The organism is Streptomyces sp. NPDC059743 (assembly GCF_042732975.1).
Lineage (GTDB): Bacteria > Actinomycetota > Actinomycetes > Streptomycetales > Streptomycetaceae > Streptomyces.
On record NZ_JBHWGS010000012.1, the window covers coordinates 112,020 to 158,118 of the forward strand.

Genomic DNA, 46,099 nt, shown 5'->3' on the forward strand with positions numbered 1-46,099 from the left:
CGGAGTTCGGCGAGAATCCGGACGAGGCGGCGGTCCGTCCGCCGAGCGAGGTCGAGGGATACCAGGGCTGACAGGCCGCACCCGTGACCGCCTCCGCCCCTCGTACCCCCGACCGTCACTGCCCTGCGACCGCTTCCGCCCCGCACCCCGCCCCCGTACCCCCGACCGTCTCTCCTCCGCCGCGCCCGCGCGTGGTTCCGGCTCACCGATCCTCACCGATCGGGCACTTTGAGCGTCAGCCAGACCCGCTTCCCGGGCCCTTGCCTGGGCGCCACTCCCCAGTCGTCCGCCAGCGCGGCGACCAGCGCGAGCCCACGCCCGCACTCGTCGTCCAGGCCCGGATCGCGTGGCCTGGGCAGCAGATCCCCGGCGTCCTCGACCTCCACCCTCAGCAGTCCGTCCCCGCGACGCAGGGTGACGGCGATCTCCCGGCCGGGCGGGCTGCCATGGCGCAGCGCATTGGTGACGAGTTCCGACAAAAGGAGGGCGGCGGTCTCGCCCGGCTCCTCCGGCAGGTCGAAGTGCGCGTGCAGAGCCTCGCGTGCGCGGCCCACACTGCGCGGGTGGCTGGGAAGGCGGAACGTCAGGTGCTGGTCGCGCCGGTTGCGATGGTCGTACTGGTCGAGCTGCTCACCGTCGAGGTTCATGGGAAGGACTTTCCCTGAAGTACGGATTTTACTTTCCGTGCAACGGTGATGACTCAAAGGAGTCGGACCGGAAAGTTGGACGAACCCCACAACGGCCTTGGGAGCAACGGGCGTTACGGGAACGGGCCCCCAGAAATTCATCTGCGGTCCACGAACCTCCCGCAGCCCGGCGCGCGCCGACCGGAGCCAAGCCCGCCCGGCCCCAACCCCGGTGCCACTCAGTGCCCGTGCAGCCGGTCCATATCCCTGCGCTCGCGCTTCGTCGGCCGGCCCGTGCCACGGTCACGCAGGGCCACGGGCACCGCCAACTCGCGCGGCGGAGGCGGCGGGCTGTTGTCCACGTAGCACTCCACCGCCACCGGTGCGCCCACCCGCTTCCGTACGGTCCGTGACACCACCACGATCCGCTCGCGTCCCGCGTGCCGCAGCCGGATCTCGTCGCCCGCCTTGACGGAGTACGCGGGCTTGACCCGCTCGCCGTTGACCCGTACATGGCCCGCCCGGCAGGCGGCAGCCGCCTGGGAGCGCGTCTTGGTAAGCCGTACGGACCAGATCCAGCTGTCGACCCGTACGGTCCCGCCGGTCCCGCCGCTCGTCCCCTCACCCGGTACCTCAGAAGCCACAGAAGCCATACCCATACATCGAGAGTAGGCGCCCTACCGCCGTATGGACGGCTCTTGCGGCCCACGAATGCGGCCCACGAAACGGCAAGCGGGGTGACGCCGGTCCGAGACGGCGCCACCCCGCGACTTGCCGGATGGGTTCAGAGGCCGTACGGCTCAAGGGCCGTAGGGCTGGGGCCCGTACGGTTCAAGGGCCCGTAGAGCTGGGGCCGTGCGGCTCAGCGGCCGTACGGTACGTACAGGCGGGCGTCGGTCGGGCGCCGAGGTCCGGTCAGACGCCGATGTCGCCGCCGTCCTTGCGCCAGACGACCACGACCGACGGGCGGACGATCTTGCCCGGTCCGTCCGGCCACGCGCTCGCGGGCTTCTCGACGGTCGCGCCGTCGATCTCGCCCGGGTGCTGCACGGCCACCAGGACACGGCGGTCCTGGACGATCGGGCCACAGGTCTCGGCACCGTTCGGCATGGTCAGGAACTGCTTCAGCTCACCGCGCCGCTCGCCCTGCGTCGCGACACCGAAGAGACCGTCGTGCGTGCCGAGCGCGTTGCCGTCCGTCGAGATCCACAGGTTGCCGTGCGCGTCGAAGGCGACGTTGTCCGGGCAGGAGATGGGGCTGACCTTCTCCTTGGGGAAGCCCGCGAAGTAGGTGGCCGGGTCCTTCGGGTCGCCCGCGACCAGGAAGAGCCGCCAGGCGAAGCCGTCGCCCGCCGGGTCGTCCCAGTTCTCCGCCAGCTCCAGGATGTGGCCGTGCTTGTTGGCGTTACGCGGGTTGGCCTCGTCCGGGCCCGCCTTGCCGGCCTTGCCGCGGTCGGTGTTGTTCGTCAGCGCGACATAGACACGGCCGGTGCGCGGCGACGGCTCGACGTCCTCGGGACGGTCCATCTTGGTGGCGCCGACCTTGTCGCCCGCGAGGCGCGTGAAGATGTACACCTCGTCGGCGGTCATGCCCGGGACGTGCGAGACATCGCCGGTGGCCAGCGGGATCCACACGCCGGAACCGTCGAACTCGCCGTCGTTCGGGAGCTTGCCCGTGCCGTCGATCTCGCCCGCCGGGCTGTCGCCGGTCAGCTTGGCAACGTACAGCGTGCCCTCGTCCAGCAGCGTCAGATTGTGCTGGTGGGCGGCGCGGCTGCTGCCCTTCTTCATCTGCTTCGACGAGACGAACTTGTAGAGGTAGTCGAAGCGCTCGTCGTCGCCCATGTAGACGACCGGACGGCCGTCGGCGGTCAGGCGCGGCTGCGCGGCCTCGTGCTTGAAGCGGCCGAGGGCGGTGCGCTTCTTGGGCGTGGAGTCCGGGTCGTACGGGTCGAGCTCGACCACCCAGCCGTGGCGGTGGGCCTCGTTGGGCTCCTGCTTGAGGTCGAAGCGCTTGTCGAACAGCTCCCACTTGCGCTCGGTGGCGCCGGTGGCGATGCCGTACCGCAGATCGGTGGGGCTGGAGCCGTTGGCGAAGTACTGGTTGAAGTTCTCCTCGCCGTGGAGCGTGGTGCCCCAGGGAGTGGTGCCGCCGGCGCAGTTGTTGAGCGTGCCGAGGACCTTGCTGCCCGTACGGTCGGCGGAGGTGCGCAGGAGCTCGCTGCCCGCGGCCGGGCCGGTGAGCTGGAACTCGCTGGTGACGGTGAGACGGCGGTTCAGCTCGTGGCGGGTGACGGCGGTGAGCTTGCCGCTCTTGCGGTCCTCCTCGACCACGACGACGGAGATGCCGTGGGCGGCCCACGCGATCTCGACCTGCTCGCGGGTCGGCGCGGCGGCGCTGTAGCCCTTGAACATCAGGATCTCGTCGGTGTACTCGTGGTTGGCCACGAGGACCTGACGGCCGCGCTCGCCCTTCAGCGGCAGCAGGCTGAGGAAGTCGTTGTTGTAACCGAACTGGCCGGCCTGGGCCTTGGCGGTCTGCCTGTCCGGGTTGAAGGCCGGCGCACCGCGCAGGATCGGGTCGCCCCAGCGGATGAGCACGCTCTGGCTGTGTCCTGCGGGAATCGTCACCTGGTCGGCGACATTGGGCGCGACGGGAGTGAAGCGGAGGCCGCGGGCGCCGTCCGGGGTGGGCGTGTGGCCGTGGCCCTTGCCGCCGCCGCTCAGCGGCGTCGCGGAGGCGACGGAATCACCGGGACCACCGACGACGACCGCGGTGCCCGCGGCGGCGGCGACGGTCACGACGGCGGCGGCGCGCACCATCGAACGTCTTGACAGGGCACCGGCGATGATGTCGCCGGCGTACTCGTTGTCACTCTTGTTGGGGACCTCGTGGAAACACGCGTCGCCGCAGCGGTAACGGCAGGTCAGGGCGGAACGCCCGCCCGGGTGTGAGTTCAGCAACGGCAGCAGTTTGCGCACTTTCGCCTCCGGTGGATGTGGTGATTCGGCGCGCCCCGCGCCGACATGGCCGACAGGCTGTCGGGATGTCTCGGCCGTGACGGTAGGTGGAACGGCCAGCATGGCGGCGGCGGCACGGTGAACGAAACATGAACGCGGAACGGCCGGGTGGTCGGGAGAGAGTAATGGCGCGCCGGGTGCGGGTGGGGTGCCGGTGGGATACGGGATGCCGGTGCCGTCCTCCCGCACGTTCTCCCCCATACGTGGGGCCCGTGCGGCCCGCGGAGGCCGCCCCGGCCGTGGATCTTCGAGGTGGCCGCTAACCTTACGTATCCGCCCTGGCCAGGGATGCGCCTTTGTCCCCGGTGGCGGACACCGCACCCAACTGATCTGAAAGGCCTCGCCCATGGGCATTCGGAGCTTGCTGCGCAAGGTGTTCGGACGCGACCGTGCGGAGGAGCGTAACGAGCCGGCGGCCTCGGTGCCGTCGCAGACCGCCGGTACGGAGCCGACGGAAGCGGCCGAGGTGACGGCGGCAGCGGGAGCGGCGGCCGACAAGGGCGCGACCGTGCCGGCGCCGGAGCCGGCACCGTCGGCGGAGGCAGCGGCGGCGGACCTGGTGGCCGCGGCCTTCGACAACCCGCGCGCGCCGGAACCGGACCTGAGCGTGCCGCCCCAGATCTCCCGCGCCCACACGCCCGACCCCGAGGAGCCCGCCCTCGCGGCAACGGTCCCGGCCCAAACCTCCACAGAACCGGACCCGATCCCAGAGGCACGGACCCCGGAGCCCGCGCTCGCAGCCGAGGCACCGGCTCTCGTGCCCGAGCCCGTGGCAACGCCCGTGCCGGAGGCGGAGGTTCAGGCCGAGGCGGAGGTAACGGCCGTACCAGAGCCAGAAACCGAGCCCGAGCCCGTGGTTACGCCCGCGCCGGAGGCGGAAGTCACGGCCGTGGCAGAGCCGGAGCCCGCGCTCGCGGCTGAGACCGAGGCATCGGCTCCCGAGCCCGAGGCAACGCCCGCCCCGGAGGCCGAAGTTCCGGCCGTAGCCGAGACCGAGCCCGCGCTCGCGCCCACCGGGGCGCCGCTACCGGACGCCGACGTACCGGCCGTACCCGAGCCGGAGGCCGTACTCACGGCCGAGGCCGAGCCGGAGACGGCGCCCGCCGAGGCCGTGGCAACGCCCGTGCCGGAGGCGGAAGTTCCGGCCGTAGCCGAGCCGCAGCCCGCGCTCGCGGCTGAGCCCGAGGCACCGGCGCCCGTCTCCGTGCCCGTGGCAACGACTGTGCCGGAAGCCGAGGTTCCGGCCGTACCGGAGCCAGAGGCCGTACTCACAGCCGAGGCGGAGCCGGCGGCCGACGCCGAGCCCATCGCAACGCCCGTGCCGGAGGCCGACGTTCCGGCCACGGCCGACACCGAGCCCGTACTCGCGGCCGACGCCGACGACACGTCAGAGCCCGTCCTCGCTGCCGCCGCCGACGGCGACAAGTCGGCCGCTCTCTCCCTCGCTCGCGTCAAGTCCCTTGCTCCTGGACTTGTCCAGCGCTACAAGGCCGCCGGGGCCGCGCTCAAGAAGCTTGGGCTCGGCGGTGAGCGGGCCACCGTGTATCTGGTTCTGGACCGGTCCGGGTCCATGCGGCCGTACTACAAGGACGGCAGCGCCCAGCACCTCGGTGAGCAGGCGCTCGCGCTCTCCGCGCATCTGGACGGCAGCGCGACCGTGCCCGTCGTGTTCTTCTCCACCGAGATCGACGGGACCGGCGAGATCGCCCTCGGCTCGTACGAGGGCAAGGTCGACGAACTGCACGGCTCTCTCGGCCGGATGGGACGTACGCACTACCACTTCGCGGTCGAAGAGGTCGTGGCGCTCCACGAGAAGTCCGGTTCCACCGGGCCCGCGCTGGTGATCTTCCAGACGGACGGCGCGCCCAACGCCGTACGCGCCGCCGAGCAGGCCTTCGCCGACGCCGCCGGGCTGCCGCTCTTCTGGCAGATCGTGGCATTCGGCGAGGAGGACGCCAAGGGCTTCGACTTCGCGCGCAGGCTCGGCGCGGACGCGGCCACCGCGAACGTCGGCTTCCTGCACATGGGCCCCGTTCCGGCCGAGCTGCCGGACGCCACGTTCTACGGTGCGGTGCTCAGCGCCTGGCAGGCCTCCCGCGCAAACTGACCCGCCGCAAACCAGGACGAAGCGAAGCAAACCCCGCTGCCGTCGGCCCGCGTCATCCCGACGCGGCCGGCGGCAGCGTCACGGTGACCGCGAGACCGCCGCCCGCGCCGCCCGGCGCCGCCGTGACCTTCCCGCCGTGCGCCACCGCGATCGAGCGCACGATGGACAGACCGAGCCCCGCGCCACGGCCCATCCGGTCACGGCCCTCACCGCGCCGGAACGGTTCGAACAGCGCCGGGATGTCGTCCTCCGCCACCACGGGCCCGGTGTTCCGCACCACCAGCGCCGTGCCGCTGACCTCGACGTCCACCGTCCCGTCGGGCACGTTGTACGTCACCGCGTTGGCCAGCAGATTGCCCACGAGCTGACCGAGCAGCAGCCGGTTTCCGCGTACGATCTCGGCGCCGGCCACCGACACGGCTCCGTCCAGGCCGAAGCGCGCCGCCTCCTCCGTCACCGCCTCGCCCAGATCGACCAGCTCCTGGTCGTCCACCTCGCGCTCGCTGCGCGCCAGCACCAGCAGCCCTTCGATGAGCTGTTCGCTGCGCCGGTTGTTGTCCAGCAACGTCTGCTTCGTACGGGCCAGTTCGTCCGGCGTGCACATGTCGTCGAGACCGACCTGGATCGCGGTCCGCTGCGTCGCCAGCGGCGTCCGCAGCTCGTGCGAGGCGTTGGCGATGAACCGGCGCTGGCTGTCGAAGGCCTTCTCCAGCCGCGCCAGCAGCGCGTCCAGCGTGTCGCCGAGCTCCTTCAGCTCGTCGTCGGGACCGCTCGCGCCGATCCGCTCGTGGAGATTGTGCTCGGAGAGCCGGCGGGCCTTCGCCGTCATCGTGTGCACCGGCCGCAGCACCCGTCCCGCCGTCCACCAGCCGACCACCACCGCGCACGCCGCCATCACCAGCAGCGCGGCGACCGACCAGAAGAGCATCTCGTCCGAGGCCGCGTCGGTGACATTGTCGGTGAGCCGGTAGACGGTGATGGGCGCGATCCGCTGCTCGCTGATCAGTCCGCGCACCGAGGTGACCGGCAGCGCGGGCGCCACCTGGGCGGGAACCACCCGGGCGACCATCTCCTGCGCCTCGTTCTGGGTGCCCGCGCCGGCGAGCAGATTGACGACGGTGAGCAGACAGCCGCCGAGGACGACGAAGACACCGCCGTACACCAGCGCTATCCGCGTACGGATGGTGGAGCGAGGAGCCAGCTGGAGCGCGGTCGTCTTCACAGCGCGTATCCCATCACAGCGCGTATCCCACACCCTGGACCGTGCGGATGAGAGGAGGTTCGCCGAGTTTGGCCCGTAGCTTGCTCAGACAGACGCGTACCGCTCCGGTGAACGGATCCGCGTGCGCGTCCCAGGCCCGCTCCAGCAGCTCCTCGGCCGAGACCGGCGCGCCGTCCGCCTCCAGCAGGATCTGGAGCACCGAGAACTCCTTGGGCGAGAGATCCAGCGCCCGCCCGTCCCGCGAGGCCGTCCGCCGTACGGAGTCGAGCCGTACGCCGTGCCGCTCCAGCAGCGGCGGTACGGGCCTGGCGCTGCGCCGCCGCAGGGCACGCACCCGGGAGACCAGCTCCGGGAAGTCGAAGGGCTTGCCCAGATAGTCGTCGGCGCCCAGGTCGAGCCCTTCGACGCGGTCCTCCATGGACGCGGACGCGGTGAGCATCAGAATGCGCGTACGGGACGACTCGGCGACCAGCTTGCGCGCGACGTCGTCGCCGTGGACCCGGGGCAGATCGCGGTCGAGTACGACGACGTCGTAGTCGTGCAGTCCGAGATAGGCGAGGGCCGCGTCCCCGCTGTACACGGTGTCGACGGCGAATCCCGCGCGCCGCAGTCCGGTCGCCACCAGTTCGGCGAGGACCTCCTCGTCCTCGGCGACCAGTACCCGCATGCTGTCGTCCCTCGCCTCGTGCCCTGCCTCGTGCATGATGCCCTTCTCCTCCCAGGATGGGCCTGTCTACGGCACGGGGTGTTTCGCAAAGCTCTCCGCGTGCTCTCCGCGTGCTCTCCGCGTACCGGCACCCGCCTCCACGCGCTCCCTGCCGCCGGCCCCAGCCCTGGCCCCGCCCCCATAAGTCGGGCGACTCGTGTCCGAACGGTCGGATACGATATTGACATTCCGTAGACCAATCGGTCACTCCATGTAGCGACTTGGGAGCAGCCCGCAATGGCTCGACACCTCATCACCAGCGCCCTTCCGTACATCAACGGGATCAAGCACCTGGGCAACATGGTGGGGTCCATGCTCCCGGCGGACGTGTACGCCAGGTACCTCCGCCAGCGCGACCATGACGTCCTCTACATCTGCGCCACCGACGAGCACGGCACGCCCGCCGAGCTCGCCGCGAAGGAGGCGGGCGTTCCGGTCGATGTCTTCTGCGCCGAGCAGCATGACGCCCAGAAGGCGATCTATGACGGCTTCGAGCTGAGGTTCGACTACTTCGGCCGCAGCTCGTCCGCGGAGAACCGCGAGATCACCCAGCACTTCGCGCGCAGGCTGAAGGAGAACGGCTTCATCGAGGAGCGGGCCATCCGCCAAGTCTTCTCGGTCGCCGACGACCGCTTCCTCCCGGACCGCTATATCGTCGGCACCTGCCCGCACTGCGGTTACGACAGGGCGCGCGGCGACCAGTGCGAGAACTGCACGCGCGTGCTGGACCCGACCGATCTGATCGAGCCGCGCTCGGTGATCAGCGGCAGCAGCGAGCTGGAGATCCGCGAGACCAAGCATCTCTTCCTGCTCCAGTCGAAGCTGGCGGGCGAGGTCGAGGCCTGGATCGACGAGAACGGCGCGGAGTGGCCGCAGCTCGCCTCGTCCATCGCGCGCAAGTGGCTGACCGAGGGCCTGCACGACCGCGCGATCACGCGCGACCTGGACTGGGGCGTACCGGTCCCGGCCGACGCCTGGCCGGAGCTGGCCGCCGAGGGCAAGGTCTTCTACGTCTGGTTCGACGCGCCGATCGAGTACATCGGCGCGACGAAGGAGTGGGCGGACGCCGCCGCGGACGGCGAGATCCGCGACTGGAAGTCGTGGTGGTACGAGGCCGACGACACCGTCCGCTACACCGAGTTCATGGCCAAGGACAATGTCCCGTTCCACACGGTGATGTTCCCGGCCACCGAGCTCGGCACGCGTGAGCCCTGGAAGAAGGTCGACTACGTCAAGGCCTTCAACTGGCTGAACTACTACGGCGGCAAGTTCTCCACCTCGCAGAAGCGAGGCGTCTTCACCGATGCCGCGCTGGATCTGCTGCCCGCCGACTACTGGCGCTATTTCCTGATCGCGAACGCGCCCGAGTCGGACGACACGTCCTTCTCCTGGGAGCACTTCACGGCGACGGTCAACAAGGACCTCGCCGACACCCTCGGCAATTTCGTCAACCGCGTGCTGTCCTTCTCGCGCAAGCGCTTCGGCGACGCCGTGCCCGCGGGCAAGGCGGCCGGCGAGGCGGAGGCGAAGCTCGGCCAGGAGATCGCGCGGCTGCTCGCGGAGTACGAGAGCCAGCTGGAGTCGCTCCAGTTCCGCAAGGCGGCGGCGGCGCTGCGCGCCCTGTGGTCCGCGGGCAACTCGTATCTGGAGGAGAAGGCGCCCTGGCTGGAGATCAAGACGGACGAGGAGGGCGCCGCGCTCACACTCCGTACGGCGATGAACCTGATCCATCTGTACGCGGTGGTCTCCGAGCCGTTCATCCCGGCCTCCGCCAGGGCCATGCGCGAGGCGTTCGCGCTGACGGACGACACCGCGAGCTGGGTGACGGCCGAGGAGGCGCGGTCCCTGACGGCGGTCCCGGCCGGTACGGCGTTCGCGGTGCCGCCGGTGCTCTTCGCCAAGATCACCGACGAGGATCTGGCGGCGTACAAGGAGCGCTTCGGCGGCGAGGAGCCGGCCGCGTAGTCGCGCAGTCGCGCAGTACGGCACGGCATACGAAGGGTCCGGGACGCGTCGCTCCCGGGCCCTCAGCCATGGATATGGGCCATGCGTCACAGGCTCAGCTCACAGGCTCAGCGAGGCCGCGTCGCCCATCACCACCACCGGCCGCTTCGCCGGATCGAGCGTGCGCAGCAGCTCCTTCATACGCTCGCGCGGCAGGGCGACACAGCCCTGGGTGGGACCGCCGTGGTCCACATGGAGCCAGATACCGCCGCCCTTCTCCTGGCCGAGCGGCCGGGTCCAGTCGAGCGGAGTGGTACCGGGCACCCGGTTGTAGTTGATCGCGACCACATAGTCGAAGGTCCCTTCGAGCGACTCGCCCTCGAAACCGGTGCCCTCCGCCTCGAAGGCGCGCCCTCGGTCGTACGGGAGCTTCGAGCCCGGATCGGGCAGTTTGCCGCCCGCGTCGGTCAGATCGAACACTCCGATGGGCGAACGCAGATCTCCCTCGACATGGTCGTCGGTCCAGCCTTCCCGGGCGTTGTGCGCGGGCCACTCGTCGGTGACGCGCCGCCAGCCGGTGACCGGGTCCCGCTCGTAGACCGTGACGACGGACCGGTCCGAGTCCATGTCGTCACCTCGCACCACCACGGCCTGATTGGCCGTCTGAGGAATCTGGGCGCGGGTCTCGGGACCGAGGCCGGAGATCTCCTGCGGCTCGACGGTCTGCGCCTCGGGCGCGGACCGGCCCGTGCTGCCCGCGGAGCCGGTGGTGCCCGCGGAGCCGGTGGTGCCGGTGGTGCCGGCGGTGTCCTTGCTCTCCGTGGCCGTCCCGCCCGGCGCGGCCGTCCCGCCCGGCGCGGAGCCGACGTTGTCGGCGGTGTCCGCGGTGCCCGCACAGCCGGTGAGCAGCAGGCCGGTGACCAGCAGCGCGACGACCGGCAACGCGGCAATCGGCAACGCGGCCACGGACCGCGCGGCTACCGGCCGCGGTCCGCTGCGCGCGGGACGGAGAGAGCGGACGGACATAGGCGGGCCTCTTTCATTTCTCGTTCAGGGGACGCTCGGCGGTTGCCGTCGGCGGCGGAGCAGCCGGGGGAGTCGTCACGGTTCCCTTGCCGAAGTCTGCGCCGGTGACCATCGCCCTGACGTCCTCGACGGTTCCCGGCGCGTCGCCGGAGACACAGAGAGTGACGGCTACGGCCGTGACGGGAGCGGGCGTACCGCCGAGCAGACCGGCGTACTCGCTGGTGCCGCGAAGAGCGCGGCAGGCCTCGGACGGTTCGACGGACGCGTACAGCTCCGGAGGCCGCTGGATCTTGCCCGACATGTCCATCCCGCTCATGGGCGTGAGAGTGAGCAGGGCGCCGCCGCGGGCGAGCGCCTTGAGCGGCAGGCAGGCGTCCTTCGTCCTCATAGGGCAGGGCTGTCCCGCTCTGTATACGGTCAGCGGCTCGGACGAGGCGTAGCCCCGGGCCGCCAGCTTGAGCTTGCCGTCGTCGGGCATGTCCACCGCCTGCCAGTTCTCGGGCAGCTGCAAGGTCAGACCGGCCACATGCTCGAACCGGAACAGAGATCCGGGCGCGGGCGGCCTCCGGCTCGGTGCCCGGTCCGGGCTTTCGGTGGAGCCCTGGCTCGCGGTCAGATCCCGCCGTTCGGTCACCGAGGGCCCTGGTGCTGCGGGCGGCAGCGACTCGGGGCCGCCGCGCAGGGCACCAGGAAGGAACGTTCCGGCCAGCATGAGCCCGGTCACAGCCGCCGCGGCGGCTCCTCCCGTACGGCGTCGGCGCCGCGCCCGGCGGACCCGCTCCCGTACACGGCTCAGCCGCTCCTCCGGAGCGGGCAGCCTGGGCACGGCCCGTTCCAGCAGGATCCGCAGCTCCTGCTCGTCCTCGTGCTCGTGCTCGTGTACGGCCCCGGCGTCGGCGCCGGGCTCGCGCGTCGGCTCACCCAAGGCGCTCACCGCCCGCCACCGACGCGGGCAGCGCCGCCCGCAGGGAACGCAGCGCCCGCGCCGACTGGCTCTTCACGGTGCCCGGAGAACAGCCCAAGGTCTCGGCGGTGTCCTCGACGCTCAGATCCTCGAAGTACCGCAGCACGACCACCGCGCGCTGCCGCACGGGCAGCGCCCGTACAGCGGCGGCGAGCGACTGCTCCAGGTCGACATGCGCGTACGCGTCGACGGTCCCGGCCGTCTCCGGCAGCTCTCCGTACGGCAGCTCGCCGCGCCACCGCCGCCGCCACCAGGACGCGTGCAGATGTACCAGCGCCTTGCGCACATACGCCTCCGGCCGGTCCCCGGAGATACGCGACCACTTCGGCCACACCTTCGCCAGGGTGCTCTGGAGCAGATCCTCCGCCAGATACGCGTCGCCGGTCAGCAGCCACGCCACCCGCAGCAGTCGCGGTCCCCGGGCGGCGACGAACGCCTCGAAGTCGCCCTCGCCCGGATCCATCGTCGCGCCCCCGCCGTCCTGTTCGGTTTCCCACGCCTGTGAAACGCGCCGGCGCACCGATCGGGTTGCATCGGGAAGAGAAGCCGCCCGGACAAGAAGGAGAGGCCCGGAACCGAATGGTCCCGGGCCTCCCCCCTTGCTGTGCTACCTGCCGGGCTACTCGCCGGACTTGGCGACCGGCTTGCGCAGCGCGATGTTCAGCTCCCGCAGACGCGACTCCGCCAGCTCCGTCGGCGCGCCCATCATCAGGTCCTGGGCGTTGCCGTTGAGCGGGAAGGCGATCGTCTCGCGGATGTTCGGCTCGTCGGCCAGCAGCATGACGATACGGTCCACGCCCGGCGCGATCCCGCCGTGCGGCGGCGCACCGAGACGGAAGGCACGGAGCATGCCGGCGAACTCGTGCTCGACGGTCTCGCGGTCGTAACCGGCGATCTCGAAGGCCTTGATCATGACCTCGGGCTCATGGTTCCTGATCGCGCCGGAGGAGAGCTCGATGCCGTTGCAGACGATGTCGTACTGCCAGGCGAGGATGTCCAGCGGGTCCTTGGTCTCCAGATCGGCCAGCCCGCCCTGAGGCATCGAGAACGGGTTGTGCGAGAAGTCGATCTTCCCGGTCTCCTCGTCCTTCTCGTACATCGGGAAGTCGACGATCCAGCAGAACCGGAAGACGCCCTCCTCGAAGTGCCCGGACCGCTTGGCCGCCTCGACGCGGACCGCGCTCATGATCTTGGAGACCTCGTCGTACTCGCCCGCGCCGAAGAAGACGGCATGGCCGGGCACGAGAGCGAGACGCTCGGTGAGGACCTTGACGTTCTCCTCGGTGAGGAACTTGGCGATCGGGCCGCTCAGCGCGCCGTCCTCGCCGACCCGCACCCAGGCCAGGCCCTTCGCGCCGTGCTCGACGGCGAACTCGCCGAGCCCGTCGAAGAACTTCCGCGGCTGCCCGGCGGTGTCCGGGACCGGCAGCGCGCGTACGTGCTTGTCCGCGAACGCCTTGAACTCGGAGCCCTCGAAGACGTCCGAGATGTCGGCCAGCTCCAGCTGGGCCCGCAGATCCGGCTTGTCGTTGCCGTACTTCAGCATCGACTCGCGGAACGGGATCCTCGGGAACGGCGAGGTGACATGACGGCCGCCGCCGAACTCCTCGAACAGCTCGGTCATCAGCTTCTCGATCGGGCGGAAGACATCCTCCTGCTCGACAAAGCTCATCTCGACATCGAGCTGGTAGAACTCGCCGGGCGAGCGGTCGGCGCGGGCGTCCTCGTCGCGGAAGCACGGCGCGATCTGGAAGTAGCGGTCGAAGCCCGAGATCATCAGGAGCTGCTTGAACTGCTGCGGCGCCTGCGGCAGCGCGTAGAACCTGCCCGGGTTGAGCCGGGAGGGCACCACGAAGTCACGGGCGCCCTCGGGAGAGGTCGCGGTGAGGATCGGGGTGGCCATCTCGTTGAAGCCGAGCGCGGTCATCTTGTGCCGGATCGCCGAGATCACGGCCGTACGCAGCATGATGTTGCGGTGCATGCGCTCACGGCGCAGATCGAGGAAGCGGTACTCCAGGCGCCGCTCCTCGTTGACGCCGTCCTCGGCGTTGACCGTGAACGGCAGCGGGCCCGCCGCGCCAAGGATCTCGACCTCGGAGACCTCGATCTCGATCTCGCCGGTCGGCAGCTCCGGGTTGACGTTCTCCGCACCGCGCGCGGAGACCGTGCCGTCGATCCGGACGACGGTCTCCTTGGTGAGCCTGGACAGCTCCTCGTTGGCGGCGGTGCCGGGCCGGGCGACGAGCTGGACCAGTCCGTAGTGGTCACGGAGATCGATGAAGAGGATGCCGCCCAGGTCTCGGCGATTGTGCAGCCAGCCGCTCAGCCGGACGTCGGTGCCGACGTCAGAGGAGCGGAGCTCGCCGCAGGTGTGGGACCTGTACCGATGCATCGTCGTTTCATCCAGTCTTAGCGGGTCGGAGTCTTAGCGGGTCGGAGGTGGCCTCGTCATGCAGTCCTCGTTATGCGGTACTGCCACAAGAGAGGTTACCGCCCGGCCGCCCGGCCCCCCGGCCGCCCGCCCGGCCACTCCGCGCTCCTCGGTGGCGTCCACTCCTCAGATATTCATAAAGTGGGACAATGCGCACCGAGGATGTCCTGTCCGCGATCGCGACCGGTCTGTGGCGCTGGGACAACGCCTCCGGAACGGTCACCTTCGACGCGGAGGCGGCCCGGCTGCTCGGGCTGCCCGCCGAGCCCGTGGTGCTCACGCTGGCCGCGGCACGCGCCCGGTTCCATCCGGTCGACTGGATCGAGATCAACAGCATCGTCCATCTCGCGATCGCCGAGCACACGCTCGCCGAGGCCCGGCTGCGGATCATGGACGAGAACGGCAGGGTGCTCCGTACCGTACGGTCCCGGGCCAGGACGGTCGTCAGGCGCGAGCCCGAGGGCCCGCCGTACGTCGAGCTGTACGGCACGATCCAGGAGGTCGCGGAGGTACGGCCGGGAACCGCCGTCGAGGGCAGCTCGGTCACCGGCGACTGGCGCCGCTCCCGCGAGGCCTTCCTGCTCGACGCGGGCCGCGCGCTGGCCGAGGCCCGTTCGACCGCCGAGGTGCTGCGCGTCGCCGCGTCCCTGTCCATGCCGGGCTTCTCGCCGGACGGTCTCGCGGTCTTCGGTGTCTCCGGCGAGCGGCTGACGATCATCGGCCACCACGGGCACGATCCCGGGGACGCGGCTCCCTTCGAGGACATGCGGGTGAACACGGACTATCCGGCGGCCGAGGTCGTACGGAACGGGCGGGCCATCTATCTGTCGTCACCGGAGGCGTACAGGAGCCGCTATCCGGCCGCCTGGCAGTATGTGCGGCGCTTCGAGCGGCGCTCGTGGGCCTATCTGCCGCTGGTCGCGTCCGGGCGCACGCTGGGCTGCTGGATGGCCGGGTTCAAGCACCGGGTCGCGTTCTCGCCCGACGAGCGGTCCGTGCTGACGACGGTGGCGCGGATGCTGGCGCAGGCGCTGGCCCGTGCCTCTCTCGCCGAGACCGAGCGTGAGCTGTCGCTGGGCCTCCAGCGCACGATGATGCCGACGCTCGGTCCTGAGATCCCGGGGATGACGGTGGCGGCGCGGTATGTGCCGACCGGTGGCGGGCTCCAGATCGGCGGCGACTGGTACGACATGATCCCGCTGCCGGGCGGAACGGCGCAGTCCGACGGCGGCGCAGGCCGGGGTTCCGGCGTCCGTGGCGGGCGGGGCTCCGGCGGACGGTCCTCCGGCGGACGGGGCCGGGGCGGCGGCGGCCGGTTCGCGCTGGTCATCGGGGACGTCCAGGGCCATGACGTACGGGCGGCCGGGCTGATGGGCCAGCTCCGGGTGGCCCTGCGCGCGTACGCCTCCGAGAGCCACCGGCCCGACGCCGTACTCTCCCGTGCCTCCCGCTTCCTCGCCGGGCTCCAGCACTATCCGGGACCGGGCCGCAGCGCCGCAGGTGCGCCCGCGGAGCTCAGCGAGGACGAGTACTCGCTCAGCAGCCCGCGCTTCGCGACCTGTCTCTATCTGGAGGTCGATCCGGAGTCCGGCACGCTCGACATCGCCCGCGCCGGCCATCCCGATCCGGTGATCCGTACGTCCGACGGGACGGCGGTCGTACGGCAGACGGCGGGCGGGCTGCCGCTCGGGATCGAGGCGGACTCCGACTATCCGACGACCAGGCTCGATCTGGAGCCCGGCGAGACGCTGATGCTCTGCACGGACGGGCTGATCGAGACCGGCGGACACGATCTCGCGACCGGCTGGGCGCGGCTGCGGCCCGTCCTGGAGGAGGACGGCGGCGAATCGCTGGAGAAGCTCGCCGACGCGCTGGTCCAGGCCGTACACGGGCCCACCTCGCACTACACGACCGGGCCGCTCGCGGACCGCCGCGAGGACGACATCGCGCTGCTGCTGCTCTCCCGTGACCGGGCGCCGGCCCGTGGCGTGCACAGGACGACACGGCGGACCGCGCTGACCGTCGCGCAGGCCGAGCCGGAGCGGGTCGCGGGCGCGCGTCGGCAGGTGCGCGATCTGCTGCACGACTGGGCGTCCGGCGAACAGATCGACTCCGCGGAGCTGATGGTCTCCGAGATGCTCACCAATGTGCTGGTCCACACGGACAACGACGCGCTGCTGCTCGCCGAGGCGATCGGCGAGCAGGGCAACCGCCGGCTGCGGGTCGAGGTCGCGGACACCAGCGACGAACTGCCGCACCGCAGGCGGCCGGGCGAGCTGGCGTCCAGCGGGCGGGGGCTGGTGCTGATGGAGATGCTGGCGGACGCGTGGGGCGTGGATCCGCGCGGCGAGGGCAAGTCGATCTGGTTCGAGCTGTACGAGTGCGGGAACGAGAGCCCGGACGGGGCGGCAGCCGTATCGGAGGTGTCCGAAACGCCCCTATGAGGCGGGGCCGTAACGGGTCCGCAGCTCGGAGAACACGCCGAACACCGCGGCCGTCAGCGGTACGGCGAGCAGTATGCCCAGAATCCCGGCGACGCTGGCGCCCGCCGTGATGGCCAGTATCACCACGGCCGGATGCATCTGCACCGTACGGCTCTGAATCATCGGCTGGAGCACATGGCCCTCCAGCACCTGTACGGCGAGGACCACGCCGAGCGCCCAGAGCCCGGTCACCCAGCCGCGGTCCGCGAGGGCGACCAGCACGGCGACGGTGCCGGAGAGAAAGGCGCCGAGATACGGGATGTACGCGCCGACGAAGACCAGCGCGCCCAGCCCGACGGCGCCGGGCACACCGAGAAACAGCAGGCCGATGGTGATACAGACCGCGTCGATGAGGGCGATGACGGTGGTGCCGCGCATAAAGCCCTCGACGGCCTCGAACGCGCGGCGCGCCATGGCCTCGACGGCCTCGCCGGTCTCGCTCGGGGCGAACGACCGCAGGGAGTCGGCCACCTTGTGGGAGTCCCGCAGGAAGAAGAACATCAGCAGCAGCGCGAGCACGGCGGTGGCGATCAGCTCACCGACGACGCTGATACCGGTGAGCACGCCGGAGGCGGCGGTGGCGCCGAACTTCCCGAGCAGGGACTTGGCGTGGCCCGCCACATCGTCCAGCGAGGTGCCTGCCGCGCCGAAGTGCCTGCTGAGATCCTTCCCGGCCTGCTTGAGCGAGGAGACGATCTGGTCGCCGCTGTCCACCAGCGCGCTGACGACGATATATCCGGCTCCGCCGACCACGGCCACGACGGCGACACAGGTCAGCCCGGCGGCGAGCGACCGGTTGAGCCGCATCGCGAGCAGCCGCCGGTAGAACGGGCCGAGCAGCGCGGTGCCGAGGATGGCGAGCAGTACGGGCGTGACGGCGGTCTTGAAGGTGATGGTCAGCCAGATCCCCACGGCCCCGACCCCGGACACCACCAGCGCCACCGCACACCAGGCGGCGAGGCGTCGGGCGCTCTCCGGGAGGACGGACGGCGAAAACATCTCCACCCCTCCACCCGACCACGCCCCACCCCCCTTGTCCCCCGCACCTACGCCACCCGGCCCACACACCGCCCGCCCGCGCGGACCGCAGCGAGCTGCCGGGTGTCAGCCGACGCGCAGTTGGCGGTCACCGAAGTCGGCGACCAGTTGGAGCGTGCCGCCCAGGGCTTCGACGTACGCGGCGATCGTCGCCAGCTCCGAGCGTCCCAGCTCGCCTCGCTCGAAACGGGACACGTTGGACTGGGTCGTGCCCATCGCCTTGGCGACATCGGTCTGCGTCAGCGCCTGCTCCTCACGGATCTCGGCGAGACGGTAGGCACGGATCCGGCTCTCCATCTCCGCACGGATCGTGGCCTTCCGCTCATCGCTGATCCGGGTGCCGTTCGCCTCATGGACGGCGGCGGCTTCGGCCTTGGTGTCCTTCCAGTTGTGCATGATCAGTCCTCTCCAGCTGCTCACGCGTTCGCGTCTCCGGTATACAGACTGCCCGGCGGACCGCTGGGCCCGGTACCGGTCGAGCAGGCCGCCGACCTCGTCGGCAGCCTGGACCTGCTCGTCCATACCTGGGACCTGGCCCGCGCGGCGGGCGTCGACGAGACGCTCCACCCCGAACCCGTCGGCCGGCGGCCCTGCGCCGGGTGTTACGCGTTCGCCGCCGGGACCGTGCCCAGGCGGCCGGCCTGGAAGTCCTCGAAGGCCTGCTGGAGCTCCGCGTGGCTGTTCATCACGAACGGGCCGTAGTGCGCCATCGGCTCGCGGATCGGACGGCCGCCGAGCAGTACGACCTCCAGGTCGGGCGTGTTCGAGTCCTGGGACTCGTCGGCCCGTACCGTCAGTGAGCCGCCCGCGCCGAAGACCGCCGTCTGGCCCATGTGGAACGGCCGCCGGCCGGTGCCCGCAGAGCCGCGGCCCGCCAGCACATACGCGAGACCGTTGAACTCCTCCCGCCACGGCAGCGTCACCTCCGCGCCCGGCCGCAGCGTCGCGTGGATCATCGTGATCGGCGTGTGCGTGATGCCGGGCCCCTGGTGTCCGTCCAGCTCACCCGCGATCACCCGGAGCAGCGCGCCGCCGTCGGGCGAGGTCAGGAGCTGGACCTGACCGCCGCGGATGTCCTGGTACCTGGGGTCCATCATCTTGTCGGACGCCGGCAGGTTCACCCACAGCTGGAGCCCGTGGAAGAGCCCGCCGGACATCACCAGCGACTCCGGCGGAGCCTCGATGTGCAGCAGCCCCGAGCCCGCCGTCATCCACTGGGTGTCACCGTTCTGGATGGTCCCGCCGCCACCGTTGCTGTCCTGGTGAATGAAGGTTCCGTCGATGAGATACGTGACGGTCTCGAAGCCGCGGTGCGGGTGCCACGGCGTGCCCTTGGGCTCGCCCGGCGCGTAATCCACCTCACCCATCTGGTCCATCATGATGAACGGGTCGAGGTGCTGGTAGTTGATCCCCGCGAACGCGCGCCGCACCGGGAAGCCCTCGCCCTCGAATCCGCTGGGCGCGGTCGTGACGGTGAGTACGGGACGGGCCACGGCGTCGGCCGGAGCCGCCACCCGGGGCAGGGTCAGCGGGTTTTCGACGGTCACAGCGGGCATGAGGGCCTCCTCGGTTTGTCCTGCCTCAATTTAGTTGAACGGTGAACATCTAGCAAGGCCCACTTCATTCCCGCCCGGTCCCGGCCACCGCCGGACCGGCCCGCCGCGCACACGACTGAGGCCCGTACCGGATCGGTACGGGCCTCAGAGGCACCGGATAAACCAGATAAAGCAGCGATCAGCCGCCGCGCGCGATCAGCCGTACATACGGCGCATCGCGAAGTCCACCATCTGCTCGACCGCCTTCGCGTCGAACACCATCCGGTGGTCGCCCTCCATGTCGAGCACGAACCCGTACCCCGTCGGCAGCAGATCGATCACCTCCGCGCCCGTGATCACGAAGTACTTCGACTCCTTGCCCGCGTACCGCCGCAGCTCCTTGAGCGTGCTGAACATCGGGATCACCGGCTGCTGCGTGTTGTGCAGCGCCAGAAACCCGGGATTGTCGCCGCGCGGGCAGTACACCTTCGACGTCGCGAAGATCTGCTGGAAGTCCTCGGCCGACAGCGACCCGGTGGTGAACGCGCGCACCGCGTCACCGAGCGACGGAGGCGACGGTTCCGGATACAGCGGCTGTTCGCCGTATCCGCCGATGCCCGCGCCGGCACCGCCCATCTGCTGATGCTGCTGCGGTGGCGGCTGCTGCGGCGGGTGCACGTACTGCTGCTGAGCGCCCGGAGTCTGGTCGTAGCCGTACATGACCGCAAGAGTACTGAGGAATACCGTCCCGGGAAGCCCCGTCGACCTCGTCACAGAAACCGGATCGGGGTTGCATCTTATTACCGATGGGTAGCATCATCGGAGCTACTTACCGGTACCCGCGCCTACTGGTCTTTTCCTCACCTACGGAACCTACGGAGTCGTCGCCATGGGGCACTACAAGTCGAATCTCCGCGACATCGAGTTCAACCTCTTCGAGGTGCTCGGGCGCGACAAGCTGTACGGCACGGGACCGTTCGCGGACATGGACGTGGAGACCGCCAGGAGCATCCTCGAAGAGGTCGTACGCCTCGCGGAGAACGATCTCGCGGAGTCGTTCGCGCAGGGCGACCGCACGCCTCCGGTCTTCGATCCGGAGACCAACACGGCTCCGGTGCCCGCGGCCTTCCGCAAGAGCTACCAGGCCTATATGGACTCCGAGTACTGGCGCCTCGGCCTGCCCGAGGAGATCGGCGGCACCACCTCGCCGCGCTCCCTGATCTGGGCCTACGCGGAGCTGCTCCTCGGCGCCAACCCGGCCGTGTGGATGTACGCGTCGGGCCCGGCCTTCGCCGGCATCCTCTTCGAGGAGGGCAACGAGGCGCAGAAGAAGGTCGCCGCGATCGCCGTGGAGAGGCAGTGGGGCTCCACCATGGTCCTCACCGAGCCGGACGCGGGCTCGGACGTGGGCGCGGGCCGTACGAAGGCCGTCCCGCAGGAGGACGGAAGCTGGCACATCGAGGGCGTGAAGCGCTTCATCACCTCCGGTGAGCACGACATGTCGGAGAACATCCTCCATTACGTCCTCGCCCGTCCCGAGGGCGCGGGCCCGGGCACCAAGGGCCTGTCGCTCTTCCTCGTACCGAAGTACGAGTTCGACCAGGAGACCGGCGAGCTGGGCGAGCGCAACGGCGTCTACGCCACGAACGTCGAGCACAAGATGGGCCTCAAGGTCTCCAACACCTGCGAGCTGACCTTCGGCGACCGGCATCCGGCCAAGGGCTGGCTGATCGGTGACAAGCACGAGGGCATCCGCCAGATGTTCCGCATCATCGAGTTCGCCCGGATGATGGTCGGCACGAAGGCCATCGCCACGCTCTCGACCGGCTATCTGAACGCGCTGGAGTACGCGAAGGAGCGCGTCCAGGGCCCGGATCTGGCCCAGTTCATGGACAAGGCCGCGCCCAAGGTCACCATCACGCACCACCCCGATGTACGGCGCTCGCTGATGACGCAGAAGGCGTACGCCGAGGGCATGCGCGCCCTCGTCATGTACACCGCCTCCGTCCAGGACGAGATCGCCGTCAAGGAGGCCGAGGGCGAGAACGCGAAGGCGCTGCACGGGCTCAACGATCTGCTGCTGCCGATCGTGAAGGGATACGGCTCGGAGCGCTCGTACGAACAGCTCGCGCAGGCCCTCCAGATCTTCGGCGGCTCGGGATATCTCCAGGAGTACCCGGTCGAGCAGTACATCCGGGACGCCAAGATCGACACGCTGTACGAGGGCACGACGGCGATCCAGGGCCAGGACTTCTTCTTCCGGAAGATCGTCCGGGACCAGGGCCAGGCGCTGAACTCGCTGGCCGAGGAGATCAAGCAGTTCCTCGCCGTCGGCACCGGCGGTACGGAGCTGGCGCCGGCCCGCGACGCGCTCGCGAAGGCCGCGGCCGATCTGGAGGCGATCGTCGGCCGGATGCTGACGGACCTCACCGCCACCGGCGAGGACGTCAAGAACATCTACAAGGTCGGGCTCAACACGACGCGGCTGCTGATGGCTTCGGGCGATGTGGTCGTCGGCTATCTGCTGCTGCGCGGCGCGGCGGTCGCGGCGGAGAAGCTGGAGACGGCCGCGACGAAGGATGTGGCGTTCTACCAGGGCAAGATAGCGGCGGCGAAGTTCTTCGCGGCGAACGTCCTGCCGGACGTCTCGACGCAGCGCGCGCTGGCCGAGTCGGTGGACGACTCCCTGATGGACCTGGACGAGGCGGCGTTCTAGACGGGTGCGGGTGGGCCGTCGGCGGCATGCGTATGGGGCACCTCCTCCGTAAGGAGGTGCCCCATTTCCGTGCCGACCGGGCGGTACCGGCGTCCACGCCATGGGAGCCAGCGCGGGGGCGGCGCGCGTTTGTCAGGGCCGGCGCTTGGGGGCGTGTGGGGGCGCATGGCGGCGCGGGGTGGCGCGCTCTTTCGACCGCCTCTCGACCGTCCTTCGACCTCCGTCGGTCTTTCGTCCGTGCCTGTTCTCCCCATGTGCGGAGCTTGTCCCGCCCCCGCGGACGCCGTTGCAGCCGGTGACGGGTCCGGTGTCCTGGGCCGTCGTTATGGTGAACCCCATGAGCACTTCCGCCCGCTTCGACCGCGGCCACACCGACGACCTGATGTCCTTCCTCGCGGCCAGCCCGTCGCCGTACCACGCGGTGGCCAACGCCGCGGAGCGCCTGGAGAAGGCCGGCTTCCGGCAGGTGCTGGAGACGGACGCCTGGGACGGGTCGGCGGGCGGGCGGTTCGTGCTCCGGGGCGGCGCGATCGTCGCCTGGTTCGTGCCGGAAGGCACCGCGCCGCACACTCCCTTCCGGATCATCGGCGCCCATACGGACTCGCCCAATCTGCGCGTGAAGCCGCTGCCGGACACCGGTTCGTACGGCTGGCGGCAGATCGCCGTCGAGATCTACGGCGGGACGCTGCTCAACACCTGGCTGGACCGGGATCTGGGACTCGCGGGCCGGCTCACCCTGCGGGACGGCTCGCACCGGCTGGTCAGTCTCGACCGCGCGCTGCTGCGCGTACCGCAGCTCGCGCCGCACCTCGACCGCTCGGTCAACACCGACGGTCTCAAGCTGGACCGGCAGCGGCACATGCAGCCGATCTGGGGCCTCGGCGAGCCGGAGGAGGGCGAGCTGATCCGCTTCGTGGCCGACGAGTCCGGGATCGACGCCGAGGACATCACCGGCTGGGACCTGATGCTGCACGCCATAGAGCCGCCCGCCTATCTCGGGCGCGACCGCGATCTGATGGCCGGGCCCCGGATGGACAATCTGCTGTCGGTGCACGCGGGCACGGCGGCGCTGGCGGCCGTCGCCACCGGCTCGGGCGCGTCCGGCGGCTCAGCAGCGGCCGGGGACGGTGCCGGTGCCGACGGCTCCGGGACTCCGTCGCTCCCGTACATCCCCGTCCTCGCCGCCTTCGACCACGAGGAGAACGGTTCACAGTCGGACACCGGCGCCGACGGCCCGCTGCTCGGCACGGTGCTGGAGCGCTCGGTGCTCGCCCGTGGCGGTACGTACGAGGACAGGGCGCGGGCCTTCGCCGGCACGATCTGTCTGTCGTCGGACACCGGCCACGCCGTACACCCCAACTACGCCGAGCGCCACGACCCGACGCACCAGCCGCGCGCGAACGGCGGCCCGATCCTCAAGGTCAACGTCAATATGCGGTACGCGACGGACGGCAGCGGCCGAGGCGTGTTCGCCACGGCCTGCGAGAAGGCGGGCGTGCCCTGGCAGACGTTCGTCTCCAACAACTCGATGCCCTGCGGTACGACGATCGGCCCGATCACCGCGGCCCGGCATGGAATCCAGACCGTCGACATCGGCGTGGCGATCCTGTCCATGCACAGCGCGCGCGAGCTGTGCGGCGCGGACGACCCGTATCTGCTGGCGAACGCGCTGGTGGCGTTCCTGGAGGGCTGACGGAGACGGCGGAGCCGACCGACGGATACCCGCGTACCGCGTACCCGCCTACGCGTCGAGCCCGGCGAGTACGAGACCCAGACGGGACGTTCCCGACTCCGTGACACGGACGGGAACACCCCAGTCCTGCTGATGGACATGGCAGGCCGGGTACTCGTTGGCAGGATCGTCGTCGCAGGAGGCCGCCATCGCGGAGACATGCAGCACGCCCTCCGTGACCCTGACACCGTCAGCGCCGTCGGCGACATCGGCCAGTACCAGCTCACGGCTGAGCTCCGTACCCGTACCGCCGCCCTCCGCCAGCAGTTCGGGCGGCGTCGCGGAGACCAGCAGCCGCGTCGAGGGACCGTAGCGGGTGTCGAGCTTCTGACCGCTCGGCGCCGTGAAGACCACCTCCAGCCGGAGCGCGCCCGGCGCGACATCGGTGGCGGCCCGCTGGGTGCGATGGGCGACGGCCTCGACGCGCACCGCCTCGTCGGGCAGCCGCAGCCGGGTCAGCCGGTGCCGGGCGGACTCGACCACGACGATGTCCTCGCCGACGAGCACCGCGTCGCTGGGCTCGCGCAGATCCGTCGCCAGGGTGGTCACCTCGCCGGTGGACGGGTCGTAACGGCGCAGGGCGTGGTTGTACGTGTCCGAGACGGCGACGGAGCCGTCGGGCAGCGCGGTGACGCCCAGCGGGTGCTGGAGCAGGGCCTGTCCGGCGGCGCCGTCGCGGTGGCCGAAGTCGAAGAGCCCGGTGCCGACGGCCGTACGAACGACAAACCCGTCACCGGAACCGGCACCGCCGCCATCACTGTCACCGCCCGTACTGTCACCGCCGCCGCCCGTACCATCACCACCGCCGTCCCGCTCGACATAGCGCAGGGCGCTCGTCTCCGAGTCGGCGATCCACAGCCGGTCCTCGGTCGCCGCGAGCCCCGAGGGCTGGGCGAACCACGCCTCGGCGGCCGGCCCGTCCACCAGCCCTTCATTGGTGGTACCGGCCGCGACCTCGACGGTCCCGGTTGCCGGGTCGTACGTCCAGAGCTGATGGACGCCGGCCATCGCGATCCACACCCGTCCGGCCCACCAGGCGACGTCCCACGGCGAGGAGAGATCCACCTCCAGGGCGGGCCCGGCGGTCGGTGAGCCCTGCCACCACTGCCTGCCGGTCCCGGCGACGGTCTCGATCGCGCCGTCGGCCGGATCGTAGGTGCGCAGCGCGTGGTTCACGGTGTCGGCGACGATCACCTTGCCGTCGGGCAGCAGGGCGAGTCCCTGCGGTTCGCTGAACGAGTCCGGCCCGAAGCCGCGCACGCCGCTGCCGATCCGCCGTACGACCGTTTCGCCGTCCGGCGCCAGCTCGACCAGCTGATGGCGGGTGGAGTCGGAGACGAGAAGGTTCCCGCCGGGCAGCACCAGCGCCTTCCCGGGAAACCGCAGATCGGTCGCGACCGGCTCCGGCGGAACGTACGGCCCGTCGCCGCGCCGCAGCGTCCCTTTCGCGGCGTGCTCGGCCTCCAGCTCCTCGACCAGCCGCTCAATGGCATGCGCATGCCCTTCACCCGCGTGCTGGGCGACGACATACCCTTCCGGATCGATGACCACCAGCGTGGGCCAGGCCCGTACGGCGTACTGCTTCCAGGTCGCCAGCTCAGGATCGTCCAGCACCGGATGATGCACCTGATACCGCTCGACGGCGTCGACCACGGCCTGATGCTCGGCCTCGTGCACAAACTTCGGCGAGTGCACACCGATGATCACCACGGTGTCCCGGTGCTTCTCCTCCAGCTCCCGCAGCTCGTCCAGCACATGCAGACAGTTGATACAGCAGAAGGTCCAGAAATCCAGAATGACGATGCGTCCCCGCAGGTCGGCAAGGGTGTACGAGGTATCGCCCGTATTCAGCCAGCCGCCTTTCCCGACCAGCTCGGGAGCACGGACACGAACACGGCGCGACGAGGACGCAGGAGCGGGAGCGGGCGCCGAGGCGGAAGCGGGCACGGAGACGGGCGCGGGGACGGCATCGTTCATGGAACAAGGGTGCCATCCGGCCATGAACGCCGTATCACGGCCTTACGAAGCGGCCACCGCGCCCGACCGAAGGGCCATCGCGCCCGGCCCGACGGCATTTCCTACTCGTTTGATAAAATCCGGCCATGACTGAGAAGGCCTACAGCATCGGCGAGGGACCGGCGACCCGCGTCAGCCTTTCCCTGCCCGAGGGAACCGCCGAGGCGATCCGTGCGCGGGTCGGCAAACGGGAGTTCTCCGCGTTCATCACCACCGCCGTGGAGCGTGAGCTGCGCGGGCAGATCCTGGACGAGTATCTGGCCGACTACGAGCGCCGCAAGGGGCCGGTCTCCGAGGCGGCGCAGGAGCGGGCCCGTCAGGTCTTCGACGAGGTGTTCGCCGAGGAGGAGCAGTGGCCCGCCGCAAGTTGAGCCACGAGGGGACACTCGTCCTGGACAGCGAAGGTCTGTCCAAGCTGCTGAGCGACGACGAGTCGACCGTCGCGCTGGTCGCCGAAGCGCGGAAGCGGGGCATGGAGACCGTGATCTGCGCGCTCACCGTCATCGAGGCGGTGCACGCCCGCACGGACAAGGCCCGGCTGGGCCGGGTCCTGTCCGGTCTTCGAGTCGTCGCCGTGGGAGAGGACGAGGCGAAAGCCGCCACGGAGCTGCTGATGGAGGGCGGGCTGCACGGCCACAAGTACGCCATCGACGCGGCCGTGGCCGTGACCGCGCTGAGGCAGCATCGTCCCGTGGTCATACTGACGTCCGACGTCGATGACATGACCAAGCTGTGCGGCGAACAGGTCAGAATCGTCGCCGTGTGAACCGCTGTGTTGAACCGTCCGACCGAGGGAAACCGAAGGAAACCGAGGGAAGGCCGTCAAAGTCCAAGACCGCCGAGTCCAAGACCGCCGGGTGCGTCAGGCGCGGAGGTGGGGTGGTGGGGTCAGGCCCAGGCGGCGGTCCTTCAGGGCCGGGAACTGGTCGCGGGTTGTGGTGACACGGGTCAGGTCGAGGTCGGCCGTCAGGATCTCCTCGTCCGGGCCCGCCTCCGCCAGTACCTCGCCCCAGGGATCCACGACGATGCTGTGGCCCGACTGCTCCACGCCCGCGTGGGTTCCGGCGGTGGCGCAGGCCAGGACGTACGACTGGTTCTCCACCGCGCGCGCCTGCGCCAGCAGCGTCCAGTGCGCGCGCCGCCGCGCCGGCCAGCCGGCCGGGACGACCAGCAGGTGTGCGCCCGCGTCGACCAGGCCCCGGAAAAGCTCCGGAAAGCGCAGGTCGTAGCAGGTGGCCAGGCCGAGCGTGGTCTCCTGTGCGTCACGCCCGCCGCCACCGCCAGCGAGCGTGAGCGGAACCGTCACCAGCTCCTCGCCCGCGCTCATCAGCGTCGCCTCGCCCTTGTCGAAGCCGAAGCGGTGGATCTTGCGGTACGTACGGACCAGCTCACCGGCGGGGGACAGCACCAGCGAGGTGTTGTACAGCGCGCCCTCGGCGTCCCGCTCCACGAAGGAGCCCGCGTGCAGCCAGACGCCGGCGTCGCTCGCCGCCTTCGACATCGCCTCGAAGGTGGGCCCGTCCACCGCCTCCGCCTCCTGCGCGAAGGATTCGTACGCGAAGGCGCCGACCGGCCACAATTCGGGCAGAACCACCAGCTCGGCGAGGCCTCGCTGCCGCCGTACCAGAGCCGCGGCGCGCTGTCTGCGCGCGTCGACCGATTCGTACGGATCTACTGCGATCTGGATGAGCGAGGCGCGCACAGTACCACCGTCCTGGCATTCGAGCCGTCAACACGGGCCTACGATCGTCACACGAAAGCACTGCCGGGGTGCCATCAGGCAGCGTAACTTAGCTGCCAAACCTCCCACGCAGCCCGCAGCCAGCCCAGCAAGCCAGCCCGCGTACCGCAGAACCGCCGAGGGGTCCCGTGACCGTCCATCCCAGCCTTCAAAACTACGCCGATGCCTGGACCCACTCCATCGAGGCCATAGCCGAGCTGGTGCAGCCGCTCGTCGAGGGCGAGTGGAGTTGGCGCACGCCGTGTCCCGGCTGGTCCGTACGAGACATCGTGTCGCATGTCATCGGCATGGAGAGCGAGTTGCTCGGGGACCCACGACCCATCCACTCGCTACCGCGCGATCTCTACCACGTACAGAGTGAGTTCGCCCGCTACATGGAGATGCAGGTCGATGTGCGGCGGCACCACACCGCGCCGGAGATGACCGCCGAGCTGGAGTACACGATCATCCGCCGCAACCGGCAGATCCGTAACGAGACCCGCTCGCCCGACACCATGGTCCGGGCGCCTCTCGGCAAGGAGCAGACTCTCGAAACGGCCTGGCGCGGGCGGGCGTTCGACGTCTGGGTGCATGAGCAGGATCTGCGCACGACGCTCAGCAAGCCCGGCAATCTCGACTCGCCCGGCGCCCTGATCGCCCGTGACGCGCTGCTGGCCGCGCTGCCGAAGGTGGTCGCGAAGGACGCGGGCGCGCCGCCGAACTCGGCGATCGTCATCGATGTGAGCGGTCCGGTGGAGTTCCTGCGTACGGTCCGGGTGAACGCGGACGGCCGCGGTTCGATCGACGGCTCGCCCTCGCTCGGCCCGCTGGTGACGCTGGCGATGGACTGGGACACGTACTTCCGGCTGGCATGCGGCCGGGTGCGGGCCGCGGCGGTCGCGGACCGGATCAAGATCGACGGCGATGACGAACTGGCGACGGCGATCCTGCGCGAGTTCGCGGTGACGCGCTGAGGCGGTGAGCCGCAGAGGCGGTGGAGCCTCTCGGGCGTTGACGTCGAGGTGTCGAGGCAATGAGGCGCTGACGCCTCGGGCCGCGGTGGGCTGCTGGGCGTGTCGGACGCCATGGGGCGTCGGACGCGTCGCGGCGCCGCCGTAGCGGCGTACCCGTACCGTCGCCGGACACCGAGCGCCGTAAGGCGGGTCGCGCGCTCCGCGCATGCCGGCCGGCCGCACCCTCCGTACGTACCGGCCCGCACGCCGTATGTACGTGCCTGCCGTACGTACCCGCCGTACGCACCCGCCCTCACGCCGGTACGTGCACGGCCTCCACCCGGCTCGCCACCAGTCGTTCCCGCTCCCGCCGGGCCGTCCGCGCCCGCAGCCGCAGGATCTGTACGATCCCGAGCGTTTCGAGCACGAAGACGGACGAGAACGCGATCCGGTAGTTCCCGTCGGTCGCGTCCAGCAGGACGCCGACCGCGAAGAGCGTCGTCATCGAGGCAACGAAACCGCCCATGTTGACGATTCCGGAGGCCGTGCCCTGACGCTCCGGCGGGTTCGCGGGCCGGGCGAAGTCGAAGCCGATCATCGACGCGGGCCCGCAGGCACCGAGAACCGCGCAGAGCGTGATCAGCAGGGCGGTCGGCGCGTGGTCGCCCGGGTACGCGATCGTCGTGGCCCAGATCAGCGCCGTCGCCCCGACCGTGCCCAGGGCCAGCGGCGCCCTGGCCCGGTGGTGGCGGGCGATGACCTGCCCGTACACCAGCCCGACGGCCATGTTGGACAGGACGACGAGCGTGAGCAGTTCGCCCGCGACGGCTTGCGACAGGCCCTGCGCCTCGACCAGGAACGGCATGCCCCACAGCAGCAGGAACATCATCGCCGGGAACTGCGTGGTGAAGTGCACCCACAGCCCGAGCCGGGTGCCGGGCTCGCGCCAGGACTCGGCGATCTGCTTCCGTACGTAGGCGGCGCCCGCGTGCTCGGCCGGAGGCGGCTCATGGCCTTCCGGATGGTCCTTGAGGAAGAGCAGAAGCAGGACGAGTACGACAGCGCCCGCGAGAGCGCTGCCCGCGAAGGTGGTGGTCCAGCCGAGACCGTGCAGGGCGCGGGAGATGAAGATGGTGGAGACGAGATTGCCCGCCATCCCGAAGAGCGCGGCGACCTGTCCGATCATCGGCCCGCGCCGGGCCGGGAACCAGCGGGTGCCGAGCCGCAGCACGCTGATGAACGTCATCGCGTCACCGCAGCCGAGCAGGGCGCGGGCGCCGAGGGCCGTACCGTACGAGGGCGCGAGCGCGAAGCCGAGCTGTCCGACGGTGAACAGCACCACGCCGATGGTCAGCACCTTCTTGGTGCCGAGCCGGTCGACCATCAGGCCGACGGGTATCTGCATTCCCGCGTACACGAGGAGCTGGAGTATGGAGAACGTCGAGAGCGCGGAGGCGTTGACGTCGAAGCGGTCGGCGGCGTCGAGACCGGCCACACCCAGGCTGGTGCGGAAGATGACGGCGACGAAGTAGACGGCGACGCCGATGCCCCAGACCCAGGCGGCGCGACGGCCGCCGGGCGGATCGCCCGGGAGGGTGACGGCGGAGGAGCCGGACCCGGAGGAGGAACCGGCGGAGGAGCCCGAACCGAAGGAACCTGAACCGTCGGAGGAGCCTGAACCGGAGGCGGGGCCCTCGGACGAGCCGGAGGAGCCCGCGGACGGACCGGAGGAAGCACTCACCGCGCCTCACCCCTGACCAGCACCTTGACACGGCTGATGTGACGGCGCAGACAGGCGGCGGCACCGTCGGCGTCACCGGTCCTGATGGCGTCGAGCAGTTCCGCGTGTTCGGTGATGTTCTTGGCGATACGGTCGGGATGCGCCTCCATGACGGCGACACCCATCCGCAACTGCCGGTCCCTGAGCTGGTCGTAAAGCCGGGAGAGGATCTGGTTCCCCGCGTGCCGCACGATCTCGGCGTGGAAGCAGCGGTCGGTGGCGGCGACGGCGGCGAGATCTCCGTCCACGGCGCGCTGCCGCTGCTCGTCCAGCAGTTCCTCCAGCCGCTCGATCAGCCGCGCGGAGGCCGGCACGGCCTTCCGTACGGCGAACTCCTCGACCAGCAGCCGCGTCTCGACGACATCGGCGATCTCCTGCGCGGAGACGGCGAGCACGAGGGCGCCCTTCTTGGGATAGAGCTTGATCAGCCCTTCGACCTCCAGCTTCAGAAGAGCCTCGCGCACCGGCGTCCGGGACACCCCGACGGCCTCGGCCAGCTCTCCTTCCGTCAGCAGAGTGCCGCCTTCGTAACGGCGGTCGAGTACGGCTTCCTTGATATGGCTGTAGACACGGTCTGCGGCGGGCGGTCGCTTCACAGGAGTCGGCACGGGAACTTGGGCCGGAGCGGCAGCGACGGAAGGCATGCGCACAGCTTAGATACAAGACAGATGCACCGGCAGGCCCGTCCGGGATACGGACGGGAAGCCAATCGGAACAGCGACCGATCCACTGGCCTGCGCTACGTTGTGGAGCGTGACCGGCCATGCCATCGAAGAGGTACGTCTCACCGCGTTCAAGAGCTTTCGCGACGCGGTGCTGCCCTTGGCCCCGCTGACGGTACTGATCGGGCGCAACAGCAGCGGCAAGTCCAATGCCCTGGACGGCCTGGAAGTCCTCTCCCGGCTGGCGCGCGGAGACGACATCAGCGAGGCCGTCGAGAGCCGCCGCAGCGCCTCGGGTCCGGTACGGGGCGGGCTGACCGGATGCGTACCGCACGGCTCGGACCGGTTCTCGCTCGGTTGCACGGTCAGCACTGAATACGGTCCCGTGGAACTCGATGTGACGATTCAGGTGGAACCTGAAGTACAGATCATTGAGGAACGCCTGTCCGGCCCTACGGACAACAGAGGCCACAGACCGCTTCTGGTCAGCGGTGAGCCCAGTCCCGGCCTCGGTGAGATCAATGCCTCCTGGTACAACGGCAGACCGGGCCGCAATCCACGGGCACTCTTCCGCAACACCCGACTGCTCATCTCACAGACGCCTCTCCGGATCCCGGGGGACACCGACGGCGAGACCGACACACTGTTCGCGGCGGACGCCGTACTCACCGCTCTCAGCAGCTCGTTCCACCTCGATCCGGTACCACATCTGATGCGGCAGTACGTGCCCGCACGCGACGTCCACCTACGGCGTACGGCGGAGAACCTCTCGGCCGCCATCGGCGGCATCCAGCGGAACGACCCACAACTCTTCCGCCATCTTGTCGAGTTGCTGCGCGGCCTGGCCGACCACGACATCGACCGGCTCGCCGTCACCAAGTCGGAACTGGGCGATGTGATGCTCGCCCTTGACGAAGGCCGGCTGGGACTCACACCCGCCCGCGAGATGAGCGACGGAATGCTCCGCTTCCTCGCCATCGCCACATCGCTGCTCACCGGGGACAAGGGGCTGGATCTGGGGCGCACGAGCATGCGTTTTCCGGAGGACTCGCTGATGCTGGTCATCGAGGAGCTGGAGAACGGGCTGCATCCGTCACAGGCGTCACAGGTCCTCCGGCTAGTCCGCGAGGCGGCGACCGAGAACAACACCCAAGTCCTGGTCACCACACACAGCCCGGCCCTGCTCTCCGCGCTGAGCGGCGACGACCACCAGGGCGTGATCGTCTGCTCGCGCGACCGTGAGACCGGCGCCAGCAGACTGACGCGTCTCACCGAACTGGACGGCTACGCGAGGGCGATGAGCGCCGGACCACTGGGCGATGTGGTCGCGGGCGGGCGGCTGTTGGAGACGCGTCCGGGAAAGCGGGACTACTCGGAGTTCGACCGTCTGCTCGGAATCGGGTGAAGCATTGGCTCGTGGCGTGGAGTTCGTCGACACATCGATCCTGTGCAACCTGCTGGAGGTCCCGGGCAAATCCCAGGACCGCGAGAAGGTGATCGCGGAGCTGAAGCGCAAGCGGGAGCTACGGGAAGCCGATCTGCTGCTGCCGGTCACCGCGATCATCGAAACGGGAAACCACATCGCCCAGCTCGCGGACGGCCACTTCCGCCGGCTGTGCGCGGAACGTCTCGCCGGAGTGCTGGTCACGGTGATCGAGGGAACGGCCCCCTGGGCTCTCAACGAGGTCGAGTGGAACGCTGCGCATCTGCGCGCGCTGGTGGACGGCGGGAGCACCGGCACCACTCTGATCGAGCACGCCTGCAACAGGCTCGGCTGCGGCGATCTGAACATCCTGGTCGAACGCGACCGCTATCTGGCGCGGACCTCCGGGGTGACCGCGACCATCTGGACACTGGACGGGCTGCTCGCTTCCTACGCATGAGGTCGCTTCCTGCGCCTGAGGCCGCTGCCGCCCCCGCATCGCGTGCGGAACAAGCCCCTCTCCCCTGTCACCCGTCAAAAACACCACAACCACATGCATCCATCCGGGGTGCTCGTGAGTCTCAAGACGGGGCACCTTTCCCAAGGTGGTCCCGTTTTGGCGCATTTCAACGCATTCGCGGATTCGGAGCGTTTCCTTTGATGTCCAGTCTCCCGGGCGTACGCAGAGCCGCCGCGGTCACGGTCACCCTCACCGCCGGCGCGCTGCTGTCCGTCTCCTCCCTGGTCGCGCCCGCGCAGGCCGCCACCGCGCCGTCCATCGGCGGCAAGGGCGGGTTCGTGCTCAACAACGCGACCGGCGCCACGGTCTACGGCAAGGCCGCCGACACCCGGCGTCAGATGGCGAGTACGACGAAGATCATGACGGCCGCGGTGGTGCTCAGCACCAAGGGCGTCGACCTCAACCGCAAGGTGACCGTCAAGCAGGCCTACCGCGACTACGTCACCAAGCAGGGCGCCAGCACGGCGGATCTGCGTACCGGCGACAAGGTCACCGTCCGCCAGCTGCTGTACGGGACGATGCTGCCCTCCGGCTGCGACGCCGCGTACGCGCTCGCCGACACCTTCGGCACCGGCTCGACCACCGCCGCGCGCACCAAGTCGTTCATCGCGAAGATGAACGCGAAGGCCACCTCGCTCAAGCTCAAGAACACCAAGTTCGATTCCTTCGACGGCATCTCGCAGAACGCGAAGAACTACACCACTCCGCGCGACCTCGCGAAGATCGCCCAGTACGCCATGAAGAACGCGAACTTCCGCGCGGTCGTCAAGGCCACCTCGTACAAGAGCACGGCGCCGACCAGCACGGGCGGCAAGCGCACCTACACCTGGTACAACACCAACAAGCTGCTCGGCTCCTACAAGGGCGCCATCGGCATCAAGACCGGCACCGGCACGGCGGCGGGACCCTGCCTGGTCTTCGCCGCCACGCGCGGCAGCAAGACTCTCGTCGGTGTCGTCCTGAACGGCACGGACCGCTACAAGGACGCCGCCAAGCTGCTCGACTACGGCTTCGGCTCGTCAACGGCGAAGACGATGAAGCTGCGCACACTCCCGGCGGACGCCCAGCGCGACTGATCCGACACTGACGTACCGCCCGAGGGCCGCACCGGAACCCAAGACTCCGGCGCGGCCCGCCGCGTTGTCAGCTCGGCGGTTCTCACCGCCGCACCGGCGTCAGCCGACACCACCAGGCCCGTCGCGGTCGCGCAGGCGGACGACACAGTCGTTGACGGCGTCCACCAGCGGCTGTACTTCAGCGACCGAAGCCAGAACAAGATCGTCGTCACCGACTACACCGGCAAGGTCGTCGCGTTCACGGCGCACCTCGGCACGACGTACAAGAACCGCACGGTCGAGATCTGGGCCGATCCCTTCGGCTCCGACAAGCCGAACAAGCTGATGAAGACCGGCACGGTCAACTCCAAGGGCAATCTCTCGGTCACCCTGGACATGACCCGGGACGCCACGGTCACTGCCGTCTTCAAGGGCGACGCCCGCTATGCCCCGAGGTCGGTCAAGTCCACGGCGTACGCGAAGGTCAGGGTCTCGACGGCGCTGTCCAAGCACTACAAGACCGGCAAGATCGGCTCCACGACGTACCACTACTTCCGCAAGAACACCGACGTCATCTCCACGACGACGATGAGCTACTACAAGGACCGCAAGCAGCGGATCGAACTCCAGCTGTACTACCAGGACAAGTGGTACGCCGGCGCCACCGAGTACTTCAAGCTCGGCACCAACGGAAAGTCGACCGTCAACCTGGGCCATGCCGGCGAATCCGGCATCCGCGCCCGGGTGCGCTCCTCGTACATCAACAGCAGCTCCGGAGACACCGTCAACTCCACGACGCACGGCGCCTGGAAGTACTTCATCTTCACGAACTAGCGCGCGCTCCCTGCCAGGTCACCTCGTACTCGGAGGCCGCGTCGGCGAGTTGCCGATCCGGGGGACCTGGCAGGGCCGCGGCTGCGGCTACGCCCAGATGATGCGCTGTCCGTCCGATCCGACATGCAGCGTCAGCCGCTCAGCGGGCGGCTCGCCGGCCTCCCTCCATCGGATGATCTGATCCGTGATGGCGTCCCACAGCCGGGCGGAGCCGCCCTGGCGGACCATCCATTGCCCGCTGTCCTCGAATACGGCTGCCCACGCACCGGCTTCCACGTCGATGACGACGTGTTCGTCCCGGCCGTTGCGCGGCAGTGTGAAGCGCTGGGCCCCTGGTGTCGCGAACTGTGCGAGGAAACGCGCTGTCCAGTCGTCCAGTACATCACCGCCGATATTCGTGGGCGCGGCTTCCTCCGAATCGAGATCCGGCAGCATTCCGAGCGCCGGGGGAATGTGGGACCGCGCGAGCATGAACGAGACGTGCCCGCCCAGGACAGGCCCGCTCGCCGTTCCGTCTTCAGCCACGGTCAGACGCACAAGTTCGGATGCGTTCATCCATCCGCACACGGTCACAAGGATTTCACCTCCGGTGCGAGTCTGAGCGATCCAGTCCGACGGAACGGTGTGAACTCCACACGTGGCGATCACGCGGTCGTACGGGCCGTTGTTCTCGTATCCCGCCAGCCCGTCGCCGACAACCAGGTCGGGCCAATAGCCCAGTCCGCCGAGAGCCATCCCGGCACGGGCGGAAACATCCGAGTCCACCTCTACGGAAGTCACGTTGTCCTCACCGGTCACATGAGAGAGGAGCGCGGTCGAGTAGCCCGTTCCGGTGCCGATTTCCAGTACCCGGGTCCCCTTGGATACGTGAAGTTCTTCGAGCATGCGCACCACAAGCCCTGGCAGGGTCGATGAAGAAGAGGGCCGGTGGGAAATCCGCCCTTCGATCTGGCGCGGTACAACCGACTCCGCCACCTGGGTAACCAGGGTGTCATTCTCGTACACACGCCTGAGCCGCTCGGGCCCGTCGGCGAGGAATACGGGACGGTACCAGCCCCCGTCTTCGTACTCGAACCATCCATCAGCCAGAAACGCTTCACGAGGCACGGCCATAACGGCGGCTTCCCATTCCGGGCTTCGCAGCGCCCCGGTCACGGAAAGGCACCGGGCAAGGTCTGCGCGTAGTCCTTTCGAGGAAATATCGTCAGTCACTTGCGCCCTCTCCGTTCTCCAGCAGATCAGCGACAGCCGCTGTGAGGGGCAGTCCCGCCGCCTCTTCGAGCCATGCCCACTGTCCATTCGGGTTGCATTCCAGGAACCACCACGCGTCATCCGCGGTTACCGCGAAGTCGAACGCGCCGAAGTTGAGTCCGAAGCCGACCAGGAACCGAAGCATGGTCCGCCGCAAGTCATCCGGGCATGGGATCGGCTCATAGCTCAGGTTCCGGTATTCAGCGCGCCAGTCCACCACGCCGGGCGGTGCGGTAATCCGCGCACAGAAAACCTGCTCACCAACGACAATCACGCGTATGTCGGAAGTCTTTGGAATCCGGGCCTGGAACAAGTGGGCGCAGTGGCTTACACGGTCGTCCATCTCGCCAGGATCGACCGGGGCAGCCCAGATACCGGCAGGCTCACCGTCAACGTCGTACGCGCCGGCATGCAACGGCTTGTAGATGGCGGGCTGTTCTGTCACAAACGACTTCGCTTCCGCCGGGTCGCTCGTGATCAGAGTAGGGGGAATACTGAGCCCTTCACGGCTCGCTGCCGCAAGTTGCGCGGGCTTGTACTCCGCGCGGGCAATGGCCTGGGGATGGCTCAGATAGAGGCAACCGGGAAGGGCGGCCAGCACTCCACCAAGTCCGCGCCGATTTTCCTGCGCGGCGAACCGCGCTGCCTGGTGGTCGCCATTCGGCGTGTAACTGCTCGGACGACGGTGGTACAAGGCACGCACGTTGGCCAGATCCGCCGAGCGTTCGCCAACTGTAAGACGTCCGCCCCAACCGCTTGATCCTATGCGAGCCGAAAGCACAGCGGGAACAGGGAAGTCGCGTCCGGGGTCGAAACGCAGAACGGGCACCCGGCGCCGGTTCAACTCCGCAATGACCAAATCGGCGGTCGGGTCCTCATACTCGGTAGCAACCAGCACCGGACGGCTGTCCATCTGCTACTGCTGTCCTTCGTCCTGTTGAGCGTCGTGGCCACTGTCGGCGTCCACCTTGCCGTCTTTCCCGACTTGAGTGGGCGGGTAGGTGTTGACGGAAGTGCCGTGCTTTCCGAGCTCAGCAGGAGTCGGTAAGCCGTCACTTCCCACCCAACGGCCCGTCTGTGTTTGCGGATCGATCCCGGCGTATCGCCACGGCGAAGGTTCCCCATTCCGCAGCGGAGCCATGCGGCCCATGCCCCAAGGAATCGGCGTTGCCGCCCCATGGCCAACGGAGTGACTGGTCATTTTTCCTCCTGGATCACCGGTGCCGGACGTGCATCCCATCTCAGCACAGGGGCAGATGCGTTGCGTTGAGCTTCAGCCACTGTCGGTGAGCAAATACGGGCGTGCAAGGGCCGCGTGCGACCTACGTTCTGGTCCGATGCCGCCTGCCAACGCCCCTGGCTACGGGCGACGGAGTCCGGCGCGGAAGGCGTCCCAGGCGGTGGGACTGACGCGCAGGAGCGGGCCGGTGGGGCGCTTGGAGTCCCGTACGGCGACGGTGCCGGGGACGTTGAGGGCGACCTCGACGCACTCGCCGGTCTGGTTGCTGTAACTGGACTTCCTGAAGCAGAACATGTCACGCACTCATTTCCTTGCCAATGCTCTCGATGAGCTGCACAGAGTCATAGGGCGAGAGACTGACGGCGCAGAGACGCCCGAAGAGTCCCGCGTAGGCCGCACTCTCCTCCGCGCCTTCGACCCAGACCGTGGAGCGCAGACCGTCCATGTGGACCACGTCCACCGCGCCCTCCTCGGCGAAGGACAGAATGTTGAAGGGGCCTCCCACGCCAGGGTAACCACCGGCCCGGAAGGGCAGCACCTGAATCTGGACGTTGGTCAGTTCGGTCAGCTCACGCAGGTGCGCGAGCTGCTTCCCCATCGTTTGCCTTCCGCCGATGAGCTGACGGAGCGCCGCCTCCCAGATCACTGCGTGCACCTGGAGCGGATCATCGCCGTACAGACGGGCCTGCCGCCTCCGCCGCACGTCGACAATCTGCTCAATGTGTCCGATGTCGTCCGTCGCGATGTCGGGCACCACCATCGAGCGGGTGTAGTCCGGCGTCTGGAACAGCCCTGGGACGAGCGAGAGTTGCCATGCGCGCATCTTGAGCGCCGCGTCCTCCATCGCGATGTACTCACGCAGGTTCCCCTGGTCGAGGGCGTTCCACCAACCCTTCGCCTTACGGCGTTCACGGTCCAGCTTGGCCAGTCGGAGCAGATCCGCGACAACCTCGTCGTCCTCGACTGCGTACAGCTTGCACAGCGCGATGATGTCCGGATCACGAAACGGCACCCAACCCTGCTCCATCTTCCCGACCTTGGCCGTCTGCGAGCTGAGAGCCTCTGCCGCACGCGACTGATTGAGGCCGGCCGCCTCTCTGAAGGCGAGCAACTGACCGCCCAACTGGCGGGCCAGAACTGTCGTTACACGGTTTCCCGTGTTCGCGCGACGCTGCGTCACCGCACATCCCCTCCTGAGGTCAACCGCAGTTTGCAACATCCGTCCGGCGACCCACAATCACCCTCCCGGGGATAATTCTCTCCGGGAGGTTGTTCCGTAACGCTCCAGCCGTTACGTTCGGCACTCAACCGCTCGCACAGCGGCGCCACTTGGCGGAAGTGCACCGTGCTGCCTTGCACCCCAAAAGGCACGCGCGGCGTCGCCACCGTCAGGCGCAACCCGTACGGGCAGATCCCGACCGCGCACGGAGGTGCCGCGTCCATGTCCGCAGCCCAAGAGGCCGCTACGCCGAAGCCCGAGCCTGTCGTCCTCCGGGAGGACTGCCTCAACTACACGCCCACCGCCGGCAGCGTGAGCCTCGCGCGGCATCGCACCGCGCGGCTCGTCACCGAGTGGGGAAGGGCCGAACTCGCCTGGTCCGTGGGCCTCACCGTCAGCGAGCTCGCCACCAACGCCCTGCTGCACGCCTGCGCGCGGAACCAGCTCTTCCAGGTACGGATCACCCTCCGTCCCAGGAGCCTGCGCGTCGAAGTCAGCGATCCGCGCGGGGAGCGGCTGCCGAGCCCGCGCGCGGCCGACGAAGACGAGTGCTTCGGGCGAGGGCTGCTGATCGTCGCGCAGCTCGCGGACCGGTGGGGGACGGAGCCGCGTACGGCCGGGAAGACGGTGTTCGCGGAGTTCGCGGTGGGCGCAGGCGGCACGGGCGGCACGGGCGGCACGGGCGGCACGGACAGCACAGGCAGTACGGCCGGTGCAGACCGTACGTACGATACGGACGCCGGGCCGCCGCCGCCCTGCGCCGGCGCGTCAGCGTGAGGCCCGTACCAGCAGGCCCGCGAGCAGCACCTCGAACATCTCGCGCACCGCGCCCGTGAAGTCGATCCGCATGGCCGCGAGCGAGGGATCGGCCTCGTACGCGGCCAGCATCGCCGCCGAGGGCTGGGTATGGGTCCAGACCGCGCCGGTCGTCAGCATGACCGCGGCGCCGAACCGTACCGCGTCGGGCTCGTCCAGTTCGGGCAGACGGGCGCGGAGGAGTTGGGCCAGGACGCCGATGTTCGCGAGCGCGGCGCGCTTGTACTCCGCGGCGACCCGTGGCGAGACATTGCGTTCGAGCACCGCGGCCTGCGCGCTGACCAGGTCGCAGAGGACAGGACGGTCCGCCAGGGAGATCGCGAGCGCGGCGGCGAGCTGGTCGGCGCGCTGGGAGAGCGGCGCGCCGGCGTCGACCGCGGCGGCGAGGGCGTCATCCAGGTGATCCAGCCATTCGCGCAACGCGACGTCGAGCAGTTCGAGCAGCACCGCCTCGCGGGACTCGAAGTAGCGCAGCACATTGGATTTGGCGAGGCAGACGCGCCGGCTCAGCTCGTTGAGGCTCACCTGTGCCACGGGCATCTCGGTCAGCATCGCGGTGGCCGTATCGAGGATCGCCTGTCTGCGCGCGGCGCGCTGCTCGTCGCTGCGGGCGCGCTGGAAGGGCATGGTCATGGCACCAGACTACAGACCTCCGGTCTGTTGTTATCGGACCGACGGTCTGATAGCTTCGCTGACAACAGACCGCCGGTCTACTGGGAACCCGGGCAGGTTCGGATAGGCCGGTCCCGGCCCATCCCTGATCTGCCCGTGACCAGCCCCTGACCTGCCCTGATCCGCCTCTCACCCTGGGAGTCACCATGTACGTCGTCCCCGACCAGACCGGAAAGCTCGCCGTCGTCACCGGCGCCAACAGCGGTACCGGCAAGGAAGCCGCACGCCGTCTCGGTGGCGCCGGGGCGCGCGTCGTCATGGCCGTACGTACCGTCGCCAAGGGCGAGCAGGCCCGCGCCGAGATCCTGGCCGAGCACCCGCACGCCCAGCTCGAAGTGCGCCGGATCGATCTGGCGGACCTGGCGTCGGTGAAGGAGTTCGCGGACGGGCTCATCGCCGATGGCGTACCGCTCGACCTGCTGGTCAACAACGCGGGAGTGATGGCGCCGCCCACCCGGATGACCACGGCCGACGGCTTCGAGCTCCAGTTCGGCACCAACTATCTCGGCCCGTTCGCCCTCACCGTCCGGCTCCTTCCGCTGCTGCTCACCGCCACGGCGCCGCGCGTGGCGACCATGAGCAGCGGTACGGCCAACTACGGGCGGATCCACTTCGACGACCTCCAGTGGGAGCGCCGCCGCTACAGCCCGAACCTCTCCTACGCGCAGTCCAAACTCGCGGATCTGATGCTGACGCAGCAGCTCGCCGTGATCGCCGCCGAGCGCGGCTGGCCGCTGCTGAGCACCGGCGCGCACCCGGGCTACACGCGGACCAATCTCCAGACGGCGGGCGCGAGCCTCGGCCGTGACAAGCCGTCGCGCGGCGCGTCCCTGCTGTCGTCGCTCACCTTCCTGCCGTCGCAGGCGGCGGAGCAGGGTACGGAGCCGCTGCTGTACGCGGCGACCAGCGCCGACGCGGTGGCGGGCGGCTACTACGGTCCGGGCGGACGGTTCGGCCTGATCGGCCCGACGACGACGGCCCGTACGACTCGCAGGGCACTGGACACCGGAGCCAACGCGCGTCTGTGGGCCGAGTCGGAGCTGCTGACGGGAGTGACGCTGCACGCGACGGTCGCGTAGCCGGGGGCCGGGCTGGCTGGGCAGGGCGGGGCGGTACGGACCGGGCCGGGCGGTACGGGCCCGCCGGGCGGGCGTGTCAGTCCGGGCGGTGGAGCGTACGACCGTACGCTGAGGCGGCGGCCCGGCAGACCTCGGGCGTCGCACCACGAAGGACGGCACGGAGGTCGGCGCCCAGGGCAGTCGGTTGCCCAGGTCCGACCGGGTTCGCGGCCCTCACACGACCTCGGCCCCGGAGGCGTCCTTGCGGTTCAGCCCGTCACGGTTCAACCCGTCGCGGTTCAGCGCATGGCGGTCCGGCCCGTCGCGGTCCGGCCCGTCCTCACCGCATCTGTTCGGCCGGGTCCCGCTGGCCGGGCGCTATCCCGCCGCCGTCGCCCTCTCGCTGCTGGCGCTGAGCCCGTATCTGATCCTCACCACGGCCACCACCCTGATGGAACCGCGGATCATGCGGGATCTCGGCGCGACGCGGTTCGAATTGCAGCTCACCAGCGGGATGTCCAACGCGGCGTACGCGTTCGGCGCGGTGGCCGCCGCGGATCTCGTACAGCGGGTGGCGCGCCGTCATCTCTATCTCATCTGCGAGGCCGGCTTCGTGGTGAGTTCCGTGCTGGCGCTGAGCGCTCCGGGCATCGGGCTGTTCATGACCGGGGTGATTCTTCAGGGGCTGTGCACGGGAATGCTGCTGGTCTCGGCGCTGCCGCCGCTGGTTACGGGTCACCCGATCGAGCGACTGGCGACGACGGCGGCCGTGGTCAGCCTCGGACTGTTCGGGATGGTGGCCTTCGGGCCGCTGGTGGGCGGGCTGGCCGGCAGTCTCGGTGGATGGCGACCGCTGTTCGCGGGGATCGCCACGCTGGCGGCGATCGGGCTGACCGTCGGCGCCCTGGCGTTCAAGGGCAATGAGCCGCCGGCGCGCCGGGCGCGGTTCGACTGGCTGGCCATTCCGCTGGCGTTCGGCACCACGACGCTGCCGTTCTTCGGTGTCTCCTGGCTGACGCGCGGCTCGTTCGGCGATCCGGCGTTCTATCTGCCGGTCGCGTGCGGGCTGATCTGCGGGCTTTTTCTGGTGGGAGGTCAGTACAGGAAGGCGAATCCGCTGATGCCGGTGCGGCCGATCAGCAATACGCTGCCGGTCGTCGGGACCGTCAACGCGATGCTCGTCGGAGCGTGCTTCACCGCTCTGCTGGAGCTGACCGAGGGCTATCTGACCGACGAGGCGCACTACTCGCCGCTGCGCGTCGGCACGCTCGTCACGCCGCAGATCGTGGGCATCTTCGTCGCGGCCGTACTGTTCCGGCGGCTGGTGGCGACGCGCTGGACACCGTATCTGGCGCTGTCGGGAACGGTCAGCGTGGCTGTCGGCGCGGCCGTACTGCTGGCCGTGTCCACGGCAAACGCGTCGACGGTCGTCCCCGTGGCCGCGCTCTTCCTGGGCTTCGGCGCGGGCGCGGGCGTCACTCCTGGGCTGTTCCTGGCGGGCTTCTCCGTACCGTCGTCGCAGATCGGCCCGACCTTCGCGCTGGTCGAACTGCTGCGCTCGGAAGCGGCGTTCCTGGTCGGACCCGTCCTGCTGCACGCCGCGCTGACGACCGGTCTCGGCCGGGGCTTCCATCTCACCGTGACGATCACGCTGGCCATCACCGTGACGGGCGCGCTGTTCCTGGTAGCCCTCTACGCCCTGGGCGGCGCCCGCCCTCAACCACCCGACCTGGAATCCTGGCTCTCGGGCCGCTCAACGGCGTACCACTCCCCGCCCCTGGCGGCAGCGATCCGCAAGAGCTAACGCCTCCTGGGCGGTTACTCGGGCAGCATCGGAACGATGACAGAGGGACCGCTGCGGTCCTTCGCGAGGACGTCCATGATGATCTCGTCACAGACCTGCCCGAGCCAGTACCCGGCCTCGCGAAGCGTTCCCGCGACGCGGAACCCGGCCTTCTGATAGGCGCGGACGCCCGCCGCGTTAGGGGCAAGGACCTTGAGCCAGACCATCCGGAGATTGGTGATGTGGAAGGCGTAGTCAAGGGCGAGCCGGGTCGCCTGAGTACCGAGACCGCGCCCCCGGGCCTCGGGGCCCAGCATGATCACGTACTCGGCGGTCCGTACGGAGTGATCGGGCAGGAGCGTGGCGACACCTGACGGGACCGGATTCCCGGACGTCAGGTCGTAGATGGTGAACCGGATGTTCTCGCCCCGGAGTTGATGGGCCATGCCCTCGGTACGGGCTTCGAGCGACTCGGGCGCCTGACGGCCATAACCGACGAGAAGAGCCGGATCCTGCTCCCAGCGCCAGTAGGTCTCGACCAGATCGGCACGGTAGGGGCCCAGTGCGCAGGTATCGCTACCGATCCACAGAATCGGCTCAGGGCTGACGCTGATGACGGCCTCCGATGACAAGAACGGACGTACAGGCAAGCGTCGAGCGCGGCTCGCCGACGAGAATGCCGTCCACAGTCTGCACCCAAGCATGCAGACGCACGGGGTCGGGAGCGACGCCATGGCACCACGTGACGGCGAGCCGCCGTGATGCCAGCAGCAGGACGGTGGCGGCGGACTCCTCCAGACAGGCCGTACGGCCCGGGGAATACCAGCCGACGTGCCGGACTGCGAGGACCGCAGCGTTTACCTGGTCGGTGGTGGCGGCGTGGCGACAGATTGACGCGGCTGCCCTCAGCGTTGCCGTGACACGGTGCATCGCGGTCGTCGCAGGTCCGGCGCGCCTGATGGCGAGAACGGCTGTCAGGGCGGCAGCCGCGGCGATGCCCGACCGACGGGGAACGCGCGGAGGACGGCTGATTCCGGCCGGGTGTTCGGCGCTTCCCCAACTCGCTGGGGCGGAGCGGGCGGTGACCGGGGCTGTCCACGGCGTCGAAACCGGCGCGGGAACCAGCAGACCGTCGGCGAGAAGCCTTGCGGCCAGCGCGGGAGCCATGGCGTCCAGGCGTCCGGTGCGGGCGGCGTCCTGCCACAGGGCCGCGGCGGCGGGCAGAAGACACCGGACACGGCCGTTCCGGTAGTCGATGAAGACCAGAACATGGCCGAAGTCCACGGCCCGGATGTGGCTCGGAAAGGCGGCAAACCGGGGTGGATTTCGCAGTGGACTACGCACGTGTACTCCCATTACGAACGTGTCCTCCCCGCAGGCGCATCGGTCCAGGCCGGTCCGGGGTTCTCGTGATGCGCACGCAGCCACGCTTCGGCGCTCAGCACCTGTTCGAGCGTGGCCAGCGGCATCGGAATGCCCGCAGCGGCCTCACGCAGATGCCGACGGAGCCGACCCGGATCGATGAGCCCGAGGTCGGAGAGGTGACCGTCGGCGAGATCGAGGAGTTCGGGCAGGTTGACGCGCAGTCCTGCGTAGTGGTCGGCGTCGAAGCTGCCCTTCGTCGTACGGGCGGCCACCGCAGGCGGCAGCAGGTGCCGCATCGCACGGCCGAGGAGCGGTTTGTAGCCGTGGACCGGTGGGCGGTGGTCGATCGGGGTCCGCAGGACCGTGTCCATGACGCGTGGGTCGAGAAAGGGATTGTGCAGGTCGATGCCGCAGGTGGCGGCGAGCCCGACGTCGGCGACAGCGGTGCGGGCGACCTCGCGTACCTCGTCCACGAGGGTCCGGACCGAGGCGTCCAGGCCGGTCAGTGTGTCTTCTGTGTCGACCGCCCCGTCTGCGGCTTCTGCCAGAAGCCGCAGGGCCGCAGGCTCGGCCCAGCCGGGCATCGGCAGGAGCGTGAACCAGCGAACGCCGCCTCGGTCGACGGCGGGCCGGGCCCGAGAGGCCGGGGCGTCGGCGAAACCGGCCAGTGATACGGCGAGATCGGCGAGGGCATCCCGACGGCCGATTCGGGCCATGGCCACGGCATCGCGCAGGAGCGGTGTGACCGGGCAATGGCGCAAGCGTGCCCAGCCGAGAGCCTCATTCACCGCTCGTCGCCATCTGCGGTGACGAACGAGGTCGGCGAGGTGGGCGGGCGGTTGGAACAGGACGCTGTCGCCGCCGTCGCCCGTCAGATGAGTCCGGCTGCCGAGATGTCGGCGCATCCAGTGGAACTGGCCGGTCAGCCGGGCGCGGGTGAGGGTCGAGGGCGCGGGTTCATCGGTGGCCGGTACGGCAGTGATCCGGGTGTAAGGCAGATGCTCGGCGGCCAGCGGGAGGAGATGGTGGGTGATGCGGTCCGGATACGCGGCGGATGCCAGCCGGGCGTAGTGGAGATCTGCCCCGCTCTCGTCGCCTTCGGGATGGATCGTGACTGTGTTCAGGCGGTGCTTGCCCGGCAGGGATGTCGCGGCCAGGACGGCGACAGTGGTGGAGTCCAGGCCGCCGGACAAGTCACAGGATACTTCGCGGCCTGCTTCCATCCGCAGGGTCACCGCCGCCGACAAAGCCTCTCGGAGGCGGTGGTGCGGCGGGCCGGGAACAGGATCGGGACGCCATCGGACAGTGCACCGCGGGCTGCCGCCATCGGCGGGCAGTTCGATCCGGCTGCCCGGTGCCAGTTGCTCCACCCCGTCGAAAAAGGTGCGCGGGCCCGCCAGCATCGGTACCGAGGGTGCAAGAACGGAACAGACGAGCCGCCGGGCGTCCACGGGGGCCGAGATGAGACGGGCGAGCACGCGGGCGGAGGTGGACCAGGCCCAACCACCCCGCCAAGTGGCCGCGTAGAGGGGCAGGGCAGCAGCGGGATCCGTGTGCAGCACCACCCCGTCCGGAGTCTCTTCGACGACCGTGTACGTACCGGGCCACCGCCAGGCGATATCGGCCGGCAGCGCGGTATCGGCCAGGCGCCGCAGTTCGGCAGGCGTGGCACCGCACCAGCCCAGAAGCAGGACACTCCGGTGCCCGCCGTGTGCCATGGCAGAACGAGCCGGTGCGTCGCCGAGCCTCCAGGCTGACGATCCGGCGCCGATGGGCGTGGCGCCTTCAGGCCGAAGGCGACCGTCTCCTGTACTGCTGAAACCGCCGAAGGTCATGAAGTCTCCGTGGGGTTGGTGTTGAGTACGGTGCCCGACACCGGATTCCCGAGGCCGGGCACCCAAGAGGTCAGCAGTTGTAGGCGCGGCGCTTGTCCTCGCTCTGACCGCCGCCCTGGCCTTCGGTCAGCTCGGCGACATCGCCGAGTTCCACGGGCAGCAGTTCGTCCTCGCCGGTGGTTTCCATACAGATCCAGTCGTTCATGCTGATTCCTCTCTCCGAAGATGAAGCTGCGGAAGGGCCTGTCGTGGGGGGGGGCGCGGCGGCGCGCCGGCCGGGCCGCCCGCCCCCGGCACCCCCCCCCGGAGGGGGGGGCCCCGGGGGGGAGGAGGAGTGTAAAAAAAA

43 protein-coding genes and 1 pseudogene (1 of these 44 running past the window's edge) are annotated in these 46,099 nt (G+C 69.5%); 16 read left to right on the forward strand and 28 right to left on the reverse strand.

From position 1 onward, the window contains the following. A protein-coding gene (locus tag ACFV6H_RS22135; RefSeq protein WP_093603098.1) for a DUF2630 family protein crosses the window boundary here: on the forward strand, window positions 1-71 show its 3' end. It extends 205 nt beyond the left edge of the window; the window shows 71 of its 276 coding nt (coding positions 206-276); its start codon lies beyond the left edge, outside the window; its stop codon occupies window positions 69-71. A gap of 141 nt (window positions 72-212) precedes the next feature. Here the strand turns inward: ACFV6H_RS22135 and ACFV6H_RS22140 are convergent, their stop codons facing one another. The 3 genes from ACFV6H_RS22140 to ACFV6H_RS22150 all read right to left on the reverse strand — a co-directional run bounded on the left by ACFV6H_RS22140 (window position 213) and on the right by ACFV6H_RS22150 (window position 3,608). Further along, on the reverse strand, window positions 213-647 hold the full coding sequence (locus tag ACFV6H_RS22140) for an ATP-binding protein (protein WP_093603096.1): 435 nt from the start codon (window positions 645-647) through the stop codon (window positions 213-215). A gap of 218 nt (window positions 648-865) precedes the next feature. Then, window positions 866-1,279, reverse strand: coding sequence for an RNA-binding S4 domain-containing protein (locus tag ACFV6H_RS22145; RefSeq protein ID WP_385545069.1), 414 nt, complete (start codon window positions 1,277-1,279; stop codon window positions 866-868). A 262-nt stretch (window positions 1,280-1,541) separates the two neighbouring features. Further along, window positions 1,542-3,608 (reverse strand): PhoX family protein, encoded by a 2,067-nt coding sequence (locus ACFV6H_RS22150; protein ID WP_385544734.1) that lies wholly within the window; start codon window positions 3,606-3,608, stop codon window positions 1,542-1,544. 385 nt (window positions 3,609-3,993) lie between these two features. On the opposite strand from ACFV6H_RS22150, the gene ACFV6H_RS22155 reads away from it, so the two are divergent. Further along, window positions 3,994-5,754, forward strand: coding sequence for a VWA domain-containing protein (locus ACFV6H_RS22155; RefSeq protein ID WP_385544737.1), 1,761 nt, complete (start codon window positions 3,994-3,996; stop codon window positions 5,752-5,754). A gap of 52 nt (window positions 5,755-5,806) precedes the next feature. On the opposite strand, the gene ACFV6H_RS22160 is transcribed toward ACFV6H_RS22155, so the two are convergent. After that, window positions 5,807-6,976, reverse strand: a complete 1,170-nt coding sequence (locus tag ACFV6H_RS22160; protein ID WP_384979208.1) for a sensor histidine kinase — start codon at window positions 6,974-6,976, stop codon at window positions 5,807-5,809. A gap of 13 nt (window positions 6,977-6,989) precedes the next feature. Continuing rightward, a complete protein-coding gene (locus tag ACFV6H_RS22165; RefSeq protein ID WP_202449718.1) occupies window positions 6,990-7,643 on the reverse strand; it encodes a response regulator transcription factor in 654 nt (217 codons plus the stop codon). A gap of 276 nt (window positions 7,644-7,919) precedes the next feature. On the opposite strand from ACFV6H_RS22165, the gene metG reads away from it, so the two are divergent. Continuing rightward, entirely contained in the window at window positions 7,920-9,647 is a 1,728-nt protein-coding gene (metG, locus tag ACFV6H_RS22170) for a methionine--tRNA ligase (protein WP_385544741.1), read from the forward strand. A 99-nt stretch (window positions 9,648-9,746) separates the two neighbouring features. Here the strand turns inward: metG and ACFV6H_RS22175 are convergent, their stop codons facing one another. The 4 genes from ACFV6H_RS22175 to aspS form a co-directional block, all read right to left on the reverse strand. Then, window positions 9,747-10,652, reverse strand: coding sequence for a L,D-transpeptidase family protein (locus ACFV6H_RS22175; protein ID WP_385544744.1), 906 nt, complete (start codon window positions 10,650-10,652; stop codon window positions 9,747-9,749). Window positions 10,653-10,665: 13 nt separating this feature from the next. Beyond that, complete coding sequence (locus ACFV6H_RS22180) at window positions 10,666-11,577, reverse strand: hypothetical protein (protein ID WP_385544747.1); 912 nt, start codon at window positions 11,575-11,577, stop codon at window positions 10,666-10,668. Beyond that, the gene (locus ACFV6H_RS22185; RefSeq protein WP_384784344.1) at window positions 11,570-12,079 is read right to left on the reverse strand and encodes a SigE family RNA polymerase sigma factor; all 510 of its coding nucleotides are present in this window, start codon (window positions 12,077-12,079) and stop codon (window positions 11,570-11,572) included. Before ACFV6H_RS22185 ends, ACFV6H_RS22180 begins: the two co-directional genes overlap by 8 nt. Window positions 12,080-12,235: 156 nt before the next feature. Further along, complete coding sequence (gene aspS / locus ACFV6H_RS22190; protein ID WP_385544750.1) at window positions 12,236-14,008, reverse strand: aspartate--tRNA ligase; 1,773 nt, start codon at window positions 14,006-14,008, stop codon at window positions 12,236-12,238. Window positions 14,009-14,196: 188 nt separating this feature from the next. Here aspS and ACFV6H_RS22195 point away from each other — a divergent pair, with 188 nt between their 5' ends. Continuing rightward, entirely contained in the window at window positions 14,197-16,491 is a 2,295-nt protein-coding gene (locus tag ACFV6H_RS22195; protein ID WP_385544753.1) for a SpoIIE family protein phosphatase, read from the forward strand. On the opposite strand, the gene ACFV6H_RS22200 is transcribed toward ACFV6H_RS22195, so the two are convergent. The 4 genes from ACFV6H_RS22200 to ACFV6H_RS22215 form a co-directional block, all read right to left on the reverse strand. Next, entirely contained in the window at window positions 16,486-17,529 is a 1,044-nt protein-coding gene (locus ACFV6H_RS22200; protein ID WP_384784348.1) for an AI-2E family transporter, read from the reverse strand. The genes ACFV6H_RS22195 and ACFV6H_RS22200 overlap by 6 nt on opposite strands. A 105-nt stretch (window positions 17,530-17,634) precedes the next feature. Continuing rightward, window positions 17,635-18,135 carry a helix-turn-helix domain-containing protein gene (locus tag ACFV6H_RS22205; protein WP_385544757.1) on the reverse strand — a complete coding sequence of 167 codons (501 nt, stop codon included), beginning with the start codon at window positions 18,133-18,135 and terminating at the stop codon, window positions 17,635-17,637. A gap of 35 nt (window positions 18,136-18,170) precedes the next feature. Further along, window positions 18,171-19,124: a pirin family protein gene (locus ACFV6H_RS22210; protein ID WP_384979246.1), complete on the reverse strand. Its 954-nt coding sequence runs from the start codon at window positions 19,122-19,124 to the stop codon at window positions 18,171-18,173. Between the two features lie 195 nt (window positions 19,125-19,319). After that, the gene (locus ACFV6H_RS22215; protein ID WP_363079034.1) at window positions 19,320-19,823 is read right to left on the reverse strand and encodes an SseB family protein; all 504 of its coding nucleotides are present in this window, start codon (window positions 19,821-19,823) and stop codon (window positions 19,320-19,322) included. Window positions 19,824-19,992: 169 nt separating this feature from the next. Between ACFV6H_RS22215 and ACFV6H_RS22220 the strand changes: the two genes are divergently transcribed. Together ACFV6H_RS22220 and ACFV6H_RS22225 are read left to right on the forward strand one after the other, a co-directional pair. Next, window positions 19,993-21,819 (forward strand): acyl-CoA dehydrogenase, encoded by a 1,827-nt coding sequence (locus ACFV6H_RS22220; RefSeq protein ID WP_385544761.1) that lies wholly within the window; start codon window positions 19,993-19,995, stop codon window positions 21,817-21,819. Window positions 21,820-22,156: 337 nt separating this feature from the next. Further along, complete coding sequence (locus ACFV6H_RS22225; protein ID WP_385544764.1) at window positions 22,157-23,512, forward strand: M18 family aminopeptidase; 1,356 nt, start codon at window positions 22,157-22,159, stop codon at window positions 23,510-23,512. A 48-nt stretch (window positions 23,513-23,560) separates the two neighbouring features. Here the strand turns inward: ACFV6H_RS22225 and ACFV6H_RS22230 are convergent, their stop codons facing one another. Continuing rightward, window positions 23,561-25,528 (reverse strand): NHL domain-containing thioredoxin family protein, encoded by a 1,968-nt coding sequence (locus ACFV6H_RS22230; RefSeq protein ID WP_385544767.1) that lies wholly within the window; start codon window positions 25,526-25,528, stop codon window positions 23,561-23,563. A 125-nt stretch (window positions 25,529-25,653) separates the two neighbouring features. On the opposite strand from ACFV6H_RS22230, the gene ACFV6H_RS22235 reads away from it, so the two are divergent. Beyond that, window positions 25,654-25,938, forward strand: a complete 285-nt coding sequence (locus ACFV6H_RS22235) for a hypothetical protein (RefSeq protein WP_384979257.1) — start codon at window positions 25,654-25,656, stop codon at window positions 25,936-25,938. Continuing rightward, window positions 25,920-26,333 carry a DNA-binding protein gene (locus ACFV6H_RS22240; RefSeq protein WP_385544770.1) on the forward strand — a complete coding sequence of 138 codons (414 nt, stop codon included), beginning with the start codon at window positions 25,920-25,922 and terminating at the stop codon, window positions 26,331-26,333. Before ACFV6H_RS22235 ends, ACFV6H_RS22240 begins: the two co-directional genes overlap by 19 nt. Window positions 26,334-26,429: 96 nt before the next feature. On the opposite strand, the gene ACFV6H_RS22245 is transcribed toward ACFV6H_RS22240, so the two are convergent. Further along, a complete protein-coding gene (locus ACFV6H_RS22245) occupies window positions 26,430-27,269 on the reverse strand; it encodes a carbon-nitrogen family hydrolase (RefSeq protein WP_385544773.1) in 840 nt (279 codons plus the stop codon). A gap of 167 nt (window positions 27,270-27,436) precedes the next feature. On the opposite strand from ACFV6H_RS22245, the gene ACFV6H_RS22250 reads away from it, so the two are divergent. Then, a complete protein-coding gene (locus tag ACFV6H_RS22250) occupies window positions 27,437-28,261 on the forward strand; it encodes a maleylpyruvate isomerase family mycothiol-dependent enzyme (protein ID WP_093604061.1) in 825 nt (274 codons plus the stop codon). A 292-nt stretch (window positions 28,262-28,553) separates the two neighbouring features. Here the strand turns inward: ACFV6H_RS22250 and ACFV6H_RS22255 are convergent, their stop codons facing one another. Then, window positions 28,554-29,981 carry a nitrate/nitrite transporter gene (locus ACFV6H_RS22255; protein WP_385544777.1) on the reverse strand — a complete coding sequence of 476 codons (1,428 nt, stop codon included), beginning with the start codon at window positions 29,979-29,981 and terminating at the stop codon, window positions 28,554-28,556. Further along, the gene (locus tag ACFV6H_RS22260; protein WP_385544780.1) at window positions 29,978-30,664 is read right to left on the reverse strand and encodes a GntR family transcriptional regulator; all 687 of its coding nucleotides are present in this window, start codon (window positions 30,662-30,664) and stop codon (window positions 29,978-29,980) included. The genes ACFV6H_RS22255 and ACFV6H_RS22260 overlap by 4 nt, the downstream gene beginning before the upstream one ends. 109 nt (window positions 30,665-30,773) lie before the next feature. On the opposite strand from ACFV6H_RS22260, the gene ACFV6H_RS22265 reads away from it, so the two are divergent. The 3 genes from ACFV6H_RS22265 to ACFV6H_RS22275 all read left to right on the forward strand — a co-directional run bounded on the left by ACFV6H_RS22265 (window position 30,774) and on the right by ACFV6H_RS22275 (window position 33,701). Beyond that, window positions 30,774-32,087, forward strand: coding sequence for an AAA family ATPase (locus tag ACFV6H_RS22265; protein WP_385544783.1), 1,314 nt, complete (start codon window positions 30,774-30,776; stop codon window positions 32,085-32,087). 16 nt (window positions 32,088-32,103) lie between these two features. Next, window positions 32,104-32,565, forward strand: a complete 462-nt coding sequence (locus tag ACFV6H_RS22270; RefSeq protein ID WP_385544786.1) for a hypothetical protein — start codon at window positions 32,104-32,106, stop codon at window positions 32,563-32,565. A 200-nt stretch (window positions 32,566-32,765) separates the two neighbouring features. Then, complete coding sequence (locus ACFV6H_RS22275) at window positions 32,766-33,701, forward strand: D-alanyl-D-alanine carboxypeptidase family protein (RefSeq protein WP_384979280.1); 936 nt, start codon at window positions 32,766-32,768, stop codon at window positions 33,699-33,701. A 99-nt stretch (window positions 33,702-33,800) separates the two neighbouring features. On the opposite strand, the gene ACFV6H_RS22280 is transcribed toward ACFV6H_RS22275, so the two are convergent. Then, a complete protein-coding gene (locus ACFV6H_RS22280; RefSeq protein ID WP_385544789.1) occupies window positions 33,801-33,950 on the reverse strand; it encodes a hypothetical protein in 150 nt (49 codons plus the stop codon). Here ACFV6H_RS22280 and ACFV6H_RS22285 point away from each other — a divergent pair. Further along, window positions 33,927-34,514: pseudogene (locus ACFV6H_RS22285) on the forward strand (Ig-like domain repeat protein); the annotation flags it as partial. The gene ACFV6H_RS22280 and the pseudogene ACFV6H_RS22285 sit on opposite strands and share 24 nt — an antisense overlap. Window positions 34,515-34,601: 87 nt before the next feature. Here the strand turns inward: ACFV6H_RS22285 and tgmC are convergent. The 5 genes from tgmC to ACFV6H_RS22310 all read right to left on the reverse strand — a co-directional run bounded on the left by tgmC (window position 34,602) and on the right by ACFV6H_RS22310 (window position 38,185). After that, the gene (gene tgmC / locus ACFV6H_RS22290) at window positions 34,602-35,726 is read right to left on the reverse strand and encodes an ATP-grasp peptide maturase system methyltransferase (protein WP_384979286.1); all 1,125 of its coding nucleotides are present in this window, start codon (window positions 35,724-35,726) and stop codon (window positions 34,602-34,604) included. Then, window positions 35,719-36,678: an ATP-grasp ribosomal peptide maturase gene (gene tgmB, locus ACFV6H_RS22295; protein WP_385544792.1), complete on the reverse strand. Its 960-nt coding sequence runs from the start codon at window positions 36,676-36,678 to the stop codon at window positions 35,719-35,721. Before tgmB ends, tgmC begins: the two co-directional genes overlap by 8 nt. Window positions 36,679-36,681: 3 nt before the next feature. Beyond that, window positions 36,682-37,005, reverse strand: coding sequence for a putative ATP-grasp-modified RiPP (gene tgmA / locus ACFV6H_RS22300; protein WP_384979291.1), 324 nt, complete (start codon window positions 37,003-37,005; stop codon window positions 36,682-36,684). Window positions 37,006-37,125: 120 nt separating this feature from the next. Beyond that, the gene (locus ACFV6H_RS22305) at window positions 37,126-37,299 is read right to left on the reverse strand and encodes a DUF397 domain-containing protein (RefSeq protein WP_385544795.1); all 174 of its coding nucleotides are present in this window, start codon (window positions 37,297-37,299) and stop codon (window positions 37,126-37,128) included. 1 nt (window position 37,300) lies between these two features. Further along, window positions 37,301-38,185 carry a helix-turn-helix domain-containing protein gene (locus ACFV6H_RS22310; protein ID WP_385544798.1) on the reverse strand — a complete coding sequence of 295 codons (885 nt, stop codon included), beginning with the start codon at window positions 38,183-38,185 and terminating at the stop codon, window positions 37,301-37,303. Window positions 38,186-38,446: 261 nt separating this feature from the next. Between ACFV6H_RS22310 and ACFV6H_RS22315 the strand changes: the two genes are divergently transcribed. Further along, a complete protein-coding gene (locus ACFV6H_RS22315; RefSeq protein WP_385544801.1) occupies window positions 38,447-39,001 on the forward strand; it encodes an ATP-binding protein in 555 nt (184 codons plus the stop codon). Here ACFV6H_RS22315 and ACFV6H_RS22320 read toward each other — a convergent pair. After that, window positions 38,993-39,667, reverse strand: a complete 675-nt coding sequence (locus ACFV6H_RS22320) for a TetR/AcrR family transcriptional regulator (protein WP_385545074.1) — start codon at window positions 39,665-39,667, stop codon at window positions 38,993-38,995. The two genes, ACFV6H_RS22315 and ACFV6H_RS22320, sit on opposite strands and share 9 nt — an antisense overlap. A 191-nt stretch (window positions 39,668-39,858) precedes the next feature. Here ACFV6H_RS22320 and ACFV6H_RS22325 point away from each other — a divergent pair, with 191 nt between their 5' ends. Next, complete coding sequence (locus tag ACFV6H_RS22325; protein WP_385544804.1) at window positions 39,859-40,791, forward strand: SDR family oxidoreductase; 933 nt, start codon at window positions 39,859-39,861, stop codon at window positions 40,789-40,791. A gap of 241 nt (window positions 40,792-41,032) precedes the next feature. Further along, window positions 41,033-42,574, forward strand: coding sequence for an MFS transporter (locus ACFV6H_RS22330; RefSeq protein WP_385544807.1), 1,542 nt, complete (start codon window positions 41,033-41,035; stop codon window positions 42,572-42,574). A 14-nt stretch (window positions 42,575-42,588) separates the two neighbouring features. On the opposite strand, the gene ACFV6H_RS22335 is transcribed toward ACFV6H_RS22330, so the two are convergent. The 4 genes from ACFV6H_RS22335 to ACFV6H_RS22350 all read right to left on the reverse strand — a co-directional run bounded on the left by ACFV6H_RS22335 (window position 42,589) and on the right by ACFV6H_RS22350 (window position 45,958). After that, the gene (locus tag ACFV6H_RS22335) at window positions 42,589-43,116 is read right to left on the reverse strand and encodes a GNAT family N-acetyltransferase (protein ID WP_385545077.1); all 528 of its coding nucleotides are present in this window, start codon (window positions 43,114-43,116) and stop codon (window positions 42,589-42,591) included. Window positions 43,117-43,150: 34 nt separating this feature from the next. Then, a complete protein-coding gene (locus tag ACFV6H_RS22340) occupies window positions 43,151-43,837 on the reverse strand; it encodes a lasso peptide biosynthesis B2 protein (RefSeq protein WP_385544810.1) in 687 nt (228 codons plus the stop codon). 71 nt (window positions 43,838-43,908) lie between these two features. Then, window positions 43,909-45,753: an albusnodin/ikarugamycin family macrolactam cyclase gene (locus tag ACFV6H_RS22345; protein WP_385544813.1), complete on the reverse strand. Its 1,845-nt coding sequence runs from the start codon at window positions 45,751-45,753 to the stop codon at window positions 43,909-43,911. Window positions 45,754-45,823: 70 nt separating this feature from the next. Then, complete coding sequence (locus ACFV6H_RS22350) at window positions 45,824-45,958, reverse strand: albusnodin family lasso peptide (RefSeq protein WP_385544817.1); 135 nt, start codon at window positions 45,956-45,958, stop codon at window positions 45,824-45,826. Window positions 45,959-46,099: the final 141 nt, after the last annotated feature.

Bases quoted from the DNA above. Each gene is read 5' to 3' on its own strand.
- ACFV6H_RS22230 (WP_385544767.1), bottom strand. From the start codon at position 25,528: ATGAACGATGCCGTCCCCGCGCCCGTCTCCGTGCCCGCTTCCGCCTCG.
- ACFV6H_RS22325 (WP_385544804.1), top strand. From the start codon at position 39,859: ATGTACGTCGTCCCCGACCAGACCGGAAAGCTCGCCGTCGTCACCGGC.
- ACFV6H_RS22215 (WP_363079034.1), bottom strand. From the start codon at position 19,823: ATGTACGGCTACGACCAGACTCCGGGCGCTCAGCAGCAGTACGTGCAC.
- ACFV6H_RS22320 (WP_385545074.1), bottom strand. From the start codon at position 39,667: ATGCCCTTCCAGCGCGCCCGCAGCGACGAGCAGCGCGCCGCGCGCAGA.
- ACFV6H_RS22315 (WP_385544801.1), top strand. From the start codon at position 38,447: ATGTCCGCAGCCCAAGAGGCCGCTACGCCGAAGCCCGAGCCTGTCGTC.
- ACFV6H_RS22200 (WP_384784348.1), bottom strand. From the start codon at position 17,529: ATGTTTTCGCCGTCCGTCCTCCCGGAGAGCGCCCGACGCCTCGCCGCC.
- ACFV6H_RS22275 (WP_384979280.1), top strand. From the start codon at position 32,766: ATGTCCAGTCTCCCGGGCGTACGCAGAGCCGCCGCGGTCACGGTCACC.
- ACFV6H_RS22260 (WP_385544780.1), bottom strand. From the start codon at position 30,664: ATGCCTTCCGTCGCTGCCGCTCCGGCCCAAGTTCCCGTGCCGACTCCT.
- aspS (WP_385544750.1), bottom strand. From the start codon at position 14,008: ATGCATCGGTACAGGTCCCACACCTGCGGCGAGCTCCGCTCCTCTGAC.
- ACFV6H_RS22145 (WP_385545069.1), bottom strand. From the start codon at position 1,279: ATGGCTTCTGTGGCTTCTGAGGTACCGGGTGAGGGGACGAGCGGCGGG.
- ACFV6H_RS22305 (WP_385544795.1), bottom strand. From the start codon at position 37,299: ATGTTCTGCTTCAGGAAGTCCAGTTACAGCAACCAGACCGGCGAGTGC.
- tgmA (WP_384979291.1), bottom strand. From the start codon at position 37,005: ATGGGATGCACGTCCGGCACCGGTGATCCAGGAGGAAAAATGACCAGT.
- metG (WP_385544741.1), top strand. From the start codon at position 7,920: ATGGCTCGACACCTCATCACCAGCGCCCTTCCGTACATCAACGGGATC.
- ACFV6H_RS22185 (WP_384784344.1), bottom strand. From the start codon at position 12,079: ATGGATCCGGGCGAGGGCGACTTCGAGGCGTTCGTCGCCGCCCGGGGA.
- ACFV6H_RS22140 (WP_093603096.1), bottom strand. From the start codon at position 647: ATGAACCTCGACGGTGAGCAGCTCGACCAGTACGACCATCGCAACCGG.
- ACFV6H_RS22165 (WP_202449718.1), bottom strand. From the start codon at position 7,643: ATGCGGGTACTGGTCGCCGAGGACGAGGAGGTCCTCGCCGAACTGGTG.
- ACFV6H_RS22210 (WP_384979246.1), bottom strand. From the start codon at position 19,124: ATGCCCGCTGTGACCGTCGAAAACCCGCTGACCCTGCCCCGGGTGGCG.
- ACFV6H_RS22220 (WP_385544761.1), top strand. From the start codon at position 19,993: ATGGGGCACTACAAGTCGAATCTCCGCGACATCGAGTTCAACCTCTTC.
- ACFV6H_RS22195 (WP_385544753.1), top strand. From the start codon at position 14,197: ATGCGCACCGAGGATGTCCTGTCCGCGATCGCGACCGGTCTGTGGCGC.
- ACFV6H_RS22225 (WP_385544764.1), top strand. From the start codon at position 22,157: ATGAGCACTTCCGCCCGCTTCGACCGCGGCCACACCGACGACCTGATG.
- ACFV6H_RS22345 (WP_385544813.1), bottom strand. From the start codon at position 45,753: ATGACCTTCGGCGGTTTCAGCAGTACAGGAGACGGTCGCCTTCGGCCT.
- tgmB (WP_385544792.1), bottom strand. From the start codon at position 36,678: ATGGACAGCCGTCCGGTGCTGGTTGCTACCGAGTATGAGGACCCGACC.
- ACFV6H_RS22350 (WP_385544817.1), bottom strand. From the start codon at position 45,958: ATGAACGACTGGATCTGTATGGAAACCACCGGCGAGGACGAACTGCTG.
- ACFV6H_RS22235 (WP_384979257.1), top strand. From the start codon at position 25,654: ATGACTGAGAAGGCCTACAGCATCGGCGAGGGACCGGCGACCCGCGTC.
- ACFV6H_RS22155 (WP_385544737.1), top strand. From the start codon at position 3,994: ATGGGCATTCGGAGCTTGCTGCGCAAGGTGTTCGGACGCGACCGTGCG.
- ACFV6H_RS22175 (WP_385544744.1), bottom strand. From the start codon at position 10,652: ATGTCCGTCCGCTCTCTCCGTCCCGCGCGCAGCGGACCGCGGCCGGTA.